At 73.8% G+C, this 52,062-nt stretch carries 45 protein-coding genes and 2 tRNA genes; 25 read left to right on the top strand and 22 right to left on the bottom strand.

Annotated elements, in window-relative coordinates:
* Nucleotides 1-373: 373 nt before the first annotated feature.
* Nucleotides 374-1,351 carry a LysR family transcriptional regulator gene (locus AB0E96_RS03210; protein WP_359817806.1) on the top strand — a complete coding sequence of 326 codons (978 nt, stop codon included), beginning with the start codon at nt 374-376 and terminating at the stop codon, nt 1,349-1,351.
* Nucleotides 1,352-1,381: 30 nt separating this feature from the next.
* Here AB0E96_RS03210 and AB0E96_RS03215 read toward each other — a convergent pair whose 3' ends face one another.
* Both AB0E96_RS03215 and AB0E96_RS03220 read right to left on the bottom strand, forming a co-directional pair.
* Nucleotides 1,382-2,632 carry a low temperature requirement protein A gene (locus AB0E96_RS03215; protein WP_359817808.1) on the bottom strand — a complete coding sequence of 417 codons (1,251 nt, stop codon included), beginning with the start codon at nt 2,630-2,632 and terminating at the stop codon, nt 1,382-1,384.
* Between the two features lie 487 nt (nt 2,633-3,119).
* On the bottom strand, nt 3,120-4,826 hold the full coding sequence (locus AB0E96_RS03220) for an ABC transporter family substrate-binding protein (protein WP_359817810.1): 1,707 nt from the start codon (nt 4,824-4,826) through the stop codon (nt 3,120-3,122).
* A 332-nt stretch (nt 4,827-5,158) separates the two neighbouring features.
* On the opposite strand from AB0E96_RS03220, the gene AB0E96_RS03225 reads away from it, so the two are divergent.
* From AB0E96_RS03225 to AB0E96_RS03240, 4 genes are all read left to right on the top strand, one after another.
* Nucleotides 5,159-6,139: an ABC transporter permease gene (locus tag AB0E96_RS03225; protein WP_359817812.1), complete on the top strand. Its 981-nt coding sequence runs from the start codon at nt 5,159-5,161 to the stop codon at nt 6,137-6,139.
* A 16-nt stretch (nt 6,140-6,155) separates the two neighbouring features.
* Nucleotides 6,156-7,181 (top strand): ABC transporter permease, encoded by a 1,026-nt coding sequence (locus AB0E96_RS03230; RefSeq protein WP_359817813.1) that lies wholly within the window; start codon nt 6,156-6,158, stop codon nt 7,179-7,181.
* A complete protein-coding gene (locus tag AB0E96_RS03235; protein WP_359817815.1) occupies nt 7,178-9,286 on the top strand; it encodes an ABC transporter ATP-binding protein in 2,109 nt (702 codons plus the stop codon). Before AB0E96_RS03230 ends, AB0E96_RS03235 begins: the two co-directional genes overlap by 4 nt.
* Nucleotides 9,287-9,346: 60 nt before the next feature.
* A tRNA-Lys gene (locus AB0E96_RS03240) sits at nt 9,347-9,420 on the top strand.
* 113 nt (nt 9,421-9,533) lie between these two features.
* On the opposite strand, the gene AB0E96_RS03245 is transcribed toward AB0E96_RS03240, so the two are convergent.
* Entirely contained in the window at nt 9,534-10,418 is an 885-nt protein-coding gene (locus AB0E96_RS03245) for an alpha/beta hydrolase (protein ID WP_359817817.1), read from the bottom strand.
* Nucleotides 10,415-11,224: a DUF998 domain-containing protein gene (locus AB0E96_RS03250; RefSeq protein WP_359817819.1), complete on the bottom strand. Its 810-nt coding sequence runs from the start codon at nt 11,222-11,224 to the stop codon at nt 10,415-10,417. The genes AB0E96_RS03245 and AB0E96_RS03250 overlap by 4 nt, the downstream gene beginning before the upstream one ends.
* Nucleotides 11,225-11,356: 132 nt before the next feature.
* On the opposite strand from AB0E96_RS03250, the gene AB0E96_RS03255 reads away from it, so the two are divergent.
* From AB0E96_RS03255 to AB0E96_RS03265, 3 genes are all read left to right on the top strand, one after another.
* Nucleotides 11,357-11,430 (top strand) — tRNA-Lys (locus AB0E96_RS03255).
* A 224-nt stretch (nt 11,431-11,654) separates the two neighbouring features.
* Nucleotides 11,655-14,045 (top strand): transglycosylase domain-containing protein, encoded by a 2,391-nt coding sequence (locus AB0E96_RS03260; protein WP_359817821.1) that lies wholly within the window; start codon nt 11,655-11,657, stop codon nt 14,043-14,045.
* Nucleotides 14,046-14,272: 227 nt separating this feature from the next.
* Nucleotides 14,273-15,316, top strand: coding sequence for an EamA family transporter (locus AB0E96_RS03265; protein ID WP_359817823.1), 1,044 nt, complete (start codon nt 14,273-14,275; stop codon nt 15,314-15,316).
* Here the strand turns inward: AB0E96_RS03265 and lepB are convergent.
* Nucleotides 15,279-16,067, bottom strand: coding sequence for a signal peptidase I (gene lepB / locus AB0E96_RS03270; protein ID WP_359817825.1), 789 nt, complete (start codon nt 16,065-16,067; stop codon nt 15,279-15,281). The genes AB0E96_RS03265 and lepB overlap by 38 nt on opposite strands.
* A 186-nt stretch (nt 16,068-16,253) precedes the next feature.
* Entirely contained in the window at nt 16,254-16,589 is a 336-nt protein-coding gene (locus AB0E96_RS03275) for a chorismate mutase (RefSeq protein WP_359817827.1), read from the bottom strand.
* A gap of 275 nt (nt 16,590-16,864) precedes the next feature.
* Between AB0E96_RS03275 and AB0E96_RS03280 the strand changes: the two genes are divergently transcribed.
* Together AB0E96_RS03280 and AB0E96_RS03285 are read left to right on the top strand one after the other, a co-directional pair.
* Nucleotides 16,865-17,290: an OsmC family protein gene (locus AB0E96_RS03280; RefSeq protein WP_359817828.1), complete on the top strand. Its 426-nt coding sequence runs from the start codon at nt 16,865-16,867 to the stop codon at nt 17,288-17,290.
* 426 nt (nt 17,291-17,716) lie between these two features.
* Nucleotides 17,717-19,822, top strand: a complete 2,106-nt coding sequence (locus AB0E96_RS03285; protein WP_359817830.1) for an EAL domain-containing protein — start codon at nt 17,717-17,719, stop codon at nt 19,820-19,822.
* A gap of 129 nt (nt 19,823-19,951) precedes the next feature.
* Here the strand turns inward: AB0E96_RS03285 and AB0E96_RS03290 are convergent, their stop codons facing one another.
* The gene (locus AB0E96_RS03290) at nt 19,952-21,043 is read right to left on the bottom strand and encodes an LLM class flavin-dependent oxidoreductase (RefSeq protein ID WP_359817832.1); all 1,092 of its coding nucleotides are present in this window, start codon (nt 21,041-21,043) and stop codon (nt 19,952-19,954) included.
* A 641-nt stretch (nt 21,044-21,684) separates the two neighbouring features.
* On the opposite strand from AB0E96_RS03290, the gene AB0E96_RS03295 reads away from it, so the two are divergent.
* A complete protein-coding gene (locus AB0E96_RS03295; RefSeq protein ID WP_359817886.1) occupies nt 21,685-22,272 on the top strand; it encodes a VTT domain-containing protein in 588 nt (195 codons plus the stop codon).
* A gap of 495 nt (nt 22,273-22,767) precedes the next feature.
* Entirely contained in the window at nt 22,768-24,045 is a 1,278-nt protein-coding gene (locus AB0E96_RS03300) for a hypothetical protein (RefSeq protein ID WP_359817834.1), read from the top strand.
* A gap of 142 nt (nt 24,046-24,187) precedes the next feature.
* Here the strand turns inward: AB0E96_RS03300 and AB0E96_RS03305 are convergent, their stop codons facing one another.
* The 6 genes from AB0E96_RS03305 to AB0E96_RS03330 form a co-directional block, all read right to left on the bottom strand.
* Complete coding sequence (locus AB0E96_RS03305; protein WP_359817836.1) at nt 24,188-25,093, bottom strand: alpha/beta hydrolase; 906 nt, start codon at nt 25,091-25,093, stop codon at nt 24,188-24,190.
* A complete protein-coding gene (locus AB0E96_RS03310; protein WP_359817838.1) occupies nt 25,090-26,175 on the bottom strand; it encodes a branched-chain amino acid ABC transporter permease in 1,086 nt (361 codons plus the stop codon). Before AB0E96_RS03310 ends, AB0E96_RS03305 begins: the two co-directional genes overlap by 4 nt.
* Nucleotides 26,176-26,426: 251 nt before the next feature.
* On the bottom strand, nt 26,427-27,293 hold the full coding sequence (locus AB0E96_RS03315) for a branched-chain amino acid ABC transporter permease (protein ID WP_359817840.1): 867 nt from the start codon (nt 27,291-27,293) through the stop codon (nt 26,427-26,429).
* Nucleotides 27,293-28,057 carry an ABC transporter ATP-binding protein gene (locus AB0E96_RS03320; protein WP_359817842.1) on the bottom strand — a complete coding sequence of 255 codons (765 nt, stop codon included), beginning with the start codon at nt 28,055-28,057 and terminating at the stop codon, nt 27,293-27,295. Before AB0E96_RS03320 ends, AB0E96_RS03315 begins: the two co-directional genes overlap by 1 nt.
* Nucleotides 28,058-28,143: 86 nt before the next feature.
* Entirely contained in the window at nt 28,144-28,950 is an 807-nt protein-coding gene (locus AB0E96_RS03325; protein ID WP_359817844.1) for an ABC transporter ATP-binding protein, read from the bottom strand.
* 5 nt (nt 28,951-28,955) lie between these two features.
* Nucleotides 28,956-30,227: a substrate-binding domain-containing protein gene (locus AB0E96_RS03330; RefSeq protein WP_359817846.1), complete on the bottom strand. Its 1,272-nt coding sequence runs from the start codon at nt 30,225-30,227 to the stop codon at nt 28,956-28,958.
* Between the two features lie 507 nt (nt 30,228-30,734).
* On the opposite strand from AB0E96_RS03330, the gene AB0E96_RS03335 reads away from it, so the two are divergent.
* The 4 genes from AB0E96_RS03335 (at nt 30,735) to AB0E96_RS03350 (ending at nt 36,823) form a co-directional block, all read left to right on the top strand.
* Nucleotides 30,735-31,496: a CoA transferase subunit A gene (locus tag AB0E96_RS03335; protein ID WP_359817848.1), complete on the top strand. Its 762-nt coding sequence runs from the start codon at nt 30,735-30,737 to the stop codon at nt 31,494-31,496.
* A gap of 4 nt (nt 31,497-31,500) precedes the next feature.
* The gene (locus AB0E96_RS03340; RefSeq protein WP_359817850.1) at nt 31,501-32,217 is read left to right on the top strand and encodes a 3-oxoacid CoA-transferase subunit B; all 717 of its coding nucleotides are present in this window, start codon (nt 31,501-31,503) and stop codon (nt 32,215-32,217) included.
* A 497-nt stretch (nt 32,218-32,714) separates the two neighbouring features.
* Nucleotides 32,715-34,784 carry a cellulose synthase catalytic subunit gene (locus AB0E96_RS03345; RefSeq protein WP_359817852.1) on the top strand — a complete coding sequence of 690 codons (2,070 nt, stop codon included), beginning with the start codon at nt 32,715-32,717 and terminating at the stop codon, nt 34,782-34,784.
* 179 nt (nt 34,785-34,963) lie between these two features.
* Nucleotides 34,964-36,823 carry a kelch motif-containing protein gene (locus AB0E96_RS03350; RefSeq protein ID WP_359817888.1) on the top strand — a complete coding sequence of 620 codons (1,860 nt, stop codon included), beginning with the start codon at nt 34,964-34,966 and terminating at the stop codon, nt 36,821-36,823.
* 90 nt (nt 36,824-36,913) lie between these two features.
* On the opposite strand, the gene AB0E96_RS03355 is transcribed toward AB0E96_RS03350, so the two are convergent.
* From AB0E96_RS03355 to AB0E96_RS03365, 3 genes are all read right to left on the bottom strand, one after another.
* Nucleotides 36,914-37,954, bottom strand: a complete 1,041-nt coding sequence (locus tag AB0E96_RS03355) for a glycoside hydrolase family 6 protein (RefSeq protein WP_359817854.1) — start codon at nt 37,952-37,954, stop codon at nt 36,914-36,916.
* A 240-nt stretch (nt 37,955-38,194) separates the two neighbouring features.
* The gene (locus AB0E96_RS03360; protein WP_359817856.1) at nt 38,195-38,923 is read right to left on the bottom strand and encodes a uracil-DNA glycosylase; all 729 of its coding nucleotides are present in this window, start codon (nt 38,921-38,923) and stop codon (nt 38,195-38,197) included.
* 241 nt (nt 38,924-39,164) lie between these two features.
* A complete protein-coding gene (locus AB0E96_RS03365) occupies nt 39,165-39,944 on the bottom strand; it encodes an HAD-IIA family hydrolase (RefSeq protein WP_359817858.1) in 780 nt (259 codons plus the stop codon).
* A gap of 273 nt (nt 39,945-40,217) precedes the next feature.
* Here AB0E96_RS03365 and AB0E96_RS03370 point away from each other — a divergent pair, with 273 nt between their 5' ends.
* Together AB0E96_RS03370 and AB0E96_RS03375 are read left to right on the top strand one after the other, a co-directional pair.
* Nucleotides 40,218-41,294: a Gfo/Idh/MocA family oxidoreductase gene (locus tag AB0E96_RS03370; RefSeq protein WP_359817860.1), complete on the top strand. Its 1,077-nt coding sequence runs from the start codon at nt 40,218-40,220 to the stop codon at nt 41,292-41,294.
* Between the two features lie 72 nt (nt 41,295-41,366).
* A complete protein-coding gene (locus AB0E96_RS03375) occupies nt 41,367-41,969 on the top strand; it encodes a hypothetical protein (protein ID WP_359817862.1) in 603 nt (200 codons plus the stop codon).
* Here the strand turns inward: AB0E96_RS03375 and AB0E96_RS03380 are convergent.
* Both AB0E96_RS03380 and AB0E96_RS03385 read right to left on the bottom strand, forming a co-directional pair.
* A complete protein-coding gene (locus AB0E96_RS03380; RefSeq protein ID WP_359817864.1) occupies nt 41,956-42,321 on the bottom strand; it encodes a type II toxin-antitoxin system VapC family toxin in 366 nt (121 codons plus the stop codon). The genes AB0E96_RS03375 and AB0E96_RS03380 overlap by 14 nt on opposite strands.
* A 49-nt stretch (nt 42,322-42,370) precedes the next feature.
* Entirely contained in the window at nt 42,371-42,655 is a 285-nt protein-coding gene (locus AB0E96_RS03385; protein ID WP_196950091.1) for a type II toxin-antitoxin system prevent-host-death family antitoxin, read from the bottom strand.
* A 265-nt stretch (nt 42,656-42,920) separates the two neighbouring features.
* Between AB0E96_RS03385 and AB0E96_RS03390 the strand changes: the two genes are divergently transcribed.
* Both AB0E96_RS03390 and AB0E96_RS03395 read left to right on the top strand, forming a co-directional pair.
* Nucleotides 42,921-43,214, top strand: coding sequence for a DUF6412 domain-containing protein (locus AB0E96_RS03390; protein ID WP_359817866.1), 294 nt, complete (start codon nt 42,921-42,923; stop codon nt 43,212-43,214).
* 87 nt (nt 43,215-43,301) lie between these two features.
* Nucleotides 43,302-44,021, top strand: coding sequence for a YidC/Oxa1 family membrane protein insertase (locus tag AB0E96_RS03395; RefSeq protein ID WP_359817867.1), 720 nt, complete (start codon nt 43,302-43,304; stop codon nt 44,019-44,021).
* A gap of 118 nt (nt 44,022-44,139) precedes the next feature.
* Here AB0E96_RS03395 and AB0E96_RS03400 read toward each other — a convergent pair whose 3' ends face one another.
* Together AB0E96_RS03400 and AB0E96_RS03405 are read right to left on the bottom strand one after the other, a co-directional pair.
* Complete coding sequence (locus AB0E96_RS03400; RefSeq protein ID WP_359817868.1) at nt 44,140-44,823, bottom strand: HAD family hydrolase; 684 nt, start codon at nt 44,821-44,823, stop codon at nt 44,140-44,142.
* Nucleotides 44,824-44,874: 51 nt separating this feature from the next.
* On the bottom strand, nt 44,875-45,450 hold the full coding sequence (locus tag AB0E96_RS03405; RefSeq protein WP_359817870.1) for an NUDIX domain-containing protein: 576 nt from the start codon (nt 45,448-45,450) through the stop codon (nt 44,875-44,877).
* A 382-nt stretch (nt 45,451-45,832) separates the two neighbouring features.
* Here AB0E96_RS03405 and AB0E96_RS03410 point away from each other — a divergent pair, with 382 nt between their 5' ends.
* From AB0E96_RS03410 to AB0E96_RS03420, 3 genes are all read left to right on the top strand, one after another.
* Nucleotides 45,833-46,600, top strand: a complete 768-nt coding sequence (locus AB0E96_RS03410; RefSeq protein ID WP_359817872.1) for a CDP-alcohol phosphatidyltransferase family protein — start codon at nt 45,833-45,835, stop codon at nt 46,598-46,600.
* Nucleotides 46,601-46,723: 123 nt separating this feature from the next.
* Nucleotides 46,724-46,876: a hypothetical protein gene (locus AB0E96_RS03415; RefSeq protein WP_359817874.1), complete on the top strand. Its 153-nt coding sequence runs from the start codon at nt 46,724-46,726 to the stop codon at nt 46,874-46,876.
* Between the two features lie 167 nt (nt 46,877-47,043).
* Nucleotides 47,044-48,864 carry a phospholipid carrier-dependent glycosyltransferase gene (locus AB0E96_RS03420; RefSeq protein ID WP_359817876.1) on the top strand — a complete coding sequence of 607 codons (1,821 nt, stop codon included), beginning with the start codon at nt 47,044-47,046 and terminating at the stop codon, nt 48,862-48,864.
* 18 nt (nt 48,865-48,882) lie between these two features.
* Here the strand turns inward: AB0E96_RS03420 and AB0E96_RS03425 are convergent, their stop codons facing one another.
* Entirely contained in the window at nt 48,883-49,218 is a 336-nt protein-coding gene (locus AB0E96_RS03425) for a helix-turn-helix domain-containing protein (protein WP_359817878.1), read from the bottom strand.
* Nucleotides 49,219-49,327: 109 nt separating this feature from the next.
* Between AB0E96_RS03425 and AB0E96_RS03430 the strand changes: the two genes are divergently transcribed.
* The gene (locus AB0E96_RS03430; protein ID WP_359817880.1) at nt 49,328-50,362 is read left to right on the top strand and encodes a zinc-binding dehydrogenase; all 1,035 of its coding nucleotides are present in this window, start codon (nt 49,328-49,330) and stop codon (nt 50,360-50,362) included.
* 239 nt (nt 50,363-50,601) lie between these two features.
* On the opposite strand, the gene AB0E96_RS03435 is transcribed toward AB0E96_RS03430, so the two are convergent.
* Nucleotides 50,602-50,787 carry a hypothetical protein gene (locus AB0E96_RS03435; RefSeq protein WP_359817882.1) on the bottom strand — a complete coding sequence of 62 codons (186 nt, stop codon included), beginning with the start codon at nt 50,785-50,787 and terminating at the stop codon, nt 50,602-50,604.
* Nucleotides 50,788-50,964: 177 nt separating this feature from the next.
* Here AB0E96_RS03435 and AB0E96_RS03440 point away from each other — a divergent pair, with 177 nt between their 5' ends.
* Nucleotides 50,965-51,981, top strand: a complete 1,017-nt coding sequence (locus tag AB0E96_RS03440) for a hypothetical protein (RefSeq protein WP_359817884.1) — start codon at nt 50,965-50,967, stop codon at nt 51,979-51,981.
* The last annotated feature ends 81 nt before the right edge of the window (nt 51,982-52,062 follow it).

Raw genomic sequence — 52,062 nt, forward strand, 5'->3', positions numbered from 1 at the left:
GGCCGGCCTCGCGACCCTGCCCGTCACCGCGGCCGCCGCGAGGGCCAGGCCCAGGGCGGCGGACAGCACGGATCGCTTCATGTGGGGGCTCCGGTTTCGCGGTGCGCCGGCCCGTCGGGGCCGGTGGGGGCCGGGCCCGGGGGCGACGCACGGTGGGGGCCGCCCCGTTCGTGCGGCCGGGGCGGTTGCTGTCCACCGAGCTTCGACCCGCCCGGGGCCGTCACGGATGATGCCAACCCGCGATAGCTCCGCCGCATGGCGGCGGCGCGTCGCCGTCCGCCGAGCCGGCCGACCCGCCGGTCGGCCCTCCGGCATGCCTTGAATGCCTGTCATGTCCTTGGCGAGGCGGTGCGGCTGCGTCTATGCTCCGAACGTGGAGCTCGACGTGAGACACCTCCGGGTGCTGTGCGCGATTGCCGACACCGGCAGCCTCCGCAAGGCCGCGCTCCAGCTCGGCATGACCCAGCCCTCCCTCACGACCCAGCTGCACCGCATCGAACGCGCCATCGGCGGCACCCTGTTCACCCGCGAGCAGACCGGCAGCCGGCCCACCGTGCTCGGCCACTCGGTGCTGTCCCGGGCCCGGCCGGTGATCACCGAGATGGCCGCCCTGGTGGCCGCGGCCCGCCAGGAGGCCCGGGACGCCACCGCGCCCGGCCGGCAGCGGCGGCTGCGGATCGGCAGCGTCGGCAGCCGGGCCGTCGCCGCCTGGCTGCGCCGGGTGCACGAGCGGCTGCCGGACACCGACACCACCATCCACGTGGACGTCTCGGCCAGCGCGCTGCTGCGGATGGTCGGCGCCGACCAGCTGGACGTGGCCTTCGTGTACGAGAGCGAGGGCTTCCCGTTACGGGTGCCGCCGGACGCCGAGCAGCGGGTGCTGATGGCCCGGGAGCCGCAGTTCGTCGCGCTCGCCGCGGGGCACCCGGCCGCCGCCCGTCCGGTCGTCCACCTGGCCGACCTCGCCGAGGACACCTGGATGGTCGACCCGACCGCCGACCACGAGTACGCCGCGATGCGCCGGGTGTTCAGCGAGGCCGGGCTCAACCCCCGGGTGGTGCAGGTGCGGGACGCCGCCACCGCAGCCGAGCTGGTCGCCTCCGGCGAGGCCGTCCGCCCCTGCCAGCCGACCTCCCTGCCCGGGCCCGGCACGGTGGTCCGCCCGGTGCACGGGGACCCGCTGGCCGTCCGGCTGCTGTTCACCTGGCGCCCGCGCGTGCTCAGCCCGCCCGCGCTGGACGCCCTGTACGGCGAACTGCGCTCCGCCTACCTGGATCTGGCCAAGGTCAACCCGGCCTATCTGGACTGGCTGGCGCGGCACGAGCCGGTCCTGCTGGGGCGGGCCGGCTGAAGCCCCGGGGCGGCCGGACGCCCCGACCGGCTAGACCCCCGGTCCGACCGGCCCCCGGGTCGGCCGGACCCCGCGGGCGGTGGCCCGGCTCTCCCGGCCGTGGATCAGCACGCCCACCGCCACCATCAGCGCGCAGACCAGGCCCGCCGCGAGCACCCCGGCGCCGCCGAGCGCCGTGCAGGCCAGCACCAGGACGGCCCCCACCGGCGCCACCGCCTGGGCCGCCGCGCCCCGCTTGGTGTGCCGGGAGTACAGGAACCAGACCGTGACCAGGTAGAGCGCGGTGGGCACGGTGACCGTCGCGGTGGCCGCGGTCTCGGAGATGTGCGCCTGGTGCACCGCCGACTCCACCGCGACCTCCAGCCCGGTGCCGATCGCCGCCGCCGAGCCGAACACCAGGTAGTGCCCGTACCCCCAGACCAGCGCCTGCCGGTTGGAGCGCAGGTGCTCGTGGACGGGCCGGGCGAAGTAGATCCACCAGGCCGCGAAGCAGATCAGCAGCCCGCCGACGGCCACCGGCACCAGCCGGCCCAGTTCCTCGTGCTCGTCCACCGCCGACTGCACCGCGACGGTCGCCGCCGCCACCGTCTCGCCGAGCACGATGAGGGTGAACAGCCCGTACCGCTCGGCGATGTGGTGCGGGTGCCAGGAGGTCCGCATCCGCAGCTCGGCGATCACCGGCACGGCCAGCTCGCACAGCACCCCGACCGGGATGACGTACGGCCGCACGTCGTGCGGCAGGAACAGCATCACCACCCAGCCCGCCTGGCAGAGCGTGATGCCCGCCGCGTAGCCCAGCGCGACCCGGCGCGCCACCCCCTGCTCGCTGGCGGCGGCGCGCAGCCACTGGGTGACCATCGCCAGGCGCATCACCACGTAGCCGGCGATCGCCAGCGTCAGGTCCTGGGCGGCGAACAGCCGCGGCACCCCGGCGGCGAGGATCAGCACCCCGGCGATCTGCACCAGCGTGGTGACCCGGTACGGCACGTCGTCGACGTCGTACGCGGAGGCGAACCAGGTGAAGTTCATCCAGGCCCACCAGATGGCGAAGAAGGACAGGGTGTACCCCTGCAGGCCCGCCCCGTAGTGCCCGTCGGCCAGGGAGTGGGCCAGTTCGCGCCCGGCCTGGCCGACCGCGACCACGAAGCAGAGGTCGAAGAAGAGCTCCAGCGGGGTGGCGACCCGGTGCGGCTCGTGCCGGTCGCGCGGGACCATCCGGCGGACCGGCGGCGGGTCGACGGGGTGGCTGAGGGGTGCCGTCGCGGCGGGGTCACTGGCCATCGGAACTGCTCCGGGAATCGGAAGGGGGGACCGTCCCGCGCATCCTGGCAGCGGCTCCGCCCCGGCGCACGCACCGGCGCGGCAGGTGTGCGCGCACCGGCACGACAGTGTGCGCGCACGGGCGAGACCGGGGAAGGCCGCACGCCCCCGGTCACGATGGCCCCATATGCCCCCTTTTTTCCTTGCCGTCAGCCGTAGTTGACGCTCCGGTGCGCGAACCGGGTGACAGCGCGGCGGGTTTCCGCGCGTGCCCCGCGCGCTGCCTCGCGAGCGGCCGGAGCGCCGCTAGATTCTTCCCCGGTTGGAAGAGCGCGGGCCCTGCCGGGCCCCACGACACGGGTGGCGTGCGGGCAACGCGGAAGGTCAAGGCGGGTGGCGGGACAGCGGGGGCGGCGGAGCCGATCCTCCCGCGTCCGCGCCACCGGCCTCGTGATCACCGCGCTGCTCGCCAGCGCCTGCCGTGCGGCCCGCCTCCTCGCGGCGCCACCTACTTCTCCCAGCCGACCTTGCTGTAGTCCTCCTGGCCGAGACCGAAGGCGCCGTAGTTGGCCAGCCCCTTGCGGGTCGCCACCACGGCGGGCCGCTGGTAGAGCTCGACGGTGTGGCCGAGCTCCCAGATCTTCGCGTCCGCCTCGTTGTAGAGCTTCACGGCCTCCGCCGGGTCGACCGTCCCGGCCGCCTTCTTCAGCAGCGCGTCGATCTCCGGGGTGCCCAGCCGCGAGGGGTTGCTGAAGGTGTTGTCGCCCACCGGCAGGCGGAAGTTGGCCAGGCTCTTGGAGTTCGGGAACGAGTCGGTGTTGCGCCAGCTCGCGATGTCGAACTTGCCCGGGGTGACGTACTTGGCGAAGTAGTCGTTGGCCGCGACCTTGTCCAGGTCGACCTTGACCCCGACCGTCTGCCACATCGCCGCCGCCGCGGTGGCGAGGTCGAGCTGGGCCTGCGTGGTGCCGTCGCTGAGCACCCAGTGCAGCTCCAGCTGCCGGCCGTCCTTGGTGCGCGGCTGGCCGGCGCCGGACTCCTTCCAGCCGGCGTCGTCCAGCAGCTTCCCGGCCGCGGCCCGGTCGAACTTCGCCCACTCGCCGGAGTTGTCCTGGTAGCCGGTCTGGTTGGGCATGATGATGTGGTTGCCGAGCGGCTTGAACTCCACCGGCACCCCGTTGTTGGCGATCTTGATCAGCGCCGAGCGGTCGAGCGCCCTGCCGAGCGCCTGGCGGACCTTCTGGTCCGCCAGCGCGCCGGTGCCGCCGAAGGAGATGTGCACCTCGTCCCACGGGCTGGCGGCCCGGATCGTGGTGTCCTTGGCGTTCTTGAGCTGCCCGTACGCGGTGGCGGTGCCGGCCGAGGCCAAGTCGATCTCGTTGTTGAGGTAGGCCTGGATACTCGCGGCCTTGTCCATCACCCGGAAGGTGATCTTGTCGAGCTTGGCCCGGGTGCCCCACCAGGCCGGGTCCGGGACGAGGCTGATGGTCTGCGCGGTCTTGTCCGCCGCGCCGATCTTCAGCGCGCCCGCGGTGATCGGGACCTTCTCCACCCAGCCCTTGTTGAAGTCGTCCGGGGTGGAGATGCCGGCCGCCGGGATCAGCGGGCGGAACAGGTTCTGCCAGTCCGCGTACGGCTCCGAGAAGGTGACCACGACCTCGCCCGGGCCGGCGCCCTGCTCCACCCCGGAGATCAGCTCGTAGCCGGACGGGTCGTAGATGTTGTACGCCGGGTCCTTGCCGCTGCCGGCCTGCCAGTCGGCCCTGAAGTCCAGGTAGCTCAGCGGCTTGCCGTCGGACCACTTGGCCTTGGGGTTCAGCTTGTACGTGACCACCTGCGGCGAGGTCGAGGTGACCTTGGCCTCCACCAGGTAGTCCGGGTCCGGGTGGAAGGCGCCGGAGGAGTCGGTGCGGAAGAGCGAGGGCTCCAGGGCGCGGACCAGGTTCACCGTGTCGGTGTAGGAGCCGCCGTCCACCTGGAGCGGGTTCCACTGGGTGATCCACTGGTCCAGTTGGAAGCGCACCTCGCCGCCGTCCTTGATCCGGTCCGACGGCTGGGCGTTGATGTCCTGGGAGTCCTGTCTCGGCGGCTCGCTCTTGGCCACGTTGTCGGCCGAGCCGCCCCCGCCCGAGGTGCACGCGGTGACCGCGAGCGCGACGGCGGCGGCGAGGGCGGCCGCCCGGCCGGAGCGGCGGGCCGTGGTGGAAGCGTCCATGAGGGTCCCCCTGGGGTCGATGACGGTAGTTGGGGCGCGGGAGGTGTGGCGGGGCTTGAGCGTGGGCAGCCAAGTCGGCACCGGGCGAGCAGAACGTAACAGCGGATCAGATCCGCCACCAGGGGGAGGAGCGCACACCTGATCCAGACGTCACACGCGGCAACACGGCCGCAACACCGCCTCAGCGCACCGGTGCTTCACTCTGACCTGCTGGTTCCCAACCTGCCCGCGAACCACGAGAACTGACGCCCCGAAGGGCCCGGAACCGAAAGCCACCACTCGATGCCCACCAGACGCGTCGGCCCCACCCGCACCGCGACGGGCGGCCGTTGATGCTCCGCTACCTGGCGAAACGGCTGAGCTACTACGCGGCGCTGCTGATCGCCGCCGTCTTCCTGGCGTACGCGGTCTCCGCGACCGCCATGCAGCCGCGCACCTACTTCGAGGCCAAGGTCCCCCGGCCGTCCGCCGAATCGGTCGAGCGCCAGCTCACCGCGCTCAACCTGAACGACCGCACCCCGGTCGTCGAGCGCTTCGGCCACTGGGCCGGCGGGCTGCTGCACGGCGACCTCGGCCGGTCCATCCACGACACCCCCGTCGCCGACGACTTCGGCCGCCGGGTCTGGGTCTCGCTGCGGCTGCTGCTGCTCGGCAGCCTGCTGGGCATGGTCCTCGGCGTCGCCGCCGGGGCCTGGAGCGCGGTGCGCCAGTACCGGATCTCCGACCGGCTGCTCACCCTGCTGTCCTTCGTCCTGCTCTCCACCCCGGTCTTCCTGGTCGCGCTGTTCCTCAAGAACGGCGCCATCGCCGCCAAGGACGCGGCCGGCCACGAGGTGGTCCCGTTCACCGGGTACGAGACCCCCGGGCTCACCGGCGGCCTCGGTGCCCACCTCGCCGACTGGGCGCTGCACCTGCTGCTGCCCACCGTCTCGCTGGCCCTCGGCGGCCTCGCCACCTACAGCCGCTACCAGCGCGGCACCATGCTCGACGTGCTCGGCTCCGACTACCTGCGCACCGCCGAGGCCAAGGGCCTGACCCGCGGCCGGGCCCTGCTGAAGCACGGGCTGCGGACCGCCGTGATCCCGATGTCGACCATGTTCGCCTACAGCTTCCTGGGCATCTTCACCGGCGCGATCTTCACCGAGACGATCTTCGGCTGGCACGGCATGGGCGAGTGGCTGATCAAGTCGATCAACGAACAGGACGTCAACTCGGTCGTGGCGATCAACCTGTTCACCGCCGCCGTCGTCCTCGTCTCCGGCTTCCTCGCCGACACCCTGCACGCCGCCCTCGACCCGCGCGTGCGGTCCTGACCGGAGGAGAGCCGAGATGACCACCACCGCCACCACCGCCGAACCGGTCGAACCGGCCGGCCCCGCCGGACCCTCCGCACCCGCCGGACCGCCCCGGGCCGCCGGCCGCGGCCGGCTCGTCCTCTCCCGGCTGCTCGCCGCCCGCGGGGCCGTGGTCGGCGCCGTCCTGGTGCTGCTGCTGTTCGCGCTCGCCTTCGGCGGGCCGTACCTGACGCGCTGGGACTACGCCGCCCCCGACTTCTCCGCGCTGCACCAGCCCCCCTCCGCCGAGCACCTGTTCGGCACCAACGGGGTCGGCCAGGACGTCTTCGCGCAGACCGTCCGCGGCCTGCAGAAGTCGCTGGTCATCGGCCTGCTGGTGGCACTGTTCTCCACCGTGCTGGCCTCCGTGGTCGGCGCCTGCGCCGGCTACTTCGGCGGCTGGACCGACCGGGCGCTGATGTTCCTGGTCGACCTGCTGCTGGTCTTCCCCGCGTTCCTGATCATCACCATCGTCTCCGCCCGGCTGAAGGGCGCCGGCTGGATCGCCTTCGTCCTGCTGCTCGCCCTGTTCAACTGGATGATCACCGCCCGGGTGGTCCGCTCGATGACCATCTCCCTGCGCGAACGCGAATTCGTCCGCGCCGCACGGTTCATGGGGGTGCGGCCGCTGCGGATCATCAGCCGGCACATCCTGCCGAACGTCGCCTCCTTCCTCATCATCGACGCCACCATCGCGGTCGGCGGCGCCGTGATGAGCGAGACCGCGCTCTCCTACTTCGGCTTCGGGGTCAAGCCGCCGGACGTCTCGCTCGGCACCCTGCTCGCCGCCGGGACCGGCGAGGCCCCGGTGTTCCCCTGGCTGTTCTACTTCGCCGCCGGGCTGCTGGTGCTGTTCGTCCTCGCCGTCAACCTGATCGGGGACGGGCTGCGCGACGCCCTCGACCCCACCTCGGGGGCCGCGCCCCGCCGGTCCCGCCGCACCCGCGGTTCCCGTCGCACCCGCCGTACCAGCCGTTCCGTCAGCAGCCCCAGCCCCGCCGGCCGTAGGAAGCACCCGTGACCACCACCGTCGAAACCCCGCTGCTCGCCGTCCGGGACCTGCGGGTGGACTTCGCCGGGCCCGACGGCCCGGTCCCCGCCGTCCGCGGGGTGGACCTCACCCTGCGGCGCGGCGAGACCCTCGGCATCGTCGGCGAGTCCGGCTCCGGAAAGTCCGTCACCGCGCTGTCCGTGCTCGGCCTGCTGCCCCGCACGGCGAGCGTCAGCGGCTCGGTGCGGCTGGACGGGCGCGAACTGGTCGGCCTGCCGGGCCGGGAGCTCGCCGCGATCCGCGGCCGCCGGATCGCCATGGTCTTCCAGGACCCGCTGTCCGCCTTCACCCCGGTCTACCGGATCGGCGACCAGATCGCCGAGGCGGTCCGCGTCCACCAGCGGGTGGACCGGGCCGCCGCCCGCCGCCGGGCCGCCGAACTCCTCGACCTGGTCGGCATCCCGGCGCCCGACCGGGCCCTGGACAGCTTCCCGCACGAGTTCTCCGGCGGCATGCGCCAACGCGCGATGATCGCCATGGCGGTCGCCAACGAACCGGACGTCCTGCTCGCCGACGAACCCACCACCGCGCTCGACGTCACCATCCAGGCCCAGGTGCTGGACGTGCTGCGCACCGCCCAGCGGGAGACCGGCGCGGCGCTCGTCCTGGTCAGCCACGACCTCGGGGTGATCGCCGGTGCGGCCGACCGGGTCGCGGTGATGTACGCCGGACGGGTGGTCGAGACGGCCGGGGTGGACGAGCTGTTCGCGGCCCCCCGCCACCCGTACTCGCTGGGCCTGATCGGCGCCCTGCCCCGGCTGGACGGACGCGGCGGTCCGCTCGTGCCGATCCCCGGCACCCCGGCACCGATGGCCGAGCTGCCCCCGGGCTGCCCGTTCGCGGCGCGCTGCCCGCTGGCGGAGGAGCGCTGCTCCGCGGCGGAACCCGCCCTGGAGGCCGCCCCGGGCGACATCGGCGGCGTCGACGGTGCCACCGGCCACCTGTCGGCGTGCGTGCGGTCGGCGGAGCTCGCCGAGCGGCGGCCCGCGCCGGCCGAGGTCTACCCCGTCCCGGAGCTGCTCACCGCCACCGGACCCGGCGACCGCTCCGCCCGGACGCCGGTGCTGTCCGTGAGCGACCTGGGAAAAACGTTCCCGCTCCTCAAGGGCACGGTGTTCAAGCGCAAGGTCGGCGAGGTGTACGCGGTGGACGGCGTCGACCTGGACCTGCGGGAGGGCGAGACCCTCGGCCTGGTCGGGGAGTCCGGCTCCGGCAAGTCCACCACGCTGTTCGAACTGCTGCGGCTCGGCGCCCCCCAGACCGGACGCATCGAACTGTTCGGCCGGGACACCGCCACCCTCACCCGGGCCGAGGCGCACCGGCTCCGCGCCCGGGTGCAGATCGTCTTCCAGGACCCGATGGCCGCCCTCGACCCCAGGATGCCGATCGGCGACATCGTGGCCGAACCGCTGCTCGCCCAGCGCGCCCCGCGCGAGGAGATCGCCCGCCGGGTGCCCGAGCTGCTGCGCCAGGTCGGCCTCGACCCGGAGCACGCCGTCCGCTACCCGCACCAGTTCTCCGGCGGCCAGCGCCAGCGCGTCTCGATCGCCCGGGCCCTCGCCGTCCGGCCCGGCCTGCTGGTGCTGGACGAACCCGTCTCCGCCCTGGACGTCTCCATCCAGGCCGGGGTGCTCAACCTGCTCCAGTCGCTCAAGGCCGAACTGGGCCTGTCCTACCTGTTCGTCTCGCACGACCTCTCGGTGATCCGGCACCTCGCCGACCGGGTCAGCGTGATGTACCTCGGCCGGACGGTCGAGCAGGGCGAGGTCTCCGCCGTCTTCGACCGCCCCCGCCACCCGTACACCCGGGCCCTGCTCTCCGCCGTCCCGCTGCCCGACCCCACCGCCGAGCGCGCCCGCGACCGCGTCCTGCTGGCCGGCGACCCTCCCCCGCCCACCGAACGCCGCGCCGGCTGCGTCTTCCGCGGCCGCTGCCCGCGCTACGCCGGGCTCACCGCCGCGGCCGACCGGGCCCGCTGCGAGCAGGAGCGGCCGGCCCTGCTCGGCGGCGCGCGGGAGGCGGACCACCAGGCGGCCTGCCACCACCCGGAGAGCGGATCCGAACACGAGGAGTGACCACTCGAACACGATTCGGTGGATCCGGTCGGCGCCGTGTAGAGTCTTCGACGTCAGCAAGCGCCGCTAGCTCAGTTGGTTAGAGCAGCTGACTCTTAATCAGCGGGTCCGGGGTTCGAGTCCCTGGCGGCGCACATGGCAAGGTCTCAGGCCGTCCACTCCGGTGGGCGGCCTGAGGCGTTTCCGGCCCGGATGGGCCTCCTCCTCGTGAACGCCTCCGAGGCCGCCTCGGCACCTCGGCTCGGCCTCAGCGGGTGTCGAGCACGGCCGAGGCCACCGCGTCCGGGCGGTCGAACATCACCAGGTGCCCGGCCGGGGCGGTGGTGCGGAAGTCCGCCCCGAGCAGCGCCGCCAGCTCCCGCTGCCGGGCCAGCCAGTCCTCGGTGCGGCGGGTCCGGCAGCCGTCGTCCGCGGCCAGCACGGTGATCGGCAGGTCCTCGGCCAGCGGCCGGGTGCGCCGCAGCTCGTCCAGTTCGGCGGCCGTGTCGAGGTAGCGGCCGTTCTCCCGCAGCAGCGCGCGCAGGGCCCGCCCGGTGCGGTAGCAGTGCCGGACCAGGGGCGCCGGGGCGAGGTCCTCGCGGCGGACGGTGGACATCCGGGCCGTGGCCCGGCGGGCGGTCGGGCCCAGCAGGTAGGGCACGGCGAGGGCGGTGGCGGCGCCGGCCACCGCCCGGGCCGCCAGATCGCGCGCGGCGGGTGCCGGGTACGGCCGGGCCGCCCGCTCCACGCTGCCGTCCACCAGCACCAGGCCGGCGGTCCGCTCGGGGTGCAGCCGGGCGAACGCCTCGACGTGGAAGCCCGCGAGCGAGTGTCCGACCACGGTGCAGGGCTCCCGCAGTCCGAGGCCGTCCAGCACCGCCCGGATCCGCGCGGCCTCGCCGGCCGCGGTCGGTGCCGGGCTGCCGGTCGCCGGCTCGGCGGCGCTCAGCCCGTAGCCGGGCCGGTCGAAGCGGACCACGGTGCGGTACGGGGTGAGGAAGGGGACGACCAGGTCCCAGTCGAACCAGCTGCTGCCGAGGCCGCCGGAGAGCAGGCAGAGCGGGCCGCTGCCCTCGGTGCGGACGTGCAGCGGGACGCCGTCGACGCGCAGGAAGCGTGCCCGGCCGGCGGTGTCCGGTCCGGGGGTGCTCATGCCGGCCGCCGCCCCGGGAGCGGCTCGGCCGGGCGGTGCCGGTCCACCGGATCCTCGGCCGTCCCGTCCGTCCCGTCCGGTCCGTCCGGTCCGTCGGGCCCGTCCGTGCGGGCGGAACGGGCGATGCCCAGCGCCAGCAGGCCGAGCCAGAGCGCGACCAGCAGCACCTGGAGCCGCTGTCCGGCCCCGAGCGCCCAGGTCCCGTGCCCGGCCTGGAAGGCGGCGATCGAGGCGAGGCTCCAGCCGGTGGCGAGCAGCTCGGCGCCCAACAGCCAGGGACCGAACCGGCGCACCGGCGGCCACCATCGGTGGCGCCGGGCGGCGACGGTGAGCGAGACCAGCGCGGTGAGCGCCCCGGCCATGGCGAGGCTGCTGGTGACGGCGTGCGCGGTGTGGGTGGCGGGGACGAGCCCGGCGGTCTCCCGGGCGGCGCACATCTCGTCGCTGGTGGGCGCGCAGCTGAGCGGCAGCCGGGAGTCGGCCGCGGTGGCGGCGCCGAACAGGGCCAGCGCGGACCAGCCGGCCAGCGCCCAGCGGTGCCGCCGGGAGGCCCCGGCCCGCCCGGTGGCGAGCGCGGTACCGGCGGCGGCGAGGAGGCAGAGCCCGGCGACCAGGTCGGTGGCCCGGAACAGGCCGCCCAGCGGCTGGTCCTCGGCGGCGAGTTCGCTGATGTACGCCTGCACCGGGTCGAGTCCGGTGCTCAGCACGACCTCCAGCACCCAGGCGGTGTACGCCACGGCGCTGAGCAGCAGCAGGGTGGCGACCGCCGTCGGCGCGGCGCGGCGTCCTGGCTGGGGGCTGGGCACCGTTCCACCCTAACCAGCGGCGAACTCCAGACCAACCGGAAGGAAAGGGGCGGATCGGGCGGTGGCCGCCCGGGCGGTCCAGGCCGGTTCGAGGCACCCCTCGGGAGCGTGTATTGTTTTCCAGGTCAGCAGGCGCCGCTAGCTCAGTTGGTTAGAGCAGCTGACTCTTAATCAGCGGGTCCGGGGTTCGAGTCCCTGGCGGCGCACAGACAGTTGGGGAGCCTCTCGCAGCAGCGAGGGGCTCCCCGATTTTTTGGCCTCCGACGTCCGTTTTGCGTGTGATGTCGGTCTCGATTGGCGATCCGCCGGAGCCATCCGGCCCGTTCTGCTCGTCCAGGGCAGTAGAACCGGAATCGGGACAAAGGTCCCCAACCGCCGATGTCCCCGTCCGTGCAGGCTGCCCAGGTGCGCCCGCAGGAAAGGCCGCGCTTTGTCCAGAAACGCCCAGGGCGGCCGTCGCACGCCGTCGATCGGCCTCCGCCCGGTCAAGCGGTTCAAGCGTTCCACCGGCTCGACCGGCTCCGCCGGCGGGTCCGGCGGCAGGAAGCCGCGCCGTCCGAAGCGCACCGGCTGGCGACGGCTGATACCCACCTGGCGGATGACCCTGCTCGGCTTCGGCTCGGCGCTGCTGCTCGGCATCGGCCTGTTCGTGCTCGGGGTGTTCCTGGTGAAGGTGCCGGACGCGCACGCCGCCGCGACGGCCCAGAGCAACACCTGGCTCTACTCGGACGGTTCGGTGCTCACCCGCACCGGCCAGACCAACCGGCAGAACGTCGCCCTGGACAAGGTCTCCCCCGCCGCCCAGCACGCCGCGCTGGCCGCCGAGGACCGGAACTTCTACAACGAGGGCGCGGTCAACGTCCAGGGCCTGGCCCGGGCCGCGATCAACACCGCCAAGGGCCAGGGCACCCAGGGCGGTTCCACCATCACCCAGCAGTACGTGAAGAACACGTACCTGAACCAGAAGCAGTCGATCACCCGCAAGGTGAAGGAACTGTTCATCGCCATCAAGGTGGACGCCACCGAGAGCAAGGACGACATCCTCTCCGGCTACCTGAACACCTCCTACTACGGCCGCGGCGCCTACGGCATCCAGGCCGCCGCCCAGGCGTACTTCGGCGTCGACGCCTCCGCCCTCGACCCCGCCCAGGGCGCCTACCTGGCCACCCTGCTGAACGCCCCGAGCGCCTACGACGTCGCCACCGCGACCGCGGCCGGCAAGCAGAACGCCGTCAACCGCTGGAACTACGTGCTCGACGGCATGGTCAAGGAGGGCTGGCTCTCCGCGGACGAGCGGGCGAAGACCGCCTTCCCGGACGTCCGGGACCCGCAGCCCAACCCGGGCCTGTCCGGCCAGGCCGGCTACCTGGTCGACGCGGCCACCAAGTACCTCACCTCCAGCGGCGTGATCAACGAGACCGAGCTGGCCAAGGGCGGCTACACGATCAAGCTGACCATCGACCCGGCCCGCCAGCAGGCCCTCCAGGACTCCGTCCAGGCCCAGCTGCACGACAACCTGAACCCGGACAAGCGGAAGAAGGACGCGGCCGCCCAGGCCGGCGCCGCCTCGGTGGACCCGAAGACCGGCGCGGTCGTCGCCCTGTACGGCGGCGTCGACTACGTGAAGCACTACGTCGACAACGCCACCCGGCGCGACTACCAGGCGGGCTCGACCTTCAAGGCGATCGCGCTGGCCGCCGCCTTCGAGAACAACGCCAAGACCCAGGAGGGGCGCACCGTCACCCCGCGCACGGTCTACGACGGCACCAGCGGCCGGAAGGTCCGCGGCGGCAAGGGCACCCCGTACGCGCCGCCGAACGAGGGCGACAAGAGCTACGGCCAGATCAGCCTCCAGCAGGCCACCGACTGGTCGGTCAACTCGGCGTTCGCGCAGCTCGCGCAGGACACCGGGCTCCAGAAGGTCAAGGACACCGCCGTCGCGCTGGGCCTGCCCGGCAACACCCCGGGCCTCGACCCGGTGCCGTCCATCCCGCTGGGCGCCGCCACCCCGAGCGTGCTCGACATGGCCGGCGTGTACGCCACGCTGGACAACGGCGGCAAGCAGATCACCCCGTGGCTGGTGCAGTCGGTGGACCGCGAGGGCGAGAACGTCGCGCTGCCCGCCCACAAGACCACCCAGGCGATCAGCGAGGACACCGCCAACCAGGTCACCTCGATGCTCCAGGGCGTGGTGAGCGACCCGGGCGGCACCGGCTGGCGCGCGAAGGCGCTCGGCCGCCCGGCGGCGGGCAAGACCGGCACCACCGACGACCAGAAGTCCGTCTGGTTCGTGGGCTACACCCCCGAGCTGGTCACCTCGGTCGCGCTGTTCGGCCAGGACCCGGGCAACGGCTCCCAGGTCAGCCTGAGCGGCGTCGGCGGCATCGACGGCGCGGCCGGCGGTCAGTTCCCGGCCCAGATCTGGACCAGCTACATGAAGGCCGCGCTCAAGGGCCAGTCGGTCAGCGACTTCCCGACCCCGGCCGGCGGCGACTCCTCGGGCGCCACCGACCTGCCGACCGCCCCGAGCACCCCGAGCAGCGCCCCGTCGACGAGCGCTCCGACCGACGCTCCGAGCACCGGCCCCACCACGACCCCGGGCAACGGCTCGACCTCGACGGGCGGCGGGACGGCCACCACGCCGACGGCTCCGCCGACCAGCCAGCCGACCACCCAGCCCACCCGGCCGACCCGGCCCACCTCCAGGCCGACGCCGACCACCCAGCCGACCGCACCCCCGACCTCGCAGCCGACCGCCCCGTCCACGGGCGGGACGGACTCGGTCGCCGGGGCGGGCGCCTCGTCCGGGTCCGGGGGCTGACGGACGACGCCGGTGGAGCCCGGGGCCTTCGAGGCCCCGGGCTCTCGGGCCTTCCGGGCCTCCGCGCCTCGGGACCCGGGTACGCGGAACCGGGTGCGCGGAACCGGGTGCGCGGAACCGGGGCCGCACGGGCTCGGGTGAGTGCGCCACTACGCACAGGTGGAGGCAGGACCGAATGACGGAATGGCGCCTTACCCGATCATCGGTATGACTGTCACAATGCGGCCGTGCACAGATCAACGGCCTCGCCCTCCGTCCCCTCGGGCAGAACCCTCGGCCTCGGCCTCGCGCTGGTCTCCGCCATCGCCTTCGGCGGCTCCGGCACCGCGGCCAAGCCGCTGATAGAGGCCGGACTCTCCCCGCTGCACGTGGTGTGGCTCCGCGTCACCGGAGCGGCGGTCGCGCTCCTCCCGGTCGCCTACCGGCACCGGGACGCCGTCCTGCGCCGCCCCGGCCTGCTGCTCGGCTTCGGGCTGCTCGCCGTCGCGGGCGTCCAGGCCTGCTACTTCGCGGCGATCTCCCGCATACCGGTCGGCGTCGCCCTGCTCATCGAGTACCTCGGGCCGCCCCTGCTGATCGGCTACGTCAAGTTCGTCCAGCGCAAACCGATCACCCGCGGCGCGGCCATCGGCGCCGGCGTGGCGGTGGCCGGGCTGGCCTGCGTGGTCGAGGTCTGGAACGGTCTGAGCTTCGACGCGCTCGGCGTGCTGTTCGCCCTCGGCGCCGCCCTCTGCCAGGTCGGCTACTTCGTGCTCGCCGACGCCGGCCGGCACGGTGACCGCCCGGTCGACCCGCTCGCGGTCAGCGCGTTCGGGCTGCTCGTCGGCGCGGTGCTGCTCACCGCCCTCACCCGGCCGTGGCAGGCCGACTGGGGCAAGCTCGGCGGGTCGGTGGTGATGAACGGGCACACCCTGCCCGCGTTCCTCCCGGCCGCCTGGATGGTGCTGATCGCGACCGTGCTCGCCTACCTGACCGGGGTGATCTCGGTCGGCTACCTCTCGCCGCCGATCGCCGGCGTGGTCGCCAACCTGGAAGCGGTGGTGGCCACCGTGACGGCCTGGGTGCTGCTCGGCGAACACCTCGGGCTGCCGCAGATCGCGGGCGGCCTGCTGGTACTGACCGGGGCCTTCGCCGCTCAGGCGAGCAAGCCCGCGGAGGCGGAAGCGGTGCCGGTCGGCTCCGCCGGCGGCTCCGCTCAGGGGGCCGCCGAGCGGGTGGCCGCCGAGCCCGGGGTCAGCGGCCGGTCCAGCCGAACCAGTCGAGGTGACTGAGCGGCCACACGACGGCCGACACCGGGCCCACCACGTTGTCCACCGGCACGGCGCCGCCACCCGGGCCGTGCTGGTGGTAGCGGGAGTCGGCGGAGTCGCTGCGGTGGTCGCCCTCGACCCAGACGTGGCCCGCGGGCACCTTCACCGGCCCGAAGTCCAGCCCGGCACAGGAGTCGTCCCCGGGGTGCAGGTACGGCTCGTCGACCTTCCGCCCGTCCACGGTCAGCGTGGTGCCCTGGCACTGCACGGTCTGACCACCGGTCGCGATGACCCGCTTGACCAGGTAGTTGTCGTCCTTCGGCGGCACCAGGCCGACGAAGCTGAGCACCGAGCTCACGGCGTTGGTGACGGGGTTCGGGTCGGTGGGCTGCGGCGGCAGCCATCCGCCCGGGTCCTTGAACACCACCGGCTGCCCCGGCTCCGGCTCCCAGCCGGTCAGCGGCGCCAGCTTGTTCACGCCGACCCGGTCGCCGATCCGCAGGGTGTTCTCCATCGAGCCGGACGGGATGGTGAACACCTGGAACAGGCAGGTCTTGATCAGCAGGGCGACCACCAGGCCGACCGCCGCCATCACCGGCAGCTCGATCCACCACGGCCGGGGACGCCGGCCCGAGCGGCGGTTCGCCCGGCCGCGCGGACCGCGCGCCCGGCGACGGTCCCCGCCGCGACCTCCGGACACCCCGTGGGCGTTCGACGCGGGCCCGCCGGGGGCTCCGGCTCCGCTGGACGTCTCGGGCAGGTTCACCGCCATCGTCGCTGCTCCACCTCTCCGGCTGGGGAAACCTGCACGCTACGCCAACCGTGGAGCCTGACGAAATCGGTCATTTAGCCGCCGCCGACAACACCGGGTGTCCCGGTGCCGGCCCGGGGCCGTCGGGGGTGGTCCGGGGCCCGCGGTGCCGGGCCCGAGGTTCCCGGCCCGTGCTGCCGGGCCCGGTCAGGCGCGGGCGATGGCCTCGTGGTGGCGGATGACCTCGGCGATGATGAAGTTCAGGAACTTCTCCGCGAAGACCGGGTCCAGCTTGGCTCCGGCCGCCAGCTCCCGCAGCCGCTTGATCTGGTCCCGCTCGCGCGCCGGGTCGGCCGGCGGCAGCTTGTGGGCGGCCTTGAGCCGGCCGACCCGCTGGGTCGCCTTGAAGCGCTCGGCCAGCATGTGGACCACCGCGGCGTCGATGTTGTCGATGCTCTCGCGCAGGCTGGTCAGCTCGGCCCGTACGGCGTCGTCGATCCCCTCGGTCAGGCCGGTGTCGGGGGTCGTGGAGTGGTCCGTCATCGGGGCGGCTCCCGGTGTCTGGAGTGGGCGCCCGACCGCACGGCGGCCGGGCTCGGGCCCGGGCAAATCTAACAGGGCCCCCGCTCCGGCCCCGCACCGCCGGACGGAACCGTCCACGATCCGGACAGCGGGCCGGCACCTGTCCACCGGCGCCGCGCACCCGTCCGACCTCCCCGGCGTGACGCGCCGGAGCGGGAGGGCGCTGCCCGTAGGCTGGGCCGTGCATGACCGGAAGTGACCGCTCGAACACTCCCTCAGCACTGGAGGAACCGACCGTGGCAACCACCCGCACCGCCACCACCGCGTGGGAGGGCAACCTCCTCGACGGGAAGGGAGAGGTGACCTTCGAATCGTCCGGCATCGGCACGTACCCGGTGTCCTGGCCGTCCCGCGCCGAACAGGCCAACGGCAGGACCAGCCCGGAGGAGCTCATCGCCGGCGCCCACTCGGCGTGCTTCTCGATGGCCCTCTCGCACGGCCTCACCGGCGCCGGCACCCCGCCCACCAAGCTGGACACCAAGGCCGACGTGACCTTCCAGCCCGGCACGGGCATCACCGGCATCCACCTGACCGTCGTCGGCGTCGTCCCCGGGCTGGACGAGGCCGGCTTCGTGAAGGCCGCCGAGGACGCCAAGGCCAACTGCCCGGTCAGCCAGGCCCTGACCGGCACCACCATCACCCTCTCCGCCTCGCTGGCCTGAGCCTCCCTCCTCCTTCTCCCTCCTCCTTTCTCCGCGCTCCTCCCGAGTCCTTCCGGCGTCGGCTCCGGGCCGGCTCCCGGCCCGCTCCGCTTCCGGCGCGCGACCGGCGCCCAGGGGCGCGGCTTCGGCGCACGCGCCCCTGGCGCACATCATGTGATGTGCACCGGGGGCGTCTGCACGTATCGCCATTCATGATCACAAAGCGGGCGAATCACCCTGGCGGCGGTCACCGCGTGTTGCCGTCGCGGCCTATGATCGGCCGCAGCGCCCTGTCCTTCAGGCGGGTCTCCACGCGCCGGCGCCCCACGACGGGCGGCCCCGCAGCGGACCGACTCCGATGACCACGACAGAGTGCGGAGCCGACCGCCGGATCCCGACCGGCCGGCCGGACCATCGTCAAGCGTCAGCAGCGGACGGGAGCATGCCGTGCCGGGCCAGAACGAGGGGGCCGACGCACACCACCCGGGCGTGCGGCACGAGGAGTCACCGCGCCACCGCCACCTCGCCTCACCGCTCCTGGAACCCTCCGTCGGGCCCACCGTCGGATCGGCCGTCGGTACGGCCGTCGGGCCCCTGGGCGGATCCGGCGCCGGCCCCGCCTCGGGAACCACCACCGCCCTCGGCACCTGCGGAACGCTGGCGGAGCCGGAGCTGCTGTTCTGCCCCACCTGCGCGGCCCCGCTCACCGGCGACGCCCCTCGGGACCGGGCACTCACCGACGGCACCCGGGAGGGCCTCGGCGCCGACCGGCTGCTGGCGGCACTGCGGGCCAGCGAGTCCCGGTTCCGGGCCGCCTTCTGCGACGCCGTCATCGGCATGGCCCTGATCGACGCCGAGGACCGGATCATCGAGGTCAACCCCGCCTTCGCCAACCTGATCGGACGGAGCGTCGGCGAACTGGTCCGCACCCACCTGCACCGGATCATCGACCCGGAGGGCATGCCGGACCGGCTCTTCTCCGAGCTCGTCCGCGGGGAGCGGGAACGGTTCCGCGTGGAGAAACAGCTCAAGCACCGCGAGGGCCACACCGTCTGGAGCAAGGTCACCGTCTCGCTGATCCGGGACGGCGCCGGGGATCCCCTCTACACCCTCGCGCTGGTCGAGGACATCACCGAGCAGCGCCGCCTCGGCGACCGGCTGGAGTACCAGGCCCTGCACGACCCGCTGACCCGGCTGCCCAACCGGGCCTACTTCTTCGACCGGCTCGACGCCGCCTGCCTCACGCCGGTCGACCGGCCCGCTACGGCCGATACCCCGGACGAACGCCGGGTCGGGGTCTGCTACCTGGACCTCGACGGCTTCGCCGCGATCAACGAGGCGCTCGGCCACCACATCGGCGACCAGCTGCTGATCGCCGTCGCCACCCGGCTGCGGCGGGGGTTCGACAGGCGCGACACCCACCTGGTGGCCCGGATGGGCGGCGACGAGTTCGCCGTCCTGGTCACCGACAGCCTGGGCAGCGAGCAGCTGACCGAGCTGGCCGCCCGGATCCTGGAGGCGCTGGAACGTCCCTTCGACGTCGCCGGGCACCGGCTGGTGATCACCGCCAGCGTGGGCGTGGTCGAGCGGTCCGTGCACGAGACCACCCCGACCGACCTGGTCAAGGACGCCGACGCCACCCTCTACTGGTCCAAGGCCGACGGCCGCGCCCGCTGGACCCTCTACGACCCCGACCGCGGCGCCCACCAGCTCACCCGGCAACTGCTCGCCACCTCGCTGCGCCCGGCCCTGGAGCGCGGAGAGTTCACGATCGAGTACCAGCCGCTGGTCGGCCTGGCCGACGGCACCGTGCACGGCGCGGAGGCGCTGGTCCGCTGGCGCCACCCCCGCTACGGGACGCTCTCCCCGGACCGCTTCATCCCGCTCGCCGAGGAGACCGGCGCGATCGTGCCGCTCGGCACCTGGGTGCTGGAGGAGTCCTGCCGCCAGGCCCGGCAGTGGCTCGCCGAGTTCCCCGAGACCGAGACCTTCGTGAGCGTCAACCTGGCCGCCCGCCAGATCTGGGACTCCGACATCGTCGCCGACGTCGCGCGGGCCCTCGAACGCACCGGCCTGCCGGCCCGGCTCCTCCAGCTGGAGATCACCGAGAGCGCCCTGCTCGGCCCCGGCGGCCGCCCCCTCCAGGCGCTCCAGGCGCTCGCCGACATGGGCGTGCGGATCGCGATCGACGACTTCGGCACCGGCTACTCCAACCTGGCCTACCTCTCCCGGCTGCCGGTCCACGTGCTCAAGCTCGACGGCACCTTCATCGAGGGCTTCCGCGAGCCCGCCCCGACGGACCGCCCCGGCCGCCCCGAGCTCGGCTCCCGCCGCAGCGACGCGGACGAGCAGATCGTCGGCGCGATGGTGCAGCTCGCCCACACCCTCGGCCTGACCGTCACCGCCGAGGGCATCGAGAGCGCCGCCCAGGCCGAGCGCCTGCGGCTGACCGGCTGCGACACCGCCCAGGGCTGGTACTTCGCCCGCCCGGGCGAGGCCGAGCTGGTCGCCGCCATACTCCGCGAGGGCCGCCCCTCCCTGGACGGCCGTTAGCCGCGGAGCGGGGCTTCCCAGGGACGGGCCCGCCCCCCGGAAGGCCCCCCGGCGGCCGGTCGCACCCGGGCCGCCGGGGCAGTGCTGTCAAGGCACCGTCGTCAGCGCACCCCCGTCAGCGCACCCCCGTCAGACCGTCGCCGTCAGGCCGTACGCCTCGGCGATCAGGCCGTACGAGCGGAGCCGGGCCTCGTGCCCGTGGATGTGCGAGGTGACCATCAGCTCGTCCACGCCGGTCCGCTTGCGCAGCGCCTCCAGCCCGTCGGCGACCCGGCCCGGGTCGCCGAGCACGACGTTGTCGAGCCAGCTGTCGATGAAGTCCTCCTCGGCCGGGCTGTACGGGTACTGCTCGGCCTCCTCCGGGGTCGGGATCGGGCCGGGGTTGCCACGCCGCAGGCGGAGCATGCCGAGGGCCGCGGAGCGGGCGAGGCGCCGGGCGGAGGGCTCGTCGTCGGCGGCGACCGCACTGACTCCGATCAGCGCGTACGGCTCGGCGAGCACGGCCGACGGGCGGAAGGACGACCGGTAGAGGTCCAGCGCCGGGACGGTGTTGGCGCTGCTGAAGTGGTGGGCGAAGGCGAACGGGAGGCCGAGGCGGCCCGCCAGCTGGGCGCTGAAGCCGGAGGAGCCGAGCAGCCAGACGGGCGGGCGGCCCTCGCCCTTGGGGACGGCGGTCAACCGGGCGTAGGGGTGGCCGTCCGGGAAGTCGCCGTCCAGGAAGTGGGTCAGCTCGGCGAGTTGCTGCGGGAAGTCGTCCGCGCCTTCGGTGAGTCCGCGGCGCAGGGCCCGGGCGGTGGCCGGGTCGGTGCCGGGGGCCCGGCCGAGCCCGAGGTCGATCCGCCCGGGGTGCAGGGCCTCCAGCAGGCCGAACTGCTCGGCGATGGCCAGCGGCGCGTGGTTGGGGAGCATGACGCCGCCGGAGCCGAGCCGCAGCGTCGTGGTGTGGGCCCCGAGGTGGGCGATCAGGACGGCGGGGGTGGAGCTGGCCACCCCGGGCATGCCGTGGTGCTCGGCCACCCAGAAGCGGTGGTAGCCCCACTGCTCGGCCTTGCGGGCCAGTTCGGTGGTGGCGGCGAGGGCCTCGGCGGGCGTGTGGCCGACGCCGACGGTGGCCAGGTCGAGGATCGAGAGCGGCGCGGGTGCCGTTCCGCGGGCGACGCCCCTGATCGCCGTGCCGGCCGGCGGCTCGGTCCCCTGCTCCTGCTGGTCCTCGGTGGTCATTCCGTCCGCCCTCCTGGCTGTCGTCCTTGAGCCGGCCGTCTCGAGCCGGCCGTCGTGGGCGACCGCGCGGGCCCGGGTGGCCCGCCGGTCTCTGTCGCCGACCGGGGTCAACCCCGGCCGGGGGCTCGCTGTTCCCGTTCCCGGGGTGTCGTCCGGCCACGGTCCGGACGGGTTTCGGCCATTTCGCACGGAAGTCCGGTTGGCGGCCCGGCTGACGGAGAGCCAGCGGCCGAACACGGTTGGCGACTTCCCGCCAGCGCCGGAAGTCGCCAACGCGGGTACTCGCGGCAGGGGCCCGACGTCCGGCAGGCTGGGCCCGGAGCGGGTCGCCGGAACGGGATCCGCACTCCACCAGCAAGATCGTCGGGCTGGACCAGCACCGGACGATCACTGCGAGCCCTCGGCGCGGCACCCCGCCCCGGGGGCTCGTTCGGGTTCCGGCGGCTCTCCGTCACCCGGGCACCCCCGCCCTGACCGGCCCGGACGCGCGATTCGCCGTTGTCCGACGCGGCCGGAATCAGCGGCCGTGACCGATGCCATACCGGGGTGCTTCATGCCATGAAAAGTCGAGGCGCTAGCGTTGACCTCTGAGCCACCTGCTCCCCCGGGAGGCGTGGAGGGAGTAAAGGGCCTTGAACTTCGTGGCCGCGATCGGATCCTCGTGGATCTGCGCGCTGGCGCTCGTCGCCGTGCTCGGGGACGCCCTCCTTCCGTTCATCCCCAGCGGAACGCTGGTCATCCTGGCCGTGCTCAAGACCGCGCAGATCAACGGTGCGCCCGTGCTGCTCGGACTGGGCGTGGCGGTGGCCTCCTTCCTGGGCGACCTCCTGCTGCTCAACCTGGCCCGGCGCGGCGCCCCGGTGCTGCACCGCCGGCTCGCCCGGCGTCCGAAACTCGCCGCCAGCGTGACCAGGGTCCAGGAGGCCCTGATCGAACGCCCCCACGGGGCGGCCGCCGCGATGGTGGTGATCGCGCGGTTCGTCCCGGCCGGGCGGACCGTCCTCGACCTGGCGATCGGCCACTCCCCCGCCCACCCGCACCGGTTCCTGCACTGGTCCGCGCTGGCGGCGCTGGTCTGGGCCGCCTACATCGTGACGCTGGGCTGGCTGAACAGCCACTGGTTCGACACCGCCTGGCTGAGCCTGGCGGTCTCCTGCGTGGCGGCGACCGCCATCAGCACCGCGATCGCGCGCATGGTGCGGCGCACCCGGCGGCTCGCCGCGCTCTGACGGCCCTCCCGCCGCTCATGCCCGGCCGACCGGCCGACCCCGGTGACGCACCCGGGGTGACCGGACCGACCCGACCCGCCCCGCCCGACCCGACCACCCCCCTCCGTACGGCCCGCTCCGGGGGTCCGTACACCTGACGGGCGGTTCCCCTGGCGGGCCTCCGGTCGCCAGGGGCAGCACGGGGCAAAAGTTTCCCCAAAAGGGCGACCAACCCGGCCGAACGCTGACGAACTCCGCCGGGCGGCGGGCGGCCCGGCGGTACCGTACTGACCGGGCCGCACGGGGGCGGGAAGCGTCACAGGACGGCAACAGTCGGCGCATCCCCGCAGCCCAGCCGGATGCGCCCGGCGTGTTCAGAGTCGTCAGCGCTCGGCGACCTTGGTGGCTACTGCGGCGACATGACATGCTAACGGCGGAATACTCATCAAATTGCCCGATTTGACCGGTGCGGCTGCGGGCCGCCCTCACCACCGGTATCGGCATCCAGGGGAGACGATGACCAACATCTCGCGCAGGACGGTGCTCAGTGCGACCGCCGCGACCGCTGCCCTCGGCGCGGTCACGGCCTGCTCCAGCGGCGGGTCCGGTTCGGGCCGGGGCACCACCTCCCCCGGTCCCGGCGGCGCGAGCACCAACCCGGCCGGGACCGGCGACCCCACCCAGGCGGTGGTGCCCAAGGGCACCCCGATCGGCGACGGTTCCAACGCGGACACCGGCCCCCAGCCGAACCAGCCCAAGCCCGAGAAGCTCAAGCCGGGCGAGCGCCCGCCCCAGTTCGTGGTCTTCTCCTGGGACGGCGCCGGCGGCACCGAGGACGGCCAGTTCCCCCGCTTCCTGAAGCTGGCGGAGCAGTACAAGGCCACGATGACCTTCTTCCTCTCCGGCATCTACGCCCTGCCCAAGGGCAAGGCCGACCTCTACCACCCGCCGAAGCACTCGGTCGGCGCCTCCGACATCCCGTACCTGTCGGACGGCGCGGTGAAGAGCACGCTCAAGCTCATCAGCCAGGCCTGGCTGGCCGGGCACGAGATCGGCACCCACTTCAACGGGCACTTCTGCTCCAGCCGTCCGGACAAGAACGGGGTCAACATGTGGACCCCCGAGGACTGGCAGAGCGAGATCGACCAGGCGATCGGCTTCGTCACCCAGTGGCGGACCAACACCGGCTTCACCGACGTCGACCCGCTCCCCTTCGACTACAAGAAGGAGCTCATCGGCGGCCGCACCCCGTGTCTGGAGGGCCAGAAGGCGCTGCTGCCGACCATCGCCAAGCTGGGCTGGAAGTACGACGCCAGTTCCTCGGGCGGGCTGCAGATATGGCCGCAGAAGGTGCAGGACGGCAAGGTCTGGGACTTCCCGCTGCAGTCCATCCCCTTTCCCGGGCACAACTTCCAGGTCCTGTCGATGGACTACAACATCCTGGCCAACCAGTCCAAGGGCAGCACCAAGGGCGACCCCGCCATGTACGGCGAGTGGCGCACCCAGGCCGCCAACTCCTACCTCGCGGGCTTCGAGCGGGCGTACAACAGCAACCGCGCGCCGTTCTTCATCGGCAACCACTTCGAGCAGTGGAACGGCGGCATCTACATGGACGCCGTCGAGGAGACCCTCAAGAGCATCGCGGGCAAGCCCGATGTCCGGCTGGTCTCCTTCAAGCAGCTGGTCGAGTGGCTGGAGGTGCAGGACCAGTCCACCGTGCGCAAGCTGCGCTCGCTCAACGTCGGCCAGGCGCCGGCGGGCGGCTGGGAGAGCTTCCTCGGCACGGCGGGCTGACCCGCCCGGCGCCGGGGCGGGACACCGGCGCGGACACGGACGGCGGATACGGCACCGGTACCGGCCGACGGGGGTTCGGGCCCCGTCGGCCGGTGCGTCGTTCCGGGTCGGCCCGAGGCGGCCGACCGTCCGAGGCGGCCGGCTATCCGGCGGCGGGGACGTCCGCGAGCAGGAGGCGGGCGATGCGCTCCGCCCCGGCCTCGCCCCAGAGGATCGAGTAGTGGTTGGTGTCCGGCACCGGCGAGGCGGGCACCCGCTCCGGGTCCAACCCGGCCAGTGCGATCCGCTCGTGGTCGTAGAGGCCCTGCGGCTCGTCGAGCAGGCCCCGCTCGGCCCAGAGCAGGGCGGCCGGGCAGGGCAGCCGGTGGACGGCGGCGGCCGCGTCCTCGTCCAGCAGGACCTGGGCGCCGTCGGTCTGCACGGCCTCCAGCACGCAGGAGGAGCGCAGTTCGGGCTCCGTGCCGACGAGGTCCCGCTGGGTGTAGGCGTCGATCCCCTCGGTCCACTCACCGGCGAAGGCGGGGTGCCCGCGCCAGAACTCCCGGTAGGCGCCCCGGTCCGGGAAGGTCGTGGACAGCCGGGCCAGTGCGGGGCCGAGCACTGCGGCCAGGGCGTCCTCCTCGCGGATGCCCGGCGGCAGCGGGAAGGTCACCGCTCCGTCGACCAGCAGGACGCGGCGGACCAGGCCGGGGTGCCGGACGGCGGCCAGGGCGGTGACCCAGGCCCCCATCGAGTGGCCGACCACCGTGACGGGCCCCGATCCGAGCGTGCCGATCAGCGCGGCCACGTCGTCGGCGTGCCGGGCCAGCCCGTACGGTCCGGCGACCGAGCGGCTGGCGCCGCGGCCCCGCAGGTCGGGCGCGAGCAGGGTGGCCCGGCCGGCGAGCCGGCGGGCGACCTCGTACCAGGCGAGGCCGTTGGCGGTGATGCCGTGCACCGCCACGATCGTCGGGGCCCGCGGGTCGTCGGCGGGCCAGCGCAGGACGGCCAGGTCCCCACCGGGCACGGGGACGGTCGACTCCTCGGGCTTCAGCGGCGACTGGCTCACGCGGGGGTACCTCCGGTGGGGTGGGCGGTGCCGAGCCCGGCCGTCGCCGGAGCGGAGCGGGCGGACCGGGCGGATCGGATGCGGGCAGGCAGTCTAGCCAGGCCGCCGGGCAGCAGGTAGACCACGGCGACGAACAGGGCGCCCAGCAGGAACAGGGGTTGGGAGAGCGGCACGCGCAGCAGGGCCGGCAGGTCGGCGACGGTCGACGAGTTGGCGAGGTCGCCGAGCCGGTGGCTCGCCCAGGTGTACAGGACACCGCCGAGCAACGGCCCCCAGCGGGTGCCGGAGCCGCCGAGGACGACCATGACCAGGAGCGCGAGCGTGGCGTCCGAGGTGGCGGCCTGCGGGGTGGCGCCGCCGGTCAGCAGCAGGTAGACCACCCCGCCCAGCCCGGCGAGCCCGCCGGCCAGCACGAAGGCGACCAACTTGTAGCCGTAGGGCCGCAGTCCGAGTACCTCGACCCGGCGCTCGTTCTCCTTGATGCCCTCCCAGACCCGGCCGATCGGCGACCTGACGGCCCAGTGGACCGCGGCGAGCGTCAGCACCAGGTAGCCGACGGCGATCCAGTAGAGGTTGGCGGTGTTCTCGATCCCGAGCAGGCCGGAGGGCAGCAGGTCGGCCGGGGCGGACCGGCCCTCCTCGCCGCCGGTGACGCCACCGGGGTTGCGCTGGACGAGGATCGAGCCGGCCTGGGCGAAGGCGAGGGTGACCATGGAGAAGCCGATGCCCGTGACCCGCAGGCTGACCGAGCCGAGCAGCAGGGCCAGCAGTACGGAGCAGGCGACACCGAACACCGCGGCGGCGGCGAACGGCAGCCGGAGCTCCAGCATGCCGAGGTCGGTGGCGTAGAGGCCGGTCGCGAAGTAGAGCGCGTGGCCGAAGGAGAGCAGTCCGGTCCGGCCGAGCAGGAGGTCGTAGCCGGTGGCGAGCGCCCCGTAGAGCAGGCACAGGGCGAGCAGTTGGAGGCTTCCCGGGCTGCCGAGCGGGCCGTCGAGCAGTCCCGGGACGGGAAGCGCACTGTACGGGGCGACAAGGAGCGTGATCAGCAGGGCGATCGGCCACCAGCGTAGCGCTCTGTGCACGCCTGTCCGGCGATTGGTGACTGAATCACCTGTTCGAGGGACGGTGCCGGACTCGGTCCTGTGTTCACCATGGGTCTCGGCAAGGCCGGTGTCAGTCCCCCTTGCCACAGTGGCGGTGTCGGCGGAGCTGGTGTCGGTCCCCCCTGCTGACATGGTGGTCACGGCGGAGCTGGTGTCGGTCCCCCCTGCCGGACGGACGGCGCTGCGGTCGGCCCCGGGGCCACCGGTGCTCGTGATCGGTGTTTCGGCGCTCACGCGAGCCTCCCGGTGAGTCCACGGGGTCGGACGAGAAGCAGCACGGCGAGCAGGACGACGACCGAGAGGTCGCCGAGCCCGGCGCCGGTGTAGTAGTTGGCGAACTGCTGGACGAGGCCGACGCCCACGGAGGCGACGGCGGCTCCGGTCACGGAGCCCATGCCGCCCATCACCACGACGACGAAGGCGAAGATGAGCAGGCCGGTCCCCTGGCCGGGATTGACCGAACCGAAGTAGAGGCCGCCGAGGGCGCCACCGAGGGCGGCGGCCGCCCCGCCGAGGGCGAAGACGAGGGTGAACGCCTTCCGGACGTCGATGCCGAGCGCCGTGACCATCGCCCGGTCCTCGACGCCGGCCCGGACGATCAGCCCGTAGCGGGTGCGGGCGAGGAACAACCGAAGGGCGAGCAGCAACAGTGCGGCGGCGGCCACCAGCACGAACCGGTTGACCGGCACGGTCGCACCGAGCACGTGCCAGGTGCCGGACAGCAGCTCCGGCTGGGGGAAGGGGCGGGAGTCCGCACCCCAGATCCCCATCAGCAGGGCGGGCACGGCGAGCCCGACCCCGACGGTGGCGAGGATCTGGTCGCGGGGTCGGCTGTAGAGCGGCCGGATCAGGAAGAGCTCCAACAGGACGGCGGCGGCCGTTCCGACCAGGGTGCCGAACGGCACCGCGAGCCAGAAGGAGAAGCCGGCCTCGACACCGGCCCACCAGGTGGCGTAGGCGCCGATGGAGAGCAGGGCGCCGTGCGCGAAGTTGAGCACGTCCATCAGACCGAAGATCAGCGACAGACCGGAGGCGACCAGGAAGTACAGCGCACCGAGACCGAGCCCGGTACAGAAGAGGAGGACGACGGTGTCCATCAGGGCTTCACCTCGGCGGTGAGGACGGAGGAGGCGGCGGGCCGGGGCCCGCCGGCGAGCGGGTGGCGGGAGCCGACGCCGAGCAGGCGGCGCGCGGCCTCCTCGTCGGCCAACAGCTCGGCGGTGTCCCCGCGGTGGGCGGTACGGCCGTCGGCCAGGACGGCGCAGGTGCCGGCCAGTCGGCGGACGAGGGCGAGGTTCTGCTCGACCAGCAGGACGGGCACGGCCTCGGCCGCGCGGGCCAGCACGTCGGCCACCTCGGCGACGATCTTCGGGGCCAGGCCCTTGGTGGGCTCGTCGGCGATGATCAACCGGTTGCGGTTGAGCAGCGTCCGGCCGATCGCCACCATCTGCTGCTGACCGCCGGAGAGCGTCCCGGCCAACTGGCCGGCGCGCTGCTTGAGTTCGGGGAAGAGCTCGTGGACGAGCGCGTAGTTCGGCTCACCGGCTTCGCCCCCGCTCCCGGCGGCGCGCTCGGCGAGGCGGAGGTTCTCGGCGACCGTCAGGCCGGCGAAGATCCCCCGGTCCTCGGGCGCGTAGCCGATGCCGTGGCGGACGACCAGATGTGTGGGAAGGGAGGCGAGTTCGGCGCCGTCGAGACGGATGCTTCCGGTGCGCGGCACCAGGCCCATGACGGCCTTGACGGTGGTGGTCTTTCCGGCGCCGTTGCGGCCCAGGAGCGCGGTCACCCCGGCGGGGGCCACATCGAGGTCCACGCCGTGCAGGATGTGCAGCCCGTCGATGACCACCCGCAGATCGCGCACGGAGAGGAGGGGGCCGCCGACGGACGACGGAGAGGAGGCGGAACGCCCCGAAGGAGCGGGGCGCCCGGCGGAGAGCGGAGAGGAGGTCACAACGCCTCACCCAGGTAGGCCTGTTGCACGGTCGGGTCGGCCATCACGGCCTCGGGGGTGTCCAGGGCTAGCAGGGTGCCGTGGTGCATCACCGCGAGCCGGTCGGCCAGGCCGAGCAGGACGTCCATGTGGTGCTCGACCATCAGGACGGTCCGGCCCAGGTCCCGGTGGACGGAACGGATCAGCTCGGTGAGGGCGGGCACCTCCTCCGCGCTGACACCGGCCATCGGCTCGTCCAGCAGGATGAGGCGGGGCTCGGAGACCAGCAGGACGGCCAGCTCCAGCTTGCGCTTCTCCCCGTGGGAGAGCGCGCCGGCCAGGGTGTCCGCGCGGTGGGTGAGTTCGGTGCGCTCCAGGGTGTCGGCCAGCTGCCGCTCGTAGCGGTCGGCGCGGCGCCAGAGCCGGTACGAGGCCCCCGGTCCGGCCGCCGCCTGGGCGGCCAGGCGGACGTGGTCGGCGACGGTCATCCCCGGCCAGAGGGAGGAGGTCTGGAAGGTGCGGCCGAGCCCGCGGCGGGCCCGGGCGTGCACCGTCTCGGCGGTGATGTCCGCGCCGTCGAGGTGGAGGCTGCCGCGGGTCGCCGGGTAGATGCCCGAGATCAGGTTGAACAGGGAGGTCTTGCCGGCGCCGTTGGGCCCGATGAAGGCGATGAACTCGCCTTCGCCGACCGAGAAGGAGACGTCCTCGACGATCGGCACCCCGCGGACGGACCAGCCGAGCCCGTCCAGGCGCAGCACCGGGGAGGAGGACGCGGAGGAGCGCGTGGAGGACGTGGCAGGGGTGGAGGTGGTGCGGGCGGACATGGGGATCAGCCCGCCATCGGGGTGACCGGAGGTGCCGCCTCGTCCGCGGTCAGGGTCTTCTCCACCGAGGGCTTGGCGGCGGCGCCGGTGCCGGTCAGCCGCACCTGGAACATCGGCTGGAGCAGGGCGTGGTCCTCGGCGCGAACCGTGGTCCTTCCCTTCACCCCGTCGAAGCTCCAGCCCTCCAGCGCCTTGACCAGGGCCGAGGTGTCGTCGGCGGAGCCGTGGTTGGACTCGACGGCGTGCACGATCATCTGGGCGGCGGTGAAGCCGTCCGGGGTGAAGATGTCCGTCTTGCCGCCCGCGGCGGTGACGGCCTCGGTCATGGCCTTCTCGACCGGGGTGCCCGCGGCGCCGTCGAAGTAGTGGTTCAGGAAGGAGATCTTCTCGCCGGCCGGGCCGAACAGCGGGTAGGAGGCGGCCAGGTCGAGGCCGGTCACGACCTTGGTGTCGGCGAACACGTCCTGCTGGTTGAGCGCCGTCCACAGGGCCGAGGCGGTGTCGCCGGCCCAGGCGACGAACAGCAGGTCGGGCTTGGCGGTCTTGGCCTGGGTGGCGAAGGGGGTGAGGTCGGTGGCGCTCGGCGGGGCGAGCACCTGGTCGACCGTCGCGCCCTCGGCACCGAGCAGCGCCTTCACGGCGGCCACGTTGGCCTGGCCGAAAGCGTTGTCCTGCGCGAGCACGGTGACCTTCTTGCCCTTGGCGTCACCGACGAACGAGGCCGCGGTCTTGATGTCCTGGTAGGACTGGCGGCCGGAACGGAAGGTGTACGTGTTCAGTCCGGTGGCCTTGTCGGCGGCGGCGGGGCCGCTGATGAAGAGCACCTTGTTCTGGGCGGCGATCGGGCCGACCTGGAGGGCCACCCCGGAGGCGGTGGATCCTGCCAGCACCTTGTAGCCCTTGCCGATCAGGTCCTTGGCGGCGGACACCGCCTTGGCCGGGTCGCCCGCGTCGTCCTGCTCCTCGAACTCGATCTTGTGCCCCTCGACCGCGCCCGTGCCCTTGGTCGCGTAGCCCAGGCCGGCCTTGAAGCCCTCCAGGTACTGCTTGCCGTAGGCGGCCAGCGGCCCGGTCTTGGAGTACACCAGGCCGACCTTGATCGGGCCCTTCGTTCCACCGTCCGCCGCGCTCGTCCCGGCCGTGCCGGCCTTGGCGCAGCCGGAGGCGAGCAGGACGCAGGCCGCGAGGGCGGCGAGCTTCCGCGCCGGGCCGCCGGTCAGGGAGTCGCCCGGGCGAACGCCGGAGGCGGTCCTGGAGGGGGCTGTCGAGCTGCGCATGGTGACCGACTCCTGAGGTGCGGCGGGGTGGATGCGGGAACCGTAGGTGTGCGGTGGGGGCGGCGACATGTGCCCGATCGACGCATCAGCCCGCCGGGATGTGGCGTCAGCCCACATACCGTCGGCCTGCCGCGGCCTCCCTTGCCCGAGGGTGTGGCAGGACGCCATGGGTCGGCGCGGACCCATGGCGGTGGTCGCCATGGCTGCGGAGCCCCTGCCCGGTGACGGTGGAGGGGCGCGGAGCCCGGCCGGCGGCAGCCACCCCAGCGGCGTGCCCGACCCGGTCCCGCCCGGGCAGGACCCCAGCCCTGCCCGGTACGGCCACGGGCTCCGCGCCGTTCCCGAGCCCGCCGGCCCGGCCCTCCCGCCCGTCCCGCCCGTCCCACCGCCGCGCACGCCCCTGCCCCACGCCCGCGGCCCGTCCTCGCTCCGCGCCCCTTCCTCCGCGCCCCTTGCCCCGCCGCTCCCCCTCTCCTCCCTCCTCCCACTCCCTCAAGAGGTGACCCCTTGGACAAGGTCCTGGACTCCCCCGCCGCCGCGGTCGGGGACATCCCCGACGGAGCCGTGCTGGCCGTCGGCGGCTTCGGTCTCTGCGGCATCCCGAGCACCCTGATCGGCGCCCTGGTGGACTCCGGTGCCACCGGACTGCGGGTGGTCTCGAACAACTGCGGGGTGGACGACTGGGGGCTGGGCCTGCTGCTGCGGGCGGGCCGGATCGCCCGGATGACCTCCTCGTACGTCGGGGAGAACAAGGAGTTCGCCCGGCAGTACCTCTCCGGCGAGCTGGAGGTGGAACTGACCCCGCAGGGCACGCTGGCCGAGCGCTTGCGGGCGGGCGGTGCCGGCATCCCGGCGTTCTTCACCCCGGCCGGGGTCGGCACCCAGGTCGAGGAGGGCGGGCTGCCCTGGCGCTACGCGGCCGACGGTTCGGTGGCCCTGGCCTCCCCGCCGAAGGAGGTCCGGGAGTTCGGCGGCCGTCGGTACCTGCTGGAGGAGGCGATCACGGCGGACTTCGCGCTGGTCCGGGCCGAGGTGGCCGACCGGCACGGCAACTGCGTCTTCCACGCCGCCGCCCGCAACTTCAACCCGCTCTGCGCGGCGGCGGGCCGGATCACCCTCGTCGAGGCGGACCGGATCGTCGAGCCGGGCGAGCTCCCCCCGGACGCGGTGCACCTGCCCGGGGTGTACGTCGACCGGGTGGTGGCCGCCGACCCCGGGGACCGCCGCATCGAGCGCCGGACCGTCCGCCCCGCACTCCAGGAGGCCTGACCCGATGCCCACCGAGACCGCCGCCCCCACGCCCGTGGCCGCCGACACCGCTGCCGCCCTCGGCACCGGCGCCGCCGCCTCCCCCGCCCTCGACCCCCGCAACGCCCTGGCCGCCCGCGCCGCCCGCGAGCTGCGCGACGGCCAGTACGTGAACCTGGGCATCGGCCTGCCGACCCTGATCCCCAACCACCTCCCGCCGGGCGTCGAGGTGGTGCTCCACTCGGAGAACGGCATCCTCGGCGTCGGCCCGTACCCGGAGGAGGGCGCCGAGCACGCCGACCTGATCAACGCGGGGAAGGAGACGGTGACGGTCGCCCCCGGCGCCTCCTACTTCGACTCCGCCTTCTCCTTCGGCATGATCCGGGCCGGACGGATCGACGTCTCGGTGCTCGGCGCGATGCAGGTCTCCGCCGCCGGGGACCTCGCCAACTGGATGATCCCCGGCAAGATGGTCAAGGGCATGGGCGGGGCGATGGACCTGGTGCACGGGGCCCGCCGGCTGATCGTGGTGATGGAGCACACCGCCCGCGACGGCTCGCCGAAGATCGTCGAGGGGCTGTCACTTCCGGCTACCGGCCGGGGAGTTGTGGACCGGATCGTCACCGACCTCGCGGTGGTCGACGTGACGCCGGAGGGGCTGCGGGTGGTGGAGACGGCGCCCGGCGTCGGCTTCGCCGAGGTCCAGGCGGCGACCGGCGCCACCCTGCTGCCGCCGCTCTGAGCCAGGCCCGGACCCACGCTCGAAACCGCACACGGAACGGCCGGACCGCCCCTCGGGCGGTCCGGCCGTTCCGCTGCCCCCGCAAACCACCTCGCGGACCGCCCCTCGCGCCACCCCCGGAGCGAATTCCCCGCAATAGCACCACCGCCCGCCATCGCGGCCGGGAACCGCGGCATCTTCATGCCTGGACGGCGCCGATCTCCAGGACTGGTTGCGATCACCGGTGCGCTCAGGGAGAGTTGGGGAGACCAAGGATCCCGACGTGCCCGGAGGGGAAACTGGAAAGTGCATCGGGATCCCGGATTCGAAGCCGCCGTACCGACGCACGACTGAACCGGTCGCACCCGCCGAATGCGCGGGACGCCCCGGCCGATTCCGGCTGAGGCCGACCGGTTCCACCCGTTCCGCCCCGCTCCACCCGGACGGCTCCGAGTCGACGCAGGTCCACGCAGAAGCCGAGCGAGCCGAACCAGGCGCGAACTCCGGGGGGAGCAGCTATGACCACGCCGCCGTTCTCACGACGCAGGGGCGTCGGAACGGCCCGCGGGCGAGGCGCCGGGGAGCTGGACGAGGCCGCACTGAGGGCCGTCCCCGCACCCGAAGCCCCTTATGACTACGGCCACTTCAGTCGGCTCGCCGGTCCGGCGCACGACCCGGACGAGGACGACGACCTCGGCGGCGGCGTCTACTGGCCCGAGCCGGTGCCGCCGCACGGCCGGCCCCTCGATCCGGCCCCCGAGCCGTCCGCCGCGGCTCCCTACCGGGTCCGGTACCGCAGCCTGCTGCGCCGGGAGCCGCACCGGATCCGCGCCGCCCTGCTGATGCTGGCCGCCCCGGTGGTGGAGGCGGTGCTGCTGGTCTGGCTGCTGCTGCCGGAGCACTGGCCCGAGCGGCTGGACGAGACGAACGCCCTGGTGCTGCTGGGCGACAAGGTGATGATCGGCATCATCGCCGTCGTCGAGGTGTTCCGGCTGGTCAACGTGGTCTCCAACACCCACGCCACGCTGGTCGCCCGCGATCCCGTCCCGGTGACGCCGGAGTCCGGTACCCGGGTCGCCTTCCTCACCACCTGTGTGCCGGGGAAGGAGCCGCCGGAGATGGTCCGGGCCACGCTGACCGCGGCCCGGGCCGTGAGACACGACGGACCGTACGACGTCTGGCTGTTGGACGAGGGAAACGATCCTGCAATGCAGGCGCTCTGCACCGAGTTGGGGGTCCGCCACTTCAGCCGCGCCGGCCGGCCGCACTGGAACCGGCCGAAGGGCCGCTTCCGCGCCGGGACCAAGCACGGCAACTACAACGCCTGGCTCCAGGCCCACGGCGACGACTACGAGTTCTGGGTGTCCGTGGACACCGACCACGTCCCGCTGCCCGACTTCTGCGAACGGATGCTCGGCTACTTCCGCGACCCCGACGTGGCATTCGTGGTCGGCCCCCAGGTGTACGGGAACTACCGCAGCTCGGGTTCGGCCGTCACCAAATTCTCCGAGAGCCAGCAGTACCTCTTCCACGCCCTCATCCAACGCGCCGGAAACCGTTACGGCGCACCGATGTTCGTGGGCACCAACAACGCCGTCAGAATCCGCGCGCTCCAGTCGATCGGCGGGTTGTACGACTCCATCACCGAGGACATGGCGACCGGCCTGGAGTTCCACCGGAGCCGGAACCCGGAGACCGGGGAACGCTGGAAGTCCGTGTACACCCCGGACGTGCTCGCGGTCGGCGAAGGACCGTCCTCCTGGACGGACTTCTTCTCCCAGCAACTGCGCTGGAGCCGCGGCACCTACGAGACCCTGCTCACCCGGTACTGGCGGGTGCTGTGGCAGCTGTCGCCCGGCCGGCTGCTCAACTACTCGCTGATGGTGGGCTTCTACCCGATGGCGGCGCTCACCTGGCTGCTCGGCGGCCTGTCCAGCGTGCTCTACCTGGGCTTCGGCGCCTCGGGCGTGCACGTCTCCTCGGAGATCTGGATGATGCTCTACAGCGACGCCGCCGCGCTCCAACTCCTCCTGTACACCTGGAACCGCAAGCACAACGTGAGCCCGCACGAGCCGGCCGGCTCCTCCGGCGTCGCCGGCATGGTGATGTCGGCGCTCTGCGGCCCGGTCTACGCGGCCTCCCTGCTCCAGGCGCTCGTCCGCCGCCGCAGCCGCTTCGTGGTGACGCCCAAGGGCAGCTCGGCCAGCACCGACCGGCTCTCCACCTTCCGCTTCCACCTGTTCTGGACGCTGGTGTTCGCCGGCGCGATCACCGCGTCCCACTTCACCGGCTACGACCACGTCGCGATGCGCACCTGGGCCTGGATCGCCCTGCTGCTCACCCTCCTGCCGGTCCTGATCAGCGCCGGTGACGCCGTCCGCCGGCGCCGGACCCGCCCCACCGCCACCCTCACCGTCACCGGCGGCCCGTCCTCCACCCCGACCGTCCTCCTGGAGAAGCGCCGTCCCCGCCACGCCCGCGACCCCCGGGCTCCCCGGCCCGCCCGCACACCACCGGCGCCGCCGTTCACCCGGGCCGCCTCCGACCGCACCGAGGACCGCACCGAGGACCGCACGCCCCTGTCCTGACCGGAGCCACGCCCGAGCACCCCGGGCAGCCCCGAGCAGAGCCGCCAGCACCCCGAGCAGCCCCCGAGCAGAACCGCCCCGACCGCCTCCCGAGGGGAACACCCACCGTGAAGATCCACAAGGCCGGCCGCACCAAGCGCCTCGCCCTCGGCAGCACCGTGGCGCTGACCGTGGCCGGGATGAACGCCCCGGCCGTCCTCGGCTTCGCCTCCGAGCAGTACCACCACTACGTGATCAACCGCCCCGAGTACAAGGCCCGGTACGGCCACTGGCAGACCCTGTCGCTGCCCACCGAGTTCCGGGTCAACGCCGTGCACGCGACCCTGCTGCGCACCGGCAAGGTCCTGATCGTGGCCGGTTCCGGCAACGACGAGAAGCAGTTCACCGCGGGCACCTTCAAGAGCCTGCTCTGGGATCCGGCCGGGAACACCTACAAGCTGGTCCCCACCCCGGCCGACATGTTCTGCGGCGGCCACACCTCGCTGCCGGACGGCCGGGTCCTGGTGGCCGGCGGCACCCAGCGCTACGAGAAGCTGGCCGGCGCCGTGAAGAAGGCCGCCGGCGTCATGCGGGTGCGCAACGAGAGCCCGGAGCGCGCCCGGACCTTCCCCAAGGGCACCGTCTTCGTCTCCCCGGACGGCCACGAGTACGCCAGCACCGCCCCCGTGACCGTCCCGGCCGCGACCAAGACCGGCTCCGGCCGGCAGACCGTGGTCACCGCCGGCGAGCAGCACGTGTACGTGGAGGCGGTCGGCGCCGGCCCGGACTACGTGTCCGGCTCCCCCGCCCAGTTCCGGATCAAGGGCCTGGACGGCACCGACGCCCACAACCTGTACGGGCAGAACGAGAAGCTGACCCTGGACAAGCAGGAGTACCAGGGCATCCGCGCCGCCTTCGAGTTCAACCCGGACACCGAACTGTACGAGCCCGTCACCGACATGGCCCACGCCCGGTGGTACCCGACGCTGACCGGGCTGGGCGACGGCCGGGTGGTCACCGTCTCCGGGCTGGACGACACCGGCGAGATCCTCAGCGGCAACGACAACGAGATCTACGACCCGAAGACCAAGTCCTGGTCCAAGGGCCCCGACCACTACTTCCCGACCTACCCGGCGATCTTCCTGACCGACTCCGGCAAGCTCTTCTACTCGGGCTCCAACGGCGGCTACGGCCCCGGCGACAAGGGCCGCGAGCCCGGCCTGTGGGACGTGTCGACCGGGGCCTTCCAGCCCGTCCCCGGCCTGCGCGACCCCGCGCTGACCGAGACCTCCTCCTCGGTGCTGCTGCCGCCCGCGCAGGCGCAGAAGGTGATGGTGCTCGGCGGCGGCGGCGTCGGCGAGTCCCCGCTGTCCACGGCCCGCACCGACATCGCGGACCTCTCCCACCCCGCGCCCGCGTTCACCCCCGGCCCGGACCTGCCGGCCGGCGGCACCCGCTACCTCAACAGCGTGATCCTCCCGGACGACACCGTCTTCACCACCGGCGGCTCCAGCGGCTACCGCGGCCGGGGCGACAGCGACCTGCTCAAGGCGCAGGTGTACCACCCGGACACCAACAGCTTCAGCACCGCCGCCGAGCCGACCGTCGGCCGCGACTACCACTCCGAGGCGCTGCTGCTGCCGGACGGCCGGGTGGCCGTGCTCGGCTCCAACCCGCTCTTCGCGGACAAGGCCGAGACCCAGCCGGGCGGCTTCGAGCAGCGCATCGAGATCTACACCCCGCCGTACCTGTACCACGGCGACCGCCCGCAGGCCGGCGCCGTTCCGCGGACGGCCGGGCTCGGCACCACCCTCGCCGTCGGCACCGCGCGACCGGAGGCGGTCGCCACCGCCAAGCTGATCCGGCCCAGTTCGGTCACCCATGTGACGGACGTCGAGCAGCGCTCGGTGGCCCTGGACGTCACCGGACGGACGGCGGACGGCGTCTCGCTCGCCCTGCCCCGCAACCCCGACCTGCTGCCGCCGGGCTGGTACATGCTGTTCCTGACGGACGCCGCCGGCACCCCGTCGGTCGCCCGCTGGATCCAGGTCACCGCCTGACGCACCGGAGCCCACCGGCCGGTACGCCGGAAACCCACCGCCTGACGCGCCGGACATCGCCGGCCGGCGCGTCGGCCGGCGCGGGCGGCCTCAGCGCGCCGCCTGCGCCAGCCCGAGCGCGTACGGAAGCCAGAACTCGCCCGCCCGCGGCTCGCCCCGGCCGCAGTCGCCGTCCGACTCCCCCGGGTTCTTGATCCACAGGTAGGCGTCCACCCCGGGCCGCCCGGTCTCGGTGGTCGGCCGCTCGCCGATCGCCCGCCCGGGCGGGTTGCACCAGGAGTCGCCGCCCAGCGCCCCGTTGCCGCTGCGGCTGGTGTCGATGACGAAGTTCTTCCCGCCCAGGGCCGCGGAGAGCCGGGCGCCGTACGCCGCGTTCCGGTCGGTGTCGTAGAAGTTGGCGACGTTCACGGCGAATCCGTCCGCCGCCGCGATGCCGGACTTGCGCAGGGCGGTGGCCAGTTCCTCCGGGTCCTGCGCCCAGCCGGGGTTGCCCGCGTCCAGGTAGACCCGCGCGTTCGGGTTCTTCTTCAACTCCTGGACGGCGAAGGCCAGGAGGCCGTACCGCTCGGCGGCCAGGTCGCCCTTGATCCCGCAGGTGTCCAGGGTGTGGGCGACGGCGTCCGGCTCCAGGACGACCCAGGCCTTGCGGTCGGCGAGGGCCTTGGCGACGCCGGTGATCCAGGACCGGTAGGCGGCCGCGTCGGGGGCGCCGCCGGCCGAGTACTGGCCGCAGTCGCGGTGCGGGATGTCGTAGGCGACGAAGACCGCCGTGCGGCCCGCCTCGGCGGCCCGCCGGCTCACCTGCTCGGCGATCTCCTGGGCGCCCTGCTCACCGAGCCACTGCGAGGAGGGCTGGGCGGCGATGCGCAGCAGCGTGTCGGCCTCCGCCGTCCGGCCCTGGCCGCGCAGCGCGGTCACCTGGTGGGCGGCGTTGGTCCGGTCGGAGACGTAGAAGGCCTGCCCGGGGAGTTGGGCGAAGCCCGTCCCCGCACCTGCCTCCGTACCGGCGGTGGGGGCGGCGGAACCGCCGTCCGGCCGGCCGCCGTGAGAACCTCCGCCGCCCGGACCGCCGCAGCCCGTCCCGGCCGCCAGCACCACCCCGGCCAGCAGCGCTCCCGCGGCCCCCCGCAACGTCCCTGTCCGCCCCAGCCCGTGCACGTACCGCCCCTCCCGGCGCCGGTCCGGCGACCGGTCGCCACCAGCTAAGCACACCCGGCACCGGCCGGCGGCCACCGCCGGTGAACGCCAAGTGGCCGTGGACGAACGGGACATCGAACCCGTCCGGCCCACGGCCACCGACGCCGGCACCGGGGATCACACCCAGGAGGCACCCGGCAGTGCTCAGGAACGCTCAGGAGCGCCCGAAGGGGCTCAGGCCTCCTTCAGGTTCGGCACCCGCCAGTCGATCGACTCGGCGCCGAAGGAGTCCAGCGCGGCGTTGATCTGCGAGAACGGACGGCTGCCGAAGAACAGCTTGGCGGAGAGCGGCGACGGGTGCGCGCCCTGCACCACCACGTGCTTGGCGGTGTCGATCAGCGGCAGCTTCTTCTTCGCGTAGTTGCCCCACAGCACGAAGACGACCGGCTCCTCGCGGTCGCTGACCGCCTTGATCACCGCGTCGGTGAACTTCTCCCAGCCCTTCGCCTTGTGCGAGTTGGCCTCGTGCGCGCGGACCGTGAGCACCGCGTTGAGCAGCAGCACGCCCTGCTCGGCCCAGTGCATCAGGTAGCCGTTGTCCGGGGCGGGAACGCCCAGGTCGGCGTCCAGCTCCTTGAAGATGTTGCGCAGCGACGGCGGCGTCTTGGTGCCCGGCAGCACCGAGAAGCTCATGCCGTGGGCCTGGCCGTTGTCGTGGTACGGGTCCTGGCCGAGCACGAGCACCCGGACCTTGTCGTACGGCGTCGCCTCCAGCGCGGCGAACTCCTGGCCGCTCGGCGGGAACACCTCGTGCTCCGCGCGCTGGGCCGCCACGAAGGCCTCCAGCTCGGCGAAGTACGGCTTCTCCGTCTCGGCGCCCAGCACCCCGCGCCAGGACTCGGGCAGCTCCAGCCCGCCGCCCGCGCCGGCCTCGACCACGCCCGCCTCGACCGTGTCCGTCACGACATCTACCTCCCACACCGCGGCTGCTGCGCCGCTCGCCCTCTATCACCCCGAACGCTACACAGCCCCACCGACAACTCACTCCCCCAGAGCGGGTTCCGGGCCCCGGAGGCCGTCCCCGTCCGCCCGCGGACACGCGGCGGCCCCGCCCCGGCGACCGGCCGGAACGGGGCCCACGACGGCACCGCGACGAACGGGGCGTGCCCGGCCGCTCGGACCGGGCACGGGCCGCCGGACGCGGTCAGATCAGCTCGACCAGGTCCGCGATCGACTGGACCACGCGGCTCGGCCGGTACGGGAAGCGCTCCACGTCGGCGGCGGAGGTCAGGCCGGTGAGCACCAGGATGGTCTCCATGCCGGCCTCCATGCCCGCGACGATGTCGGTGTCCATCCGGTCGCCGATCATCACCGCCGTCTCGGAGTGGGCGCCGGCCGTGTTCAGCGCCTCGCGCATCATCAGCGGGTTGGGCTTGCCGACGAAGTACGGCTCGACGCCGGTCGCCTTGGTGATCAGGGCCGCGACCGAACCGGTGGCCGGCAGCACGCCCTCGGTGGAGGGGCCGGTCTCGTCCGGGTTGGTGCAGATGAACCGGGCGCCCTGGTTGATCAGGCGGATCGCCTTGGTGAGCGCCTCGAAGGAGTAGGTGCGGGTCTCGCCGAGGACCACGTAGTCGGGGTTGTTGTCGGTCAGCACGTAGCCGGCCTGGTACAGCGCGGTGGTCAGCCCCGCCTCGCCGATCACGTACGCGGTCCCGTTCGGCCGCTGGCTCTTGAGGAACTTGGCGGTGGCCAGGGCTGAGGTCCAGATGCACTCCTCGGGCACCTCCAGCCCCATCCCGGCCAGCCGGGCGCTGAGGTCGCGCGGGGTGTAGATGGAGTTGTTGGTCAGGACCAGGAACGGCTTGCCGGACTCCCGCAGCTTGCGCAGGAACTCCTCCGCCCCCGGGATCGGCGTGCCCTCGTGGATGAGGACCCCGTCCATGTCGGTCAGCCAGGACTCGATGGGCTTGCGCTCTGCCACGTGCGTGTCTCCCGAAGTGTTGCAGTGTGTTGCGTCATACGAGGGGGCCCTGACGCGGCCCAGCCTAAACCGCCCGGGTGTCCGGGGACAGAACGTCCGCCCACCGGAACGGCAGCCCGCGCACCGGTGCCGACCGTGCACCGGCCGTACGCCGGCACCGGCCGCCCGCCGTCCCCGGGAGGCCTCCGCCCACGGGAGGCCGCCGCCCGCCCCCGCGGGAGCGGCCGTGCACCAAACCGGGAGCAACCGGTCGACTCGTGATTGAGTAGGCGCATGACACCGCAGACGACCTCCGGTCCGTTCCGCGTCGGCCTGATCGGCTACGGCCTGGCCGGCTCCGCGTTCCACGCGCCGCTGATCGCCAGCACGCCGGGGCTGCGGCTGGACGCCGTCGTCACGGCCAATGCCGACCGGCGTGCCCAGCTGGCGCGCGAGCACCCCGGCGCCCGCGCCGTGGACACGCCCGAGCAGCTGCTCGCCGCCCCGGACGCGCTCGACCTGGTCGTCATCGCCTCGCCCAACCGCACCCACGCGCCGCTCGCCCGCGCCGCCCTGCGGGCCGGCCTGGCCACCGTGGTGGACAAGCCGCTGGCCGGCACCGCCGCCGAGGCGCTGGAGCTGTGCCGGCTCGCCGAGGAGCGGGGCGTCCTGCTCTCGGTGTTCCACAACCGGCGCTGGGACGGCGACTTCCTCACCGCGAGCCGGCTGGTGCGCGGCGGCGCGCTCGGCCGGGTGCACCGCTTCGAGTCCCGCTTCGAGCGGTTCCGTCCCAAGCCCAAGCCGGGCTGGCGGGAGCTGGCCGACCCGGCCGAGGTCGGCGGCACCCTGTACGACCTGGGCAGCCACCTGGTCGACCAGGCGCTCACCCTGTTCGGGCCGGTCGAGACGGTGTACGCGGAGATCGACGTGCGGCGCGACGGCGCGGTGGTGGACGACGACGCCTTCCTCGCCCTCACCCACGCCTCCGGCACCCGCTCGCACCTGTGGACCAGCGCCATCACCCCGCTGATCGGCCCCCGGCTACGGGTGCTCGGCGACACCGCCGGCTACGTGAAGCCCGGCATGGACCCGCAGGAGGCCGACCTGCGGGCGGGCCTGCGCCCCGACGGCAGCCGCCCCTGGGGCGCCGACCAGCCCTCGCACTACGGCACCCTCGGCACCGACGAGTCCGCGATCTCGCTGCCCACCGACCCGGGCGACTACCCCGCCTTCTACGCCGGCATCGCCGCCGCCCTGGCCACCCCGGGCACTCCGCCGCCGGTCGACCCGCGCGACGCGGTGGCCGCCCTGGCCGTGCTGGAGGCCGCCCGTACCTCCGCCGCGACCGGAACGGCGGTCCGCCCGGGCTGACGCGCGGTCCGCCCGGGCCGGCGCACGGTCCGTCGGCTCCGCCGCCCGGAACGCCGCTCCTACGATGGTCGGATGAACAGTCAGCGGGGGCGGCAGGTCGACGTCGAGGAGCGCCTGCGTCGCGAGCGGGAGTGGTCCGCCGAGCAGAAGAAGCGCGAGAAGGCCTGGACCGCGGAGTTCGAGCAGCGCCAGGAGGCCCGGGCGGCCGAGGAGCTCGCACGCCAGGAGGGCCTGTCGACCGCGAGGGAGCGGGAAGCCTGGGCGCGCGGCGAGCGGGACGGCTCGATCGGCTACGTCGACGTGACCGGGCCCGACCGCCGCCCCGTTCGGATCGCGGTGGTGTGGCTCGGCCGCCTCGGGGCCACCGCGAGGCCCCTGCACGCCTACGACCCCATGCGGCACGTCGACGGCAGCGGCTCCGGCGGCGAGGGCGTCCTCCTGCTCATCCCGATCGCCGCCCTCCTGGGGCTGAACTTCGGGCTCCGCTGGCTGCTCCTCGCCCTGCTCGGCCGCCCCCGCTGGGCCGTGGCCGCCAAGGCGGGACGCGACCGGGGCAAGCGCGGGGGCAACACCGTCCTGCTGCGCACGCGGGACCGGAGGCAGGCCCTGAGGTACGCGGCCGCGCTGGCCGACCGGGTCGAACGGGACGGCACCGCCGCCCTCACACCCCGATGACCTCCACCGCCGAGCCCAGCCCCCGGAAGTCCGCCACGTTGCGGGTGTACAGCGGCAGCCCGTGGGCCGAGGCGACCGCGGCGATCATCAGGTCGATCCGGCGCGGGCGCGGCTGCCGTCCGGCGGCGATGGTGAGGGTGACCAGCGTGCCGTAGCGGGCGGCGGCGGCCGCGTCGAACGGCAGCGGGTCGAAGTCGGCCATGGCCGCGCCCAGCACCTCCAGCCGGGCGGCCCGGCTGGCCGGGTCCCGGGCCATCGACACGCCCTGCTGAAGCTCGGCGAAGGTGATCGCGGTCAGCTCCGGCACGGCCGGCAGGTCGGACGCGTTGAGCAGCGCCAGGTCGATGTACACGCACGTGTCCAGCACCCCGGCGGGCCGCCGCCGGGACGCTCTGCGGCGCTCAGCCACGCCGCCGCTCGAACGGGTCGTCGCCCTCGTCGCCCACCAGTTCCTCGGGCCCGAAGTACTCCTCGGACTCCTTGCGCATCTGCTGGTAGTCCACCCGCGGCAGCTTCACGTGCCGCGCCACCAGCTCCTCCGCCGTGAGCCGTCGACGCCCGGACACCGGCCGCAGCTCGGCGACCTCGACCCCGTTCCTGGTGATGTGGAAGGTCTCGCCCGCCTCCACCGCGTCCATCACCGCGGCGGAGTTGTTCCGGAACTCCCGCTGGGTAATCGTCTTCACCCTTCCACGGTAGCCCCGTGTAGCCCCGTCGGCTACACCCCCGCGCGGGCCCGTACGGACCCCCGCCCGACGCCGTACGGACCCCGCCGCGCCGGCCCGCCCGGTCCCCCGGGAGGGCGCCGAGCCGTCCCGGGCGCGGGTGTGCCCCGGGGATGCCCCGCGGGGATGGGGGATTTCCCTGATGGCGACGGGAACCCGGGCGGTCATAGGATCGTCGTGTTGGTACGTCAGGAATCCGACGGGACACCGGGAGGGGGAGCGCGCCGTGGCCGTGGTCGCGATGCTGCTGGGCCTGCTCCGGGTGTTGACCGGGGAGTTGGTGGCCGACAGCGGGACGCTGGCGTCGGTCGCCGCGGTCGCGGCCGTGGCGCTGGTGGCCGGGGCGGTCGCCGGAGCGCTGGCCGGGGCCCGGTTGTCGGGGGTACGGGCGCCGGCGGCGGTGCGCAGCGGGGTGCTGCGGCGCCGGGCGTTCCGTACGGCGTTCCTTCCGCAGCGTGATCCGGACGCCCGGGGCAGGCGACGCCCCAGGGCGCCGGGGGCGGCCCTGGCGGCCGCGTAAGCACCCTCGCACGTTTCGCAAGACGTTCTTCGTGGCCGTCCTCCGCCGATCGCTCATGTCCTGAGACCCCGGAGGGCTCGCTTCACCATGTCCGTACTCGCCGTTCTCGACCCTGCCGTCGCCCTGGCGCACGCCGTCGTCGCCGCCGTCGCCCAGCTGGTGCCGACCGCACTGGCCATCGTCCTGTTCACCGTCGCCGTCCGGCTGGCGCTGCATCCGCTGGCGCGGGCGGCGGCACGCGGGGAGAAGGCCAGGGCGCGGTTGGCGCCGAGGGTCGCCGCGTTGCAGCGCAAGCACAAGGACCGGCCGGAGCGGCTGCGGGAGGCGCTGGCCGAGCTGTACCGCGAGGAGAAGGCGTCGCCGTTCGCGGGGTGCCTGCCGGTGCTGGTGCAGATTCCGTTCTTCTCGGTGATGTACCGCCTGTTCACCACCCCGAACGACCTGCTCGACCACACCCTGTTCGGCGTTCCGCTGGGCCTGCACGTCACGGGTGCGCACGGCGCCGGGCAGTGGGCGGTGTTCGGGGTGCTGTTCGCCGGGCTGACGGCGGTCGGGGTGGTCAACTTCCGCCGGGCGAGGCGCGCGGCCGCGGTGGCGAAGGCGGCGGCGCCCGGGACGGCGCGGCCCGCCCCGCAGCCGGGGGCGGGCCTGCTGCCGTACCTGTCGTTCGGGTCGGTGCTGTTCGCGGCGCTGGTGCCGGCGGCCGCCGTGCTCTACCTGCTGACGGCCGGCGTCTGGTCCGCCGCCGAGCGGGCCTGGCTGTACCGGGACGGGACGCCGGTGCCGGCTTCGGCGATGGTGGGTTGACGCCCCCCCGGGGGGGCGGTCGTCCGAGGGGCGGTCATCCGGGATACGGCCGACGGGCGCGGCCGGCGGGCGCGGCCTGCGGGTGCGGCCTGCGGGTGCGGCCCGCCTGGCGTGGCCGTCAGAAGTGGCGCAGCAGCTCGGGAAAGGCCGCGAGCTGCAGCGTCGCCTCGTCCGGGCCGAGTTCGGTGTGCTCCAGCACCCAGGTGTGCTCGTGCGGGATGAAGACGGTGCGCAGGCCGGCCCGGCGGGCGGGGGCGATGTCGGACTTGGGCGAGTTGCCGATCATCCAGGTCCGGCCCGGGTCGAGGTCGAGCTCGGCGGTGAGCTGCTGGTAGGTGTCGACCGACTTCTCGGCGACGATGTGGATGCCGCGGAAGTGGTGGTCGATGGTGGAGTCGGTCACCTTGCGCTGCTGTTCGCCCTGGTCGCCCTTGGTGAGCAGCAGCAGGTGGTGGCGGTCGGCGAGGGCGGCCAGGGTGTCGGCGACGCCGGCGATCAGTTCGACGTTCCGGCTGGTCAGCGGGGTGAGCAGGTCGTCGATCCGGGCCTGGTCCTCCACCGTGGGGGTGCGGCCGCTGAGCTGCCGCAGGCAGTCGGCGAGGCTCTGCCGGAAGACGGTGGCGCCGTAGCCGAGGGTGGCGGAGTTGGCGGCCTCGATCTCGTTCAGCAGGGCCCTGGTGCGCGCCTGCTCGGCCGGGGTGGCGACCCAGTCCAGGAAGCCGTCGATGGCCCGCTCGAAGAGGACGTTGTTCTCCCAGAGCGTGTCGTCGGCGTCGAAGATCAGGATCTGGTCGGTGTGCATCCGGTGGTCTCCAGAGGAGGGGTGGGAAGGGCGTGCGGGCGGGGCGGCCGGTCAGTCGGCCGGGAGCAGGCGGGCGGCGCGGTCGAGCGTCTCACGGAGGTTGTCCTCGGTGGTCCGCCGCTTGGCCTCCTCGACGGTGAGCCACTCCAGCGGGGACGCCGGGTTCTCCGGCCGGGCCGCCCCGGGGGTGTCGGTGGCGAGCAGGAAGCGCAGGTCGGCGTGGGCGTGCGCGGGTTCGGCGGGCGAGGCGGGGACGGGCACCACGGCGAGGTGGACGAGGGCGGGGCCGGGCCAGGGGGTGAGGTCGGCGAGGCCGGTCTCCTCCAGGCCCTCGCGGAGGGCGATGTCCAGCGGCGAGCTCTCCCCCGGGTCGCCGTGGCCGCCGACGTGCAGCCAGGCCTGTTGGCGGACGTGCCAGCGCAGCAGCACGCGGCGGGTGGGCGGGTGGACGATCAGCGCGGAGGCGGTGAAGTGGAGCGGGAAGGTGCCCCGGTCCCAGGCGTCGGGGACGTCGAGGAGGCCGCGGGCCCGCTCGTGGTCGGCGGTCTCCACCGGGCCCTGCGGGCGGTGGTCGTGCAGCAGTCGGGCCGGGTCGGGGCTCTGGGACGGGCCGCCCGTGGTCACCATGGGTCTGCGCTCCTCGTTCCGCTCCGGCGGCCCGCACGGACCGCGCGGACCGTGCGGACGGCGTCGACCGGCGTGCGGGAACGGGCGGTCGTCGGCGGGCGGTCGGCGACGGGCGGTGGGGCCCGGGGCTTCGGGTTCCGGCGAACCCGCGCAGCCTAGCCCGCGGCGGTTCGGGCGGCCCACCGGTTTTCGCCGCCGCCCGCCGGGGCGCCCGGCGGACATTTCGGCCGGCACTCCGACAGGCGCCCCGGAGGGGTGCCCCGGCAGACGTTCCGCTGCCGTCCACCTCCCGTACCGCCCACGGCATACCGCCTGGTCCGGGCGCTTCCCCGGAGGCCGTAGCCTGTGGTGATCGTTTCGGGACAGGTGGAGGGATGTCGTCATGGTGGCTGCTCCGGCACTCGCCGAGCTGCGCGAGGTGTGCCAGCCGCAGGCCAAGATCCAGAGCCGTAACGGCGAGCACTGGGCGGGCCGGATGTACATGCGGGCGATCTCGCTGCGGACGACCCGGCAGCTGGTGCGCACCTCGGTGTCGCCGAACACCCTGACCTGGGTGATGGTGGTGTGCGGGGTCGGCGGTGGCGCGGCCCTGCTGATCCCGGGGCTGACCGGGGCCGTGCTGGCCGTCGTGCTGTTCCAGCTGTTCCTGCTGTTCGACTGCGTGGACGGCGAAGTGGCGCGCTGGAAGCGCCAGTTCAGCATGGCCGGGGTGTACGTGGACCGGCTCGGCGCCTACCTGGCGGATGCCGCTCTGATGATCGGCGCGGGCGTACGGGCGGCGCGCGGCGGGTCGGAGCTGTGGGTGTCGGCGGGGCTGGCGGCCGCGCTGGGCGTGGTGCTGCTCAAGGCCTCGACGGACCTGGTGGACGTGGCCCGGGCCCGCAGCGGGCAGCTCCCGGCGACCGAGGAGTCGACGCAGCCGCGCTCCCAGGGCATCGCGACCGCCCGCAAGGTCGCCTCGCTGTTCAAGATCCACCGGGTGACGAACGGCATCGAGGCCTCGCTGGTGCTGCTGGCGGCGGCCGCGGTGGACGCCGGGCTCGGCAATCTGGACGCCACGCGGTGGACGCTCGCGGGCATCACGGTGATCACCTGGGGCATGGTGGTCGCGCACCTGGCGTCGATCCTGTCCTCCTCGCGACTGCGCTGAGCGGTCGACTGCGCCACCGGCGCGGGCTTCCGTCGACGGAGGCCCGCGCCGAACCACGTGCGGAGGGGGTGAGACGCCCTTCCCCGGCCGCGGGGGCCCGGGGCCGCGCGGGAGGGTGAGGGCATGACCCCGCTCGACCACGCCCTGGCCGGTTCCCTCCCCCTGCCGACCGTCGCCCGGGCCCCGCTGCCGGCGGCCGTCACCGCGTCGCACCACCGCCGGCACCGGGCCGCGACGGCGACGGCGACGGCGGTGCCCCTTCCCCGCGCCGTCTGACGCGACGACCGCGCGCGGCGCTCCCTCTCCTCCAGTGATCCCGCCTCCGGCCGGGCCGTCCCGGCCCGGTCGCGGGAACCTGCCCTCCCTGTGCAACCAATCGGACTACATATACAGTCCAACGACATATGCAGTCGTCCGACAGTCCGACAGGAGGGGGCACTCCCATGCCACCCCGCACGCCGACCCTGCCGCACCAGACCCGCACCCAGCCGGAGCCGGAGCCACAGCCGCAGCCACAGCCGCTCCGGCCCATCCCGCACCTGCTCGCCACCGTCCGCGCCACCGCCGTCCGGACGGCCGCGTCCCGGCCCGCCGCCGTCCTGCTCGCCGGCTACCTGGCCGAGCTGCTGTTCCGGCTCGTCCTCTCCCGGTCCATGAGCTTCCCGTCCGTCCACCCCGACGAGGACTCCTACCTCGCCCTGGCCCGGGTGCTGGCCGGCGGCTCGGCGACCGAGATCCCGGTCGGCGTGGTCGTGCCCGGCGGCTACCCGCTGCTGATATCCCCCGCGCTGCGCCTGGCCGACGACCCGACGACCGCCTATCACCTGATCATGGCCGTCAACGCCGCCGTCAACGCGCTGGTCTTCCCGCTCGCCTACGTCGCGCTGCGCCGCCTCGGCCTGAACCGCCGCCGCTCGTACGCCTTCGGCGCCGCGACGGCCCTGCTGCCACCGGTGGTCTTCTACTCGCAGTTCGTGATGACCGACGCCGTCCTGCCGGTCCTGCTGCTCGCCTGGCTGCTCTGCCTGCACGGCTGGCTGGCCGACGGCCCGCTGCGGCGCCGTGCCTGGCACGCCGTCGGGACGGGGGCGTCGGCCGGGTACGCCATGTCGGTGCACGACCGCGGCGCCGTGGTGGTCGCGCTGACCGCCGTCGTCCTGCTCGGCGTCCTGCTGCTGCGCCGGGCGCCGTGGCGCGCCACGGCGCCCGGACTCGCGGCGCTCGGCCTGGGCGTGCTCGGCTCCAAGCTGCTGTCGATGTGGCTGCACGCGCAGTTCACCGTCCCGGACAGCAACGTCGGCGGTTCGCTCCTGAAGGGGCTGACCAACCCGTCGATCGCCGTGCAGACCCTCGCCCGCGCGACGGGTCAGATCTGGTACTTCATCGCCTCCACCTGGGGCATCGGCGGGCTCGCCGTGGTCGCCTGCCTGTGCGCGGTGTTCGACCGCCGTCCGCCGTGGGCGCTGCGGGTCACCGGCGGCGTGCTGGTGGCACTGCTGTTCGGCACGGCCCTGGCCGCCTCCGCCGCCCTGCCGCTGGACGGCCGGGTCGACGACTGGGTGTACGCCCGCTACACCTCCTGCCTCGTCCCCCCGGCCTTCGTGGCGGGCGTCGCGGCGCTCGCCGGGTACGGACGCCGCGCGCTGGTCCGGGCGGCGGCCGCGACGGCCGGGCTCACCCTGCTGCTCGCCGGGGTCGTGGCGCTGGCCGCCGGCAAGCGGCTGTACAGCTCGATGTTCATCCCCTGGACGCTGCCCGACATCTCCTTCCTCGCCGCGGACTGGGCCCGGGTCGACCTGCCCCGCACCTGCGCCGCCGTGGTGCTCCTGCTCGGTGCGGCGGTCCTGGTCCGCAACGCCGGGGGCCGTCGGGCGCTCGGGGCGCTCGGCGTCTCGCTGGCGCTGTTCGCCGCCTTCGCCACCACGACGATCACCGCGCAGGTCGCCCGGCCGCACTCGGAGGGCCGGGAGGGCCTGGCGACCGGCTTCACCCGCGCCGCGGGGATCAAGGCGGACGACAACGTGGTGTTCGCCTGGGACATCGACTGGTCGCTGCGCGCCGCCCAGACCTTCGAGGTCTACCGGGGGCGGGTGTGGTCCCGCGACCCCCGCTGGCAGCCCGTCCCGGCGGAGGCGAACGTCATGGTCCTCCCGCTGCCCGCGGCCGGGCTGCCGCCGGAGGTGTACTGGCCCGGCCACCCCGCCGACTGGTACGTCGAGCGGTCCAACACCGCGCAGAACTGGGCGGTGTGGCATCGGCGTTGAGCACCTCCCGGGCCGGCTTCAGCCCTCCGTGCGGGCGTGGGCGGCGAGGACGGTGTCGAGCAGGCCCGGGAACCGCCGCTCCAGGTCGACGGTGCGCAGCGCGGAGAAGCGCCGGTTGGCCTCCTCGCGCTGGGCGATCAGGCCGGACTCCCGCAGCACCTTGAAGTGGTGGCTCAGGGTGGAGGGCGCGACGTCCACCGGGAAGGTGCCGCAGGCCCGTTCGGGTTCGGTGCGCAGGACGCGGACGATGGTCATCCGGGTGGGGTCGGAGAGCGCGTGCAGGACGTCGAAGAGGTCGATCTCCTCGGCCGCGGGGTGGGCGAGCGCCGGTCGTCGACGGGTACTGCGGGGCATGGATCGACCTCCCTGATCTGCGATGTTCGACATCCATGGAAAGAGCGTGGTAGCACTGTCCCGCGCCAATTTCGTTGTTCGTCGAACATCGTAGCCGAGGGGGTCCGACATGCGCGCACTGGTGATGACCGCACCCGGTGGAGCCGAGAACTCGCTGGTCCGGGAGGTCGAGGCACCACGGCCGGGGCCGGGGCAGGTGGCGATCGACGTCGCCTACGCCGGGCTGAACTTCGTGGACGTGATGACCCGTCGCGGCGACGCCGCGTACGCCGCCGAGTGGCCGTACCGGCCGGGCAAGGAGGTGTCCGGCACGGTCCGCGAGCTGGGCCCCGGCGTCACCGGGCCGGCGGTGGGCGACCGGGTGGTCGCCGCGCCGGTCGGCGCCGGGCTGGCGGAGGTCGCGGTCGCGGAGGCCGCGCTCACCGTGCCGCTCCCGGACGGGGTGGCGCTGCGCGAGGCCGCCGCCGTTCCGCTGGGGCTGGCCACGGCGCTCCTGCTGCTGACCGACGCGGGCCGCTTCACCGCCGGGGAGACCGTTCTGGTCCACTCCGCGGGCGGCGGGATCGGCAACGCCGTCGCCCGGCTCGTCCCGCTGCTCGGCGGCGGCCGGCTGATCGGCACGGTCGGGCGGCCGGAGAAGGCCTCGGCGGCGGTCGCCTCCGGCTACGACCACGCCTTCGCCCGGGGCGCGGCCGAGGGCCCGGCGACCGGCGGGCCCGCCGAGCCCGACGGGCCCGCCGGCCTTGCCGGGGCGATCCGCGCCGCCACCGGCGGCCGGGGCGTCGACCTGGTGCTCGACCCGCTGGGCACCGCGGCGCTCGAACTCGACCTCGCGGTGGCGGCGCCCGGCGCGCGGATCGTGCTGTTCGGCAACGCGGGCGGCGGCGCCGTCGCCGACCTGCCCCCGCTCGGCCGCCTGATGGCGGGCAACCTGACCGTCACCGGCTTCAGTCACCGCGGCCTGGCGGCCACCGCCCCCGAGCGGCTGGCCCGCGCCATCGGGCGGGCGCTCGACCTCCTCGCCGGGGGCGGCCTCGACCTGCCGGTCACCGAACTGCCCGGCCTCGACGCCGTCCCGGCCGCCCACGACGCCATGCAGGAGGGCCGGGCGACCGGCAAGTACGTGGTGCGCACCGCCCGTTGAGCCCAGGGGATCGCCCCCGCAGGCACGGCAACGCGCCCTGCACGGGAAGTCGACTCGGCCGACTTCCCGTGCAGGACGCGCTGGTGTGCCGCGCGGGTCAGCTCGCGGCCCCGGCGGAGGGGGCGGAGCCGGCCCGGCCGGTGGCGGTGGGGGCGGGACGGACGGAGCGCTTCAGAGCCATGTGCATGTCTGGGCTTCCTTTCGAGGAGGAGGGGATGGGAGCAGTCCGCGGCGGCGCGTCAGCTCTGCGGCCTGCCCGGGCACCAGGCGTCGCCCCAGGCCGTCGTCTGGATGCAGTTGTGGCCGCCCTGCCCGGCGCTGAGGTCCGTCAGCGTCGCGCCGTCGAACACCGAGACGCCGGCCGGGGCCACCCCGCCCAACCAGGCGGCGGCACCCAGCGCGACCGCGGCCAGTGTCCGCGTCACGATTCCTCGCATCACGACAGCTCCCATCACTTCGGGGACAGTTCCATACGTTTCGGACGTTTCCGCAGCTCCTGCGGTCCTGCCCGGCCCGTGCTCGCCACCCTGCCAGTCGGCGGATGGCCACGGCATCCCCCGCAAGGGATCATGAGCCTGCCTGGCAGCTTGAGGAGGCATGCGATGGACTCCGGGACCAGCCCCGCCCCGACCGCCGACGTACCCGCGCTCGACAGCGCCGCCGTCACGCTCTACCGGTGGACGGTGGTGCACGAGCGGCTCACCCCGGCGACCCTGGCACAGGCGGCGTCGGAGACCGACCTGAGCCTGCCGGAGTGCGAGGCGGCCGTGCGGCAGCTCACCGAAGCCTGCCTGTTCCGGGAACTGCGCACACCCGTCGACCCGGCGCCCGACGTCCCGGCGCCAGGCGACCCGGCGCCCGACAGGGCCCCCACCTGCGAGTCACCCGGCGAGGAGGCACCCGGCGGAGTCCGGATCGTCTGGCAGCCCGTCAGCCCCCAGGCCGCGACCGCCCAGCTGCTCTCCGCCCGCGACACCGCCCTGCGCGCCCGCGAGGAGGCCCTGCGCGAGCAGCGCCGGATCATCCAGCAGCAGCGCGACGGCCTCGCGGCGCTGGTGCCCGTCTACCTCCAGGCCCGCCAGCACGCCTTCCCGCAGGGCACCATCGACCGCCTGCCGGACAAGTTCGCGGTGCGCTCGCTGCTCGCCGACATCATGGACTCCTGCCGCAGCGAGGTGCTGGTCTCCAAGCACGGCGGGTCGTTCCCGCCCGCCGCGCTGCGCGAGGCGCTGCCGCGCGACCTGGCGCTGCTCGACCGGGGCGTCCGGATGCGGAGCCTCTACCAGCACGCGACCCGCTTCGACCAGCCCACCCGGGTCAACGCGGAACAGCTCATCGAGGCCGGCGCCGAGATCCGGACCTTGCCGGAGGTGCTGCCCCAACTGATCATCGTGGACGGCTCGCTGGCCCTGCTGCCCGCCAGCTCCGGCGGCGCGCTGATCATCCGGGAGCCCGACCTGCTCTCCTACCTGCTGACGGTCTTCGAGCGGGACTGGGAGAACGCGGCGCCGTTCGCCAGCGGCCCGCAGGCCGCGCACGACGTCACCAAGACGATGAAGCAGAGCATCCTGGTGCTGCTCGCGAAGGGCCTCAAGGACGAGTCCACGCCGTGCAGGTAGCCGGCCGCGCAGGTCTCGTGGGGGAAGGAGATGACCTTCTGGAAGTCGGCGTTGAAGCGCTTGACCGCCGAGTGGCCGAGC

The sequence above is a fragment of the Kitasatospora sp. NPDC036755 genome (assembly GCF_040636595.1).
GTDB lineage: Bacteria > Actinomycetota > Actinomycetes > Streptomycetales > Streptomycetaceae > Kitasatospora.

Bases quoted from the DNA above. Each gene is read 5' to 3' on its own strand.
- AB0E96_RS03215 (WP_359817808.1), bottom strand. From the start codon at position 2,632: ATGGCCAGTGACCCCGCCGCGACGGCACCCCTCAGCCACCCCGTCGAC.
- AB0E96_RS03220 (WP_359817810.1), bottom strand. From the start codon at position 4,826: ATGGACGCTTCCACCACGGCCCGCCGCTCCGGCCGGGCGGCCGCCCTC.
- AB0E96_RS03225 (WP_359817812.1), top strand. From the start codon at position 5,159: ATGCTCCGCTACCTGGCGAAACGGCTGAGCTACTACGCGGCGCTGCTG.
- AB0E96_RS03230 (WP_359817813.1), top strand. From the start codon at position 6,156: ATGACCACCACCGCCACCACCGCCGAACCGGTCGAACCGGCCGGCCCC.
- AB0E96_RS03245 (WP_359817817.1), bottom strand. From the start codon at position 10,418: ATGAGCACCCCCGGACCGGACACCGCCGGCCGGGCACGCTTCCTGCGC.
- lepB (WP_359817825.1), bottom strand. From the start codon at position 16,067: ATGGCGGTGAACCTGCCCGAGACGTCCAGCGGAGCCGGAGCCCCCGGC.
- AB0E96_RS03275 (WP_359817827.1), bottom strand. From the start codon at position 16,589: ATGACGGACCACTCCACGACCCCCGACACCGGCCTGACCGAGGGGATC.
- AB0E96_RS03290 (WP_359817832.1), bottom strand. From the start codon at position 21,043: ATGACCACCGAGGACCAGCAGGAGCAGGGGACCGAGCCGCCGGCCGGC.
- AB0E96_RS03300 (WP_359817834.1), top strand. From the start codon at position 22,768: ATGACCAACATCTCGCGCAGGACGGTGCTCAGTGCGACCGCCGCGACC.
- AB0E96_RS03315 (WP_359817840.1), bottom strand. From the start codon at position 27,293: ATGGACACCGTCGTCCTCCTCTTCTGTACCGGGCTCGGTCTCGGTGCG.
- AB0E96_RS03325 (WP_359817844.1), bottom strand. From the start codon at position 28,950: ATGTCCGCCCGCACCACCTCCACCCCTGCCACGTCCTCCACGCGCTCC.
- AB0E96_RS03330 (WP_359817846.1), bottom strand. From the start codon at position 30,227: ATGCGCAGCTCGACAGCCCCCTCCAGGACCGCCTCCGGCGTTCGCCCG.
- AB0E96_RS03340 (WP_359817850.1), top strand. From the start codon at position 31,501: ATGCCCACCGAGACCGCCGCCCCCACGCCCGTGGCCGCCGACACCGCT.
- AB0E96_RS03345 (WP_359817852.1), top strand. From the start codon at position 32,715: ATGACCACGCCGCCGTTCTCACGACGCAGGGGCGTCGGAACGGCCCGC.
- AB0E96_RS03350 (WP_359817888.1), top strand. From the start codon at position 34,964: ATGAACGCCCCGGCCGTCCTCGGCTTCGCCTCCGAGCAGTACCACCAC.
- AB0E96_RS03370 (WP_359817860.1), top strand. From the start codon at position 40,218: ATGACACCGCAGACGACCTCCGGTCCGTTCCGCGTCGGCCTGATCGGC.
- AB0E96_RS03375 (WP_359817862.1), top strand. From the start codon at position 41,367: ATGAACAGTCAGCGGGGGCGGCAGGTCGACGTCGAGGAGCGCCTGCGT.
- AB0E96_RS03395 (WP_359817867.1), top strand. From the start codon at position 43,302: ATGTCCGTACTCGCCGTTCTCGACCCTGCCGTCGCCCTGGCGCACGCC.
- AB0E96_RS03400 (WP_359817868.1), bottom strand. From the start codon at position 44,823: ATGCACACCGACCAGATCCTGATCTTCGACGCCGACGACACGCTCTGG.
- AB0E96_RS03405 (WP_359817870.1), bottom strand. From the start codon at position 45,450: ATGGTGACCACGGGCGGCCCGTCCCAGAGCCCCGACCCGGCCCGACTG.
- AB0E96_RS03410 (WP_359817872.1), top strand. From the start codon at position 45,833: ATGGTGGCTGCTCCGGCACTCGCCGAGCTGCGCGAGGTGTGCCAGCCG.
- AB0E96_RS03415 (WP_359817874.1), top strand. From the start codon at position 46,724: ATGACCCCGCTCGACCACGCCCTGGCCGGTTCCCTCCCCCTGCCGACC.
- AB0E96_RS03420 (WP_359817876.1), top strand. From the start codon at position 47,044: ATGCCACCCCGCACGCCGACCCTGCCGCACCAGACCCGCACCCAGCCG.
- AB0E96_RS03425 (WP_359817878.1), bottom strand. From the start codon at position 49,218: ATGCCCCGCAGTACCCGTCGACGACCGGCGCTCGCCCACCCCGCGGCC.
- AB0E96_RS03430 (WP_359817880.1), top strand. From the start codon at position 49,328: ATGCGCGCACTGGTGATGACCGCACCCGGTGGAGCCGAGAACTCGCTG.
- AB0E96_RS03440 (WP_359817884.1), top strand. From the start codon at position 50,965: ATGGACTCCGGGACCAGCCCCGCCCCGACCGCCGACGTACCCGCGCTC.